This is a genomic window from uncultured Corynebacterium sp., from assembly GCF_947253065.1.
In the GTDB taxonomy this organism is placed as follows: Bacteria; Actinomycetota; Actinomycetes; order Mycobacteriales; family Mycobacteriaceae; genus Corynebacterium.
Map to the genome: position 1 here is coordinate 57,546 of NZ_CAMXWS010000001.1, position 57,671 is coordinate 115,216.

Consider the following 57,671-nt stretch of genomic DNA (forward strand, 5'->3'; position numbering starts at 1 on the left):
TAGTGCTCTCCCGCTCTCCTGGCGCCGAACAGCTCAGCCACTCCCTATTCACGCTCAAGGAACTGCTTCTCGTTGGATTCTTCGTGAATATCGGATTCATGGGCCTGCCCAATTGGGAGAATCTGCTTGACGCTGGTCTTCTTCTCCTGCTTCTTCCAATCCAAGCCATGGCGTATTGGGCGATTCTTTGGCTCCTTGGGCTGCGTAACCGTACGTCCGTGCTCGCCGCCTTATTGCTGTCGAATTACTCCGAATTCGCGCTCATCATTGCCGCATTGGGTGTTGCAGACGGTTGGCTCAACCAGCGTTGGCTGCTGTCACTGGTTCTTGCGGTGTCCATCAGCTTCGTCGTCTCCGCGATCGTCAACCCGCAGTCTGTTTCACGCGCTACTCACCTTGCCAAGCGCCTGCCCACTCGTCCGCCGCACAAGACTCATCCGGAGGACCGTCCCATCGAATTGGGCGACGCACATGCACTTGTTCTCGGTGTTGGACGTTTGGGGCTCGCAGCCTACATCGAGCTCAGCGAGGTCTATGGTGCAAAAGTCCTTGGTGTGGAGCACGACCCAGCTCGAGTCCGCCACTTGCAGGAGCGTGGCTATAACGTCGTTGAGGGCGATGCCACAGACGTTGATTTCTGGGAGCGCGTTAAAGATAGCCACCAGATCAACATGATCATGCTCGCCATGCCTTCCCAGCACGCCAACGTGGATACCGTCAAGGAAATCCACGCTTCCAAGATCAACACCGATGAGTGCACCATCAGCTCCGTGGCCATGTACCGCGAAGACGTCGAAGACCTTGAAGCACTCGGCCTCAACGTAGTTGTCCACCTTCAGGATGGTGCTGGTGAGTCTTTGGCAGAACGCACGTTCATTGAGAATCAGAAGAGGGTCAATGGTGTCGAACCTGTAAATCCCGCAGATCAGGCCTAAACCGACTCACCGATTTTTTAGACCTTTCGCCACTCACACACTTTCTCGGGTAAGTGTTCAACACCTCTGCTAGATTCATGCGCGAGAACCTTAGAAGCAGCTGCAGCCGAGCTGGAAGCGCCATGAATACTTGAGCGGACCGCGGGCAACACCACCGGTGAGCAGCTGGATCTCCCCAGAACGTTCACTTGTTCGGTCCGCTATCAGGAGTTAAACATGGGCATTTCTGCTCGGCGCCGTGCGCTTCGCTTTAACCGAGTTATGGCCATTGCTCTGGCTTCAGGTCTTGCCGTTTCCGGTGTCCAGGTGGTCAACACTACCTCTCCGTTCGGCGCACCTGTTGCTATCGCACAGGACAACACTGCAATTCCAGCTAAGGCTGTGACGGTTGAAGGCCTGTTCGATGGAGAAGGCAATAAGGTCACCACCGACTACGATGCTCTGGCCAAAGGCAATATTGATAACTCCGCGGGCTACCAGCTCCGCCTGAACGTTGATATGTCGAAGGTGTCCAAGGACGGCAAGATCGACGTTTTCTTCGGCGCAGCCGAGCAGCCACACTCTGGCGGCGGCATCGCCATTGGCGAAGCTGACGCGAACTTCGGCATCGAAGGTGGCCTGTCCGACGTTCTGAACATCAAGAAGACTTCGGCTTCCTTTGGAGGAGGCAAGGTTGCTAGTGGTATCACCATCACCGGTCTTGATAACGCAGACAACATCACTTCCGGCACCGTCCCGATCACTGTGCCAGTGCGTATTGTGGCGAACTTCTACGGCGCTGGCGATGGCGTGACCCAGGGTGCTGAGGGCCAGAGTCCTGAGTGGAAAGATCAGCCGGTCAAGTACTGGACTCGCACGGCTGACGGCAATCTTAGTGCACCGGATGCCACCCCATTCGGCTTCAATATTTCCTACCGCCAGATCGTCAGCGGCGTCAATGACAACGACAGCAAGTATCAGTCGTGGACAATGCCGGTGTACAACAAGGACGCTGACCCGGACAATGTTCACCTTATGCTGCGCGGCATCACTCCGGTGAACACTCCGAACGGTACTGCTGCTGTCACTTACCACCCGAAAAACGATGGCCTGAATGATGATGATCCGTGGGAGTTCACTGACCCTTCTAAGTGGGAAGCAACGATCACCAAGGTTTCGCTCATCAGCGGCTCCCAGCAGTCGCCGCTGACTGAGGAGCAGAAGAACGCAGTCAAGCTCGAGGTCGTTGAGGACGATGGGGGCTTCCGCGTCATCGTCTCCAATATCCCGAAGGATGCACGTGTCACGTACGAGGTTCGTGAGATCGGCCTGGTTCCTGCAAACAAGACTGCCCAGTACCGTCTCGCGCCTTCGAAGCACGATCCTGCAGTTGGTGGTGTTTTCGGGCGCGCTAATTCCGCTGCGAATGTCGTTGATCCGAATGCTTCGGTCGATGCTGAGAGCAAGCCCGCTGCAAAGGTCCTAATCAACGGCAAGGAATGGACTGAAGAGGAGCCATTCAAGTTCAAGCCGGGTGAAGAGATCGAGCTCGAAATGGAGCTGTCTCAGGAGGGCAATACTCGCCTTTCGCACCCGACGATCACCAATGAAGCCGGTGAGGTTGTCGCTGAAGACGCGAAGGTCACCGTCGAGGCGGGTAAGCCGCAGACGCTCAAGTTCAAGTACACGCCTACTAAGGACGACAGCGAGCTGAAGTTCAAGGTCACGTACGCAAACGACAAGAACGTGGAAGCATCGACCTGGGTGGCTACTTCTGGCTGCGACTGCACCGTCGACTACCAGGGTGAAGAGAAGCCGATCCAGGAAGTCATCGATGACCTGAATAAGCGCCTTGAGAATGTTGAGAAGGAAAACGGCCAGCTCAAGGACCAGCTCGGCGAGGCTGAGCAGGCAATCAAGGACCTTGAGCAGGCTGACAAGGACCAGCAGGCCAAGCTTGAGGACGCTGATAAGCGCATCACGGCTCTCGAGGGCCGCCTGAACACCGGCTTGGGCCGCTGCGTTGGCGCGATCGGCGGTTCCCTGCTGTTCATCCTTCCGGCTATTGCGATTGCCTCCCAGCTTCTTGGCGGGATGCGTATTGCTGCGATTGATGAGTTCGTTGCGCAGTCGCAGAAGCAGCTGGGCATCTGGGATCCGCGTCTTGCGAAGATCGTCAACGACAACCGTGGCGCGATCGCTGCAGGTGTCGGCGGGCTGAGCCTGCTTACGCTCGCGCTGATTCCAGGTCTTTGCGGTGAGGCCTCCCTGGGTAAGGCTGCAACGGAGCAGCTCTCCTCCAAGAAAGACGCATAAACATTGCATAGTTTTGAGCGCCAAAAGCTAGTCGCTTCATTAACGCGCTAGCACCACAAAAGGGACGTATGATCAGTGGTGAAACACCACGTCATCGTCCCTTTTGCTGTTGGAAGAGAGGACCTTTCGCCCATGGCTAGTCATATCCAGCAAACTGCGGGTCTGAGAAAGATCCGGTATATCGCTCCCGATGTTGCACGAGGGATGGCGCTGCTGGGGATTGCGCTGGCGAATGTACCCACGGGCTGGCTGGCTGATCCTGAAGCAGTGCGATCGGGTTATTTCGGTGGGACGGGTGAGCATGCAAGTGCTCTGGACATTGTTCTGATCGTGTTGCAGGCGATGTTTGTCCACGTGCGGGGGCTCTCGATGTTCTCTGTTCTCTTAGGCATGGGCATCGGCATGATCCTGTGTAGCCTGTGGCGGCGTGGGTATACCAATGCGGCAGCGAAGAAAGTGTTGGCCAAACGTTATTTCTTCCTGCTGTGCTTCGGCGTGGTTCATCTCCTGTTCTTCTTCCCCGGTGACATCCTCACCGCCTACGGCATCTGTGGAATGGTCGTGGCGTTGCTGATCGGTTGTTCTGATCGAATACTGCGCATCATCGCTGGGGTAATGCTGGGGTTATGGTGCCTGTGGTGCACGCTTGGTGCGCTGATGATCTTCATCGAAGGGCCCGGTGCACCGACATTCGATATGAGCATGTTCTATTTCGACACTGCTGCAACGTACCCAGAGCAACTGCAGATGGCAGTGGGCATACTGGCGGAGCAAGCCTTCCCGGTCATCTCGATCCTTCCGATGATTCTGTTGGGTTTCGTGTGGGGCCGGGAACGGGTGATGGAGGACGTCGATAAGCATGCGCGTCGGCTCTGGGCCTGGGTGATTGTGACGCTGCTGGTTGTCGTGTTCGTGGGTATTCCGTTCGGTCTGTCGTCTGTGGGGATTCTTCCCTACGCATGGGAGCCTGGTTTCGCGATTCTGAATCAAGCTTTCGGGCGGCTGACCGGCCCAGGAATCCTCGCCGCGGTGATGCTGGCGATGCGGCCAATCCAACGCCGGATCAATGCGGGTGGCGCGATTCCAGTCTGGTTGAGTGCGTTCAATGCGTTGGGGAAGCGTTCGATGACCGGGTACCTCGGGCAGACAATTATTCTGTTGCCACTGACGGCGCCGTTCTTGCTCAATTTCGGGCATGACTTGAATATTGCTGGCCAGGCGGTCCTCGCTTTCCTCGTGTGGATGGTGACACTTTTGGTCGCGTGGTGGATGGAACAACGGCGTATCCCTGGACCGTTTGAGAAACTTCACCGCACTATGTCTTACGGGCGGAATGGTCTGCCCGAACACTATGAGCTCACGGCGAGAGAACGTGAACGCGGCCTGGGGCGAACCAAGATCGGTTACAAGCAGAGAATTGCTGGCAACTGGGAACTGGCTATGCCACACAATAGTTGCTAAGGACCTCTGCCCTATTTCAAATCATCGCGTCCGCTGATGCCGAAGAACTCGAGGATTTCTTTCGACGCGAAATTATCGGTGGTGTTCTCCCCAGGACCATTATCGCTATCGTTGCCGGGCCAAATGTGACCGCTGCCGTCGAGGCGGTAGTGACGCAGCTCCGCATCGCAGTGGCGCCAAATGAATTCCTCACCGGGTCGACTGATCGGTTCAACTTCCGGATCGGGGGCGCAATAATTGCGCTTCGCTGCCTCAGCCATCACTTGTTCATTGGGCATATAGTGAGCGCCGTGGCGTGTCCCACCGTCGTAGTTGATCACTTTGTCGTTGGTGCCATGGAAATCGATTTGTTTAGTGGGAATCGGTGCGCAACCTTCATAGACCTTGTCGTAGAACGCTGCAGAAACAGTGGCGATCCCAGTGAGCTGGTGGGCTCGTTTGCATGCAGTAAATGCTGCGAAGCCGCCGCCGTTTGAATGGCCTGCAGCGAAAACGCGGGCGTGGCTCACCGGATAGGTATCGAGCATTTCCTGACGGACCGAGTCGAAGAATTCAAGGTCCTCCTCCCCCGTCGTCTTCGCATATGGCGCGGGCGCCCAGGCAGTGTCAACGCCTTTCATGTACACCACGACGGCATTGGCATCATCGAAATCAGTGAGCTTACGAATCGTTTGTGGGCTCATCTTGTAGCCGTGGAACACGAAGAGCAATGGAAGGTTGTACCGGTCGTCCACATCAGGTGGCGTAGTCACCAGATATTCACGCTCACGCCCGGCCACCGTGATGGTTCGCTCATGCGTGGTGGGTTCGCCAGTGAATTCAGCTTCGGCCTCTGCAAGCTCCTCACGGACTTCATTCGCCGCATCGGTGACTTGGAGGTCCTCTTCATTCTCCCCACATGCACCAAGACCAGCGATGGTGACAAGCAGTACCGCACTAGTGGCGGCGATGCGTGCGTGTTTCTTCACTGGTGTTCGTGTCTTCCTTGCAGTCAACGTGGGAGCTTTTCGGGTCATTCTCAGGGCGGAAAATTTGACGCCCAGCACGACAACCTACGCCATCGTAACGTTGATATCTAAAACCCGCGTGGCGCGTCAGCACCGTTCACAGCAAATTCGACGGTGCTGCCAAAGCAGGTAGATTTCATCGCATGGACTCACACCCGGACCCCAGGTTCTTCAAGCCGAGCGGCAAGCAAGCTCCGGGCTTTGCCACTGCTTCCGCGCGGGTGTTCACTGCTGGTGCCTTCGCCACGGGCGCAGACGATTATGAGGACGTGCGCCCAAGCTACCCGCCTCAAGTCGCGGCACTCGTGAATAAAGCACAGACGCTTATCGACGTCGGCGCCGGCACCGGCAAACTCACCTCCACGTTGCTCGCGCCGGGTAGATCAGTGTGGGCGGTGGATCCGTCGGCAAGCATGCTCGAGATGCTTCGTACGCATCTGCCCAATGTTCCTGTGTGGCGGGCGACGGCGGAAGCGACTGGTCTTCGGGACCGGAGTGTTGATGCGTATGTCAGTGCGCAAACGTGGCACTGGGTCGACGCGGCCGCCGCGAGTGCGGAGGCTGACAGGGTCGTGAAACCTGGTGGTGCGCTCATGCTGTGTTGGAACACCCTCGATGTTTCACACCCGTGGGTGTTGCGTCTTTCCCGGATCAGCCACTCTGGCGATGTGCACCGTGAGGGTTTCTACCCAGAGGTGAAACAGCCGTGGGTACTAGAAGAAGAAGCGCGTACCCGATGGTTCCAGGCAATCACCCCAGAGCAGCTTTTTGCGCTTGCGCGCACGCGTTCATACTGGTTGCGGGCCAACGAGAAAACCCGGCAGAAAGTGACAGACAATCTGTGTTGGTATCTCTACGAACGTCTCGGCTTCGATCCCGGGCAACCGATACCACTGCCCTACCGCACCGACGCGTTCTTGTACCGCAGGGCAGCCACTACCTAGCTTCCACCGACGGTCACGGTGCGGGTGACACGTCGAGTAGACGTCACTTGCGTCTCCGCGGGTTGCGTTCACGCACGCGCACGGCGAAACGAATTGGAGTGCCGTGGTAGCCGAACTGTTCACGGAATTTCCGCTCCAGGTAGCGGCGGTAGCCACCATCGAGGAAGCCGGTTGTGAACAGGACGATTGTCGGCGGACGGGTGTTCACCATGGTGGCAAAGAGCACCTTCGGCAAACGGTTATTCTTCATCGGCGGCGGATTCTCCGCGATCGCTTCACGGACCCAATTATTCAGCTGGCCGGTGGAAATACGACGATCCCAGTTCTCCAGCGCCGTGATCATTTCCTTCTCCAGACGGTGCAGGCCACGACCTGTCTCCGCAGAGATGTTGATCTTGGACACCCACGGCAGTTGGTTGAGCTGCATGTCGAATTCCCGGTCGAAGTAGTAACGCCGGTCCTCGTCCATCAAGTCCCATTTGTTGAAGGCGATGACCATTGCCTTGCCGGCCTCCAACACCATGGAAATCACGCGTTGATCTTGCTCGGTGATTTCCTCTGCGGCGTCGATAAGCACAACGCACACTTCGGCCGCGTCGATCGTGCCGCGGGTACGCAACGAGGCGTAATACTCGTGTCCGGTCGCGTTCTTGACCTTCTTGCGCAGACCAGCGGTATCAATGAAGCGCCAAAGGCGCTGATCAAGCTGAATCAGCTCATCGACCGGGTCGACAGTGGTACCCGCGACATTGTCCACGACAGCACGCTTCGACTTCGACAGCTTGTTCAGCAGGCTCGACTTACCCACATTCGGCTTGCCGACGAGTGCAACACGACGCGGTCCCTCCGTGATCGAGCTTGCTGCCTTCGGCTCCTTCGGGAAAGCTTTGACGATCTCGTCCAAGACATCTGCACCACCACGACCGTGCAGTGCGGAGACCGGCCATGGGTCGCCCAGTCCGAGCGAGTAGAACTCGGCGACATCACCCCACTGGGACTCGGATTCAAATTTGTTGGCAACGAGCAGGATAGGAACGTCCGAACGCTGCAGGTTACGTGCCATGAAGGCATCAGAATCGGTGACGCCCACATGAGCATCAACGACCATGACGATGACATCAGCATCATCCATGGCGGCCTCAGACTGGTGCGCGATGGAAGCGTGGATGCCCTTCGCATCCGGGTCCCAGCCACCGGTATCCTGCACCCAAAAGCGCTTGCCGGCCCAGTCGGCGAGGTAGCTGACCCTATCGCGGGTCACACCGGGGTGGTCCTCCACCACTGCTTCACGGCGGCCGAGAAAGCGGTTGACCAGGGTGGATTTACCCACGTTCGGGCGACCAACGATCGCGACAGTGGGCAAAGCCTCTTCGATGTGACCGTCCGGCGTGATGCCGTATTCCGCACCGATTTCTTCCCACTCTTCGTCGGTATATTCGTAGTCTTCGATCTCATCGCCGTTATCGCTGGCAGCATCGTCGCTACCGTAACTGTCGCCGAAATCAGCGGGACCGAATTCCGATTCGTCAAAGTCTTCGTAGGCCTCAGCCTCGGAAATCACTTCACCGTCATAATCGGCTGGGTTGAATTCGGTGTACTCGAATTGGGTGTCTTCGAGCGATTCGTTGTCCTTGCGGTCAGTCATCGCGCGCTCCTTTCAATGAGCGTGATCAATGCTCCCAAGACCTCTTCTTTAGTCATCTCAGAAGTGTCGATGATCTCGGCGTCATCTGCCGGGCGGAGCGGACTGGTTGCGCGGGAAGAATCCAGCTCATCGCGGCGAATCACATCAGCCAAAACAGTGTCATAGTCCGCCTCACGACCAGCTGCGATGTCCTGGTCATAACGGCGGGTGGCGCGCACCTCCGGGGAGGCGGTGAGGAAAGCCTTGGCAGGAGCGTCGATAAGCACGACCGTGCCAATGTCCCTGCCTTCGACGATCGCGCGGTGCGCTTCGTGGGCGAGCTTGCGCTGCAGCTCCACGAGGTTCGTGCGCACCTCCGGAATGGCAGATACCGCAGAGACATTCTGCGTGACCTCGCGCCCGCGGATTTCCGTGGCCACGTTCTCACCGTTGAGGATCACTTCGGTGGAATCAGGATCATCCGAGATCTCCAGCGGCAGGTCACGTGTTGCTTCAATCACGGCCTCAGTATTCTCCGGATCCACCCCGGCACGAAGCACAGCGAGCGTAGCCACGCGGTACATGGCACCGGTATCCACATACTTAGCGTTCAGGCGCTTGGCCAAGGCGCGACAGGTCGTGGACTTACCAGTGCCGGAAGGCCCATCGACGGCAAGAATCAGACCGCCATCAGGCATATTCGACAACGTAGCGAGAGAATCATTCGTCGTACTCATTACATTTCCACCGCCTTGTACAGTGCTGTCAACTCGGAGTCATTCAAAGCACGCATAGTGCCCGGCTTGAGCTCGCCAAGCTGAACCGTATGGATCTTCGTGCGCACGAGACGCTGAACTGGGAAACCGGCTGCCTTGAGCATGCGACGGACAATGTGCTTGCGGCCCTCGTGGATCTCCAATCGGACCAGTGACTGCCCCTGATAGGTATCCACGATTTGGGCGTAATCTGCCTTCGCGATTCCGTCGTCGAGCTCAATGCCCTTCTTCAGTTCACGCACCAAAGCGGGCTTAGCTTCGCCCAGTACCGTCGCCAGATATGTCTTAGACACCTGGTAGCGCGGGTGCATGAGACGGTTCGCCAACTCGCCATCATTAGTGAGCAGCAACAGACCTTCAGTGTCGGCGTCCAAACGACCAACGTGGAAGAGACGCTGGCCGGACACAATGCGGTCAGCAACCAGGTCGCCAACGCACGGGCGCCCAAGGTCATCTTCCATCGTGGTGTGCATGCCACGGGGTTTATTCAGCGCGAAGTACTGGTGTTCCTCGTTGACATTGATGCGCACACCATCGACGCGGATGATGTCCACATTCGGATCAAGGCGCACGCCTTGTTTCCGAATGATCTTGCCGTTGACCTCAACGCGACCCTCGTCGATCATCACCTCAGAGTGACGGCGTGACGCCACACCCGCCTGGGCGAGAACCTTCTGCAGACGAATGCCCTCATTCGGCTTCCTGCGCGGTGTACGTTTCTGTTCCTCGTGCTCAACGGCTTTTCCAAGCGGAGCAACGGGGTCTTCGCGTTCATCCCACCAATTATCTTCCAGTGGGTGAGCTTCAGCGTTTTTCGCCGCATTCTCACGCCGCTCATTCAAGCTGACGTTCTGGTGCTTTGCGGGTTTAGCGTTGGAGAGGAAGAACTTCTCGTCCTTCCCCCTGTCCGGTGTGCCTTCTCGGCGAGCGGTAGGAGTCATGGTTCCCCAAACTACCAGGCATCTTCGATCGAATCGACTTCCGGAAGCAGTGGCGCCAAGTCCGGCAGTCGATCAAGTGAATCAATACCGAGCTGCTCTAAGAACAATTCCGTTGTCACATACCGGTGAGCGCCCGTCGCGGCGTCCGGATCGACCTCCGCAATGAGTCCGCGCAACGTCAGCGTGCGCATCACACCATCGACATTCACACCTCGTACCGCTGCGACTTGAGCACGCGTTACTGGCTGGCGGTATGCCACCACCGCGAGGGTCTCCATCGCAGCACGACTGAGCTTTGTGTGCGCGCCATCGACCAGGAATGCTTCAACTGCATCAGCATTATCTGGCCGTGTGTATAGGCGCCAGCCTTCCGCGGTTTTACGCAGATCCATACCTGATCCCCGCTCATCGAGCTCAGCTGACCACTGATTCAAACACTCAGTGACCGCAGACTCTTCGACATTGAGCGCACCGGCTAGATCAGCCGCCAAGGCGGGCGTATCAATCACCAGCAGAATCGACTCGAGATGCGAGCGCAATTGGCTCACCATGGGCAAAGATGCTTCGGCTTCCACGTGCTTCTATTTCCCCTCACTATTCCCAGTTCGATGCAGCCACTACTGCTGGATCGACGTCTTTGCCAGTCCACGCGATATTAAGCTGGCCCAATGCTTCTTCCTGTTGGGCATCAATCGCATGAGCCTTATACAGCTCAAGTACTGCTAGGAACCTGCCGACGACTTCCATCGACCGGGTGCAATCCCGAGTCAGAGCCGTGAACGTCAACCAGTGCTCCGGACCCGCAAGCTTTAGCGTTTCCAGCAATCGTCCGGCCTGCTCTGGGACGGAGACCTGCTGAATGTGCAGGTGGTCCACTCGGACCTCCTCCGGCGGCTTCGGCCTGAACACTGACGCAGCGAGTTCCGCGAATGATCCCGGCGTATGCCCCAAATCCACTGGCGGAAGAATCTCAGCGAAGGCGTCCTCCATGCCGACTGCGCGCGGATACCTGCGCCGGGCATTGGCCTGCCACCGTTCGAATTGGTCTGCGACCTGTTGGTATGCCTTGTACTGCAAGAGGCGTGCGAAGAGGAGATCTCGCGAGGACAACAATTCAAGATCATCTTCATCGTCATCACCGTTGCGTGGCAGCAAGCGTTGGGCTTTGAGGTTCAACAGCGTGGCAGCGGTGACCAAGAACTCAGTGATCTCATCTAATTCCGCGGTCTCACCAAGCTGTTTCACGTATGCAATGAACTCGTCAGTGACCTCCGCCAAAGCTACTTCAGTCACGTCGAGCTTGTGGGAGCTGATCAGATTCAGCAGCAGATCATACGGGCCTTCAAAATTATTCAGGACCAGGGTGAAACCAGTGATCTCCGGCTGGTAGCCCTGACCGGAATATGAGGCATCGCGTGGATCAACCGGTTTTGCTGTGGTCATTGAGTCTGGCTCCCCTCACCTGGACCGAGGCGGGGTCCTAAGAGGTGCGCTCGATGACTTCGAGGGCCAAGTTGCGGTACTGCTCGGCGCCGGGGGAATTCGGCGCCCATGTGATGATCGGTTCGCCTGCCACAGATGTCTCCGGGAAACGAACGGTACGTGTGATCACGGTGTCAAAGACACGGTCACCGAAGACTTCCACGACGCGGTCCATGACCTCACGAGCATGCGTGGTCCGTCGGTCGAACATGGTGACCAGGATTCCCACGATGTCCAGGTCGAAGTTAATGCGGTCCCGGACCTTTTCCACCGTGTCGGTGAGCAGGGCCAAGCCACGCAGGGAGAAGTACTCGCATTCCATGGGAATGATCACGCCCTGCGAGCACGCAAGAGCATTCACCGTGAGCAAACCGAGCGACGGCTGGCAGTCGATGATGATGAAGTCATACTCCCCGCGCACTGGACGCAGCGCACGGCCAAGAGTTTGCTCACGACCGACCTCGTTGACGAGCTGGATCTCCGCAGCTGAGAGGTCAATATTCGCCGGCACCAAATCTAGTCCGGAGACATTCGTGTGCTTGATCGCTGCATGAATTGACGAAGTGTTATCCAACATCAGGTCATAGACCGTCACCTGGTCCTCATCATGCGAGACATTCAGGCCAGCAGAGAGCGCACCCTGGGGATCAAGGTCGACGAGAAGGACTTTGCGTCCCTGCTCCGCCAAACATGCGCCCAGGTTGATCGACGACGTGGTCTTACCCACGCCACCTTTTTGGTTGACCATCGAAATGATCGTGGCGGGACCATGCTTTTCCAACGGTTCTGGTTGGGGAAGCTCACGCAAAGGCCGACCAGTCAGGCCGACTTCCGCCTCGGAAGCGCTAAAAAGTCCGTCCTCCGTCACCGCCACTCCTTTTAGTGTTCCCGTGAACGCTCTGCCATTACGGCGCCGCTGCCAATCAAAGATCAACTGAAACGACGCGGTTGATGGTCATCTTACACGGGTGTCATTTGCCCGCACTTACGAACGGGGATGCGCAGTGGCCCACACTTCACGCAAGTTTTCTGGTGTGACGTGGGTATATATTTGAGTCGTTGTTACGGAAGCATGGCCGAGCAATTCCTGGACCGTTCGCACATCTGCTCCCCCCTCAAGCAGGTGGGTGGCAAATGAGTGCCTCATGGTGTGTGGAGAGATTTCCTTTTCAATCCCAGCACGCGATGCCGCATCTTTAATGATCGCCCAGGAGCTCTGACGCGACAGCGCGCTGCCGCGCTTATTCAAGAAAACAGCATGCGATTTCCCCTTCGACAGCGCGGGCCGGCCACGCACCAAATAGGCCTCGAGTGCTCGTTGCGCGGCCCCACCAACAGGCACAATGCGCTGCTTATCACCCTTGCCTGTCACTTTGATGAAGTCACGGGTCTCCGCAATATCGTCGACCACAAGGGCCAATACTTCTGAGATGCGTGCCCCGGTGGCATAAAGCACCTCGAGCAGCGCCTTATCACGCAGCTGGGTCGGGGTCTCGGTCGGGCAGGCGTCGAGAAGCATGCCGACCTCGTCGATCGTGAGCGTATCCGGAAGCTTCTCCCCTAGCTTCGGTGGCGAGACACCGGCGGCGACATCGGCTGCGACAACACCTTCAGAGACCGCGAATTTGTGCAGGCCGCGCGCAACGACGAGGGCACGGCTTGCCGACGCCGCCGCGAGCCCCTTCCTTCCCTCGCTCCCTCGCCGGAGGTCCGCCACATAGTCTTCAAGATCCGTGGATACGACCTCGCCCAAGTCAGTTTTGCCTGCATCTTCAAGCCAATTGAGGTAGCGCTCAACATCACGCCGGTAATTGCTCAGCGTATTGGCGGAGACTCCCCGCTCCACTGCGAGATGGTCAAGCCAGAGTTGGCCGACCGTACGTGCGTCCACTGCGAGCCTTCTACTTCTTGATCCGCTTCATATCCGGTTCAATCCCCTGGCTCCGGCGACGTTTCGCCATATGTGTTGGGCGGAGCTTAAAAGGGATGTCCGTGCTGCGCGCCTCGGCACGCCCGGCAAGGACTTCAGATGCACTGAGAATGCCAGCGATGGCAATCGAATTAGCTATCTCACCAGTCATGACGCTCGTCCGCGCCTGTTCCAGCGGCACCCAATCGAAAGCCATATCGGCTTCCTCTTCTTCGGCTTCGGGACGCTTGGTTTCGTTGAGACCTGTGGCCAGAAAGACGCGAACTGCTTCCTCAGCGAATCCCGGTGAGGTAACAAGATCCACCAATACCGACCAGGAATCCGCAACAAGCCCTGCTTCCTCAACCAATTCGCGCTTGGCTGTTTCAAGCGCATCTTCGCCAGCGAAATCCAGCAGCCCTGCGGGCAGTTCCCACAGTCGACGGCCGACGGTGTGCCGGTATTGCTCCACCATGGCGATTCGGCCGTTGTCATCGACAGCGACAACAGCTACCGCACCGAAGTGTTCGACTACTTCACGGTGTGCTGTCGACCCACCCGGCATGGTGACGGTATCGCGGCGGAGGGCGAGAATCGGAGCGTCGATAAGCAGCTCCGATTCCGTGACCTCAAAGACATGACGCTCTTGCTGCGATGAGGAATCATTCATGGAGCTCACCATAGCGCTGAGAAATTACTCAGCTGGGCGTGCTGCTGGCTTCGGTGCGGGCATTTCGGCATTCGCATTGGATGCCGAACCGTATGCGCCGGAACCACCATTGATCTGCTCAGCAAGCGCGAGAACAGTGGAAATTCGTCCAGTCTCAGAATCAAGCGAGTCGACCGTGGAAACCTTCGCCTTCTCATCCGCGCGGAGCTGATCCAAGGAACCATTCTCCGCGGCTGCACCACGGCGTCCAGCGAGCACTACCGCATCACCCTTGGAATCAAGACCACGTGCGAAATCAGCAAGCACTGTCGAAGCAAAAGAGGCAGCTTCGTCGCGAGTCTCAGCCCCATCCTCATCATCCTGACCACCAGTGATCACGATGATGCCTTGAGCCGGAGTGATCGTGCCGTCCTCATACTCGATGAAGCCAGCATCACGCAATGCTTGCAGGACCACAGCGCGGTCCTCCACAGTGGCCAGTGGCTGGTCACCCTTCGGGTCGTACATCAATGCCGCGCCAAGCGACTCACCGGCATGAATACCGGGTGCCTGGTTGTCCACGGAGAGCTGTGCGCCTGCCGGAAGCGTATTAGCGATGATCGAACGCAGCTCATCCGCGCCCTCAGCGGAGAGGAATTTATCAGTCAGTGTGATCTGACCAGATGCCGTACCACCTGCCTGCTTTGCCAACCAGCTGGTCACATCCACATCGTCCTGCTGTGCATCCGGAGTACGGATGACGAGGAATGGGCGCTGATCGAGAGCCCCTTCGACGATCTTGGTCGAAGTGTTGGCCAGCAAGGCATTGGCGGAATCAGCCTGACGCTGCGTAGCCTCATCGGCCTCGCCGCCGCGCTTACCGCCCTCAGATGATCCGTCGAGGTAATTGAATCCGTTATCAGCAATCGGGGCCATGGACGGCGCAACGACCAGGGCACCAAGGGCAAGCCCGCCGGCGAGGCCCCAAGCGAGGCCGCTGAACACCCAACCCGGCGCACCGGAATTCTTCTTCTTAGGCATGGTGACGCGATCCTCCTTTTAGCGGTTGAAGAGATTCTGGACGGCCAGAGCAAAGTTATTCCAGGTGTCCACGAGGTTGTCTACGAAATTTCCGTTGCCCGTCAGGCCCACAATCAGGATCACGGTCGCGGCAGCAACGAGCAGGCCAAGGATTGCCCATGCCCATGCGATTCCTCCACCGCCAGAGCCCTTCTCATAAAGGCTCTCGATCACGCTGGAATCAATGATGCGGTTGCCCGCCTTCAGGCGAGTCAACATCGCAGCCGGGGTCGCTTCCTGGCTACCAGCAAAGATCCGGTCCAAGTCCACGGGGTCACCAACGGTCACGATGGTCTGCGCATCATGGAAGACCGCCAGCAAAATAGCCAAGTCTGTTGCAGAGTCAGTTGCCGCCGGGAACGTCACGGCGCCGACTCCGAGATCCTGAATGCGCTCGAGCCCTGCCGCGTGCCCATCCGGGTCTGCAGGAAGGATCACACGAGCATCGCCGCGCAGAGTGTCAGAAGAGATATCCGCTGGATCACCAACAATGAAATCGCACGAGTAACCAAGGTCCAGCAGAGTATCCGCCGCCGCACCGACGCCGATGATCACCGGCTGGAATTCACGAATGAAGTGACGCAGGTTTCCCACACGCTCACGAGTATCCACAGTCGGGCTGACAATCAGGACCTTGCGGTTATCCATGGCGTCGCCGAGTTCGGGGACACCGACGCCGTCGACAAGCAATGGCGATTCGGTGTGAATGAACTCGATCGTATTGCCGAAATAAGCCTCCATGTGGTCGACGAGGTGCTGCTGCGAGGCGTCGAATGCCGCATCAGCCGCCGCACGGTCCACAAGATCAGTCTGAGCAATCGCCTTACGACCAGCGATGACTTCACCTTCTGGTGTAACCGCGCCTTTCTTGCCGTCACGGAAGGCACCACGTGTCGCTGCCCCAGCATTCTCCAGCAACGGAATGCCAGCATCGAGCAGAAGCTGTGGGCCATAGTTCGGGATATTGCCCGAAGAAAACTGCGCGATATTCACAACAGCACCCGGACGCTTTTCGACGAGCGCCTGCGCCTCACGCCGACTCATATCCGGCGCATCAACAACAGCGATATCGCCTTCACTCAGCTTGCGCAGGCCCTTGCCCTGTGGAGTGCAATCACGCAATGCACCTTCGATGGAAGACTTCAGCTTCGCCTTCTCAGCCTTTGCCGTAGCAGGCGTAGTCTTCTCCGACGTTGTGGCCTTGCTGGTCGCAGCTGCAGGCTTTTTCGTGCTGTTCTTTCCGACGCTTGCGGCACTCGTCGTGCCGGTCTTGGCGCTGGTGCCGTTCTTTTCGGCAGGGGTACGGGAAGTTGAGCTCATGGCAACAGATCTTGCCCGTTCGCGCTGTATATTCGGTGAAGGCGCGCGGGAAATGCATCAATTCAATCAGCCAAGTGTGGGCGGGAGAAGCCCTGTACGACTATGCGCCGGCGCGGTAGCTCTCAACGTCCTGCCGCGCTTTGTCCAATAGCTCAGCTGCGTGAGCACGTCCGGAAGCTGAATCATCCATACCTGCCATCATGCGGGCTAGTTCATCGACCCGGTCTTCGCCGGCAAGCTCCCGTACACCGGAGGCAACTGTCTCATCGCCCACGTTCTTGGACACGTGAAGGTGATTGTCGGCATAAGCCGCCACCTGGGGCAAGTGAGTGACCACGATGACCTGGTTATTCAATGCCAGCTTGGCGAGTCGACGCCCGATCTCGACAGCCGCTCGGCCACCCACTCCTGCGTCCACCTCATCAAAGACCAATGTGGCGCCACTGCGCTGAGCCGACAAGATCACTTCGAGGGCCAGCATCACGCGGGAGAGCTCACCGCCAGAAGCGTTCGATGCCAAGGGCTGTGGTTCAAGCGCATCATTCGGGGCCAGGCGAAGTTCCACTTCATCGGCGCCGTCCCGATCAAAATCGCCGTCTTCCACACTGACCGTAAGCCGAGCCTTCGGCATTGCTAAACCGCGAAGCTCCTCAGTGGCTTGTGTACTCAATTTCTCCGCGGCAGCACGACGTGCCTTGGACAGCTTCTTCGCTCGAGTAACCATCGCCTTGTGGCGCTCGGCCACCTGTTTCTTCAGTGCATCCAGTGCTTCAGCCGAGGTGTCGATCGATTCCAGCCGCGCCTGCGCTTTCTCCCGCCACGCGAGAACACCAGCGAGGTCTGGTGCGTATTTCCTCGTCAGGCCTTTCAGCTCCTGCTGGCGCTGAAGCATCCGCTCAAGCTCTTCTGGGTCGCTTGGCAATTCAGAGAGATAAGCCCCGAGTTCGCCGGAGACATCAGCAAGCACCGATGCGACTTCATTAAGCTGCTCCCCCAGCGCTCGAAGTTGCTCATCACTTGAACCACTCAGCGCACCGGAAGCACGCCCGACCAGGTCGGAGGCTGCTTCTTCCTCGGCACCAAAACCACCCACGGCTTCTGCACCATCGATAGCAACGATCGCCTCTTGGGCTGCCTCACGCAAAGCGTCGACATCCTGCAAGCGATTGACTGCAGCAACAAGATCGGTATCCTCGCCAACTTCTGGGGCGACTTCATCGATCTCCCCGATGGCATAAGTCAGACGGTCCACTTCTTGCGCGAGCTCGCGACGCTTATTGACGCGCTCCTCATAGTCCTTGGAGGCTTTCCGCCACGCAGTGAATGCCTCGCGGTAGGTCTCCTTCAAAGGCCCGATCTTCGGGTCGTAGGAGTCGAGCGCGCTCAGCTGTTCTGCCGGTGAAAGCAAACGCAACTGATCATTCTGACCATGAATAGTGAGTAACTCACCCGTAAAACGGCTCAATGTCGCCGCAGGAACGGTCCGTCCGCCCAGGTGAGCCCGGGACCGCCCAGTCGATTTCACCGTGCGGGCAGCAAGGTATTCGCCGTTCTCATCGGCAGTGGCACCGGCTTCGTCGAGAAGCTCATCCAGCGCTGCTTTGGATGAATCATCCAGCTCATCCGCGTTGAAAGCCCCCTCAACACCTGCTTGCTCGGCCCCTGTGCGCACCTTTGACGCATCTGCGCGACCACCCGTGAGCAGCCGGAGGCCCGTAAGCACCATCGTCTTACCCGCGCCTGTCTCGCCCGTGAGCACGTTAAGCCCAGGGGCGAATTCCACGTGCGAATGAGGAATGACGCCGAGGTTATCGATGGAGATTTCTACGAGCATGCAGGCCTTTTGAAAACTAGGAGTCAGTGCGAAACGTGAGCAGTGAGCTTAGTGTGCTTTGCGGCGAGTCACGGAATCCGAATACGAATAGTCATCTTTTACCACCGGTCCGCGCCAGCCGTTGACCGGCAGATGAAGCTTACGTACAAGACGGTCAGTGAACGGACTGTCATCCAAGCGCACAAGCCGCACCGGACGGTGCCCACGCACGACTTCCAAGCGTGAACCGGGAGGCATATCCACCTGACGCAGACCATCCAAGACGACCTTGGCGTACGTCGTAGTGATCAAAGATTCCACCGCCACCGTTGATTTAGGAGCGACGACCAGTGGAGTGGTGAACAGCGCGTGCGCATTATTTGGCACCACGAGAATCGCGTCGAGCGACGGCCACAGAATCGGACCGCCCGCTGAGAAGGCATATGCCGTCGACCCGGTCGGAGTGGCGATGAGTACACCGTCGCAACCGAAAGAGCTCACCGGGCGGAAGTCCACCTCGAGGATCGCATCGAGCACACCACTACGGTCGATATTTTCCAAGCTCGCCTCATTGAGTGCCCAGCTCTCCCCCACGAGGTCATTATTTGAATCGTGCACGGAGATATCGATAGTCATGCGATTGACCACACGATAGTTCCGGTCGATCACCCGACGAATCGCCGTTTCCAGGCTGTCTTCTTCCCACTCGGCCAAAAAGCCAATGTGACCAAGGTTGATGCCCAGTACCGGAACGTCCTGCTCACGCGCCATTCCCGCCGCACCGAGGAACGTGCCGTCGCCACCGAGGACGAGCACGAGCTCACAGTCTTTCGCTGCGTCTGGTCCAGGATCAACGGTGTCCAAGCCCGCGAGCGAAGGATAGTTATCGGTGAATGGAACATCCCGGTCACCGAGCAAGCGCACAGTAATGCCCGCTTCAAGCAACAGTTCAGTCGCACGAGCAGCTGAAGCGATATTTCCCTCGCGGCGAGTGTGCGGAACGAGGAGAACAATGCGTTCGCTGTTATCTCCCGCAGGTTGAGTGCCTGCAGCTACGTCAGCGCCACCTTCCTCAAAGGCAACATCAGCAGCCATTAATTCTCCGGTCCTTCCTCTACAGCCCGATGAATCATCTGGGCCAGTTCAGCGTCGCTCGGTGCGCTCACGCCACCGTCGCGGACAAGCCATAGGAAGTATTCTACGTTGCCACTCGGCCCAGGAAGGGGCGATGCAGTGGCGGCACGACAACTCAATCCCAGATCGAGCGCTTTTCGTGCGACATCAAGGGTGACTTCCTCACGCAATTCTGCCGAGCGGACAACGCCACCACTGCCAAGGCGATCCTTGCCCACCTCAAATTGCGGCTTCACCATCGGAAGAAGATCAGCTCCTTCCGACATGCACGCTGCAATTGCGGGAAGAACGAGCTCCAGCGAGATAAACGAGAGGTCACCGACCATGAGGTCAGCCGGTCCATTCATCGCTTCTGGTGTGAGGTGACGGATATTCGTGCGGTCGAGCACCGTCACGCGATCGTCGTTTTGCAAACGCCAAATTAACTGGCCATAGCCAACATCCACGGCAACTACTTCGCTGGCACCGCGCCGCAATAGAACATCAGTGAAACCGCCTGTCGACGCCCCCGCGTCCAGCGCACGCTTCCCTTCGACGGTCAAGCCCAGTGGTTCGAAAGCTTCGAGAGCACCGAGCAATTTGTGGGCGCCACGGGAAGCCCAATCATCACCGTCAACATGGGCGACCTTGATGGAAGCATCCGGCTCGACGATGGTGGCTGGCTTCTTTGCCACAAACCCGCCGACTTCTACCCGGCCGGCCTTAATCCACTCCACCGCCTGCTCGCGTGAGCGTGCGATCTTACGGCGGACAAGCTCAGCATCGAGCCTTCTTTTTGCTGGTGGCATGAGTCCTATTCCCCGTCCTGTAGTGCATTCGCGAGAACCCCGTACGCAGCTTCAAACCGAGCTAGCTCGGCAGAAAGTTCATCGGTGTCGTCGATGACATCGGTGTCTTCAACAAGCGCATGCTCATACTGATCACGCAGTTCATCAACGCTGATCTGCGGTGTGCGCCGGTCATGGGGTTTCGGACTGGGCTTCATCAGATGCGTCACCACCACGCCTGGATCGCAGCTTGGGCTGCATCGGAGCTCGCTGTGATGACCGGTGCGGAATCGCTATCGCCTTCCCACGCGACGGCAAGGACCGTACGCAGTGCCTCTAGCGGAGAACCACCTTCTTCGCCGCCGCCAAGCACGATCTTTTCACCGTCTCGCTCAGCGGTGAAACCGCCCTGTGGCCCCGGACGAAGGGTCTCCGGATCGACATCGTCGATAAGCACGGACAAATCCTCGGCGATGAACGTCGAGCGCTGCTCAACAGGTGCAGCGAGCAACGCATGCGGGCCAGACACACCAGTCAGGACATGAAGCGTGTCCATCTTGGCGGCGACACCACCAGCGATGTCGGTATCCAGACGATCACCCACGACGAGGGGACGACTCACCCCGAGATCTGCCTTGGCCAATTCGAACATCGCTGGACCAGGCTTGCCAGCAGCTTCAGGTACGACACCAGTCGCATTGGTCACGGCTGCGACCAGGGAACCATTGCCGATCATGAAGCCACGGTCCATCGGCAGTGTCGAGTCAAGATTGCTGGCGATGTACTTCGCGCCACGCTGAATCGCCAGAGCAGCTTCGGAAAGCTGTGGCCAACCATTCTCCGGTGAATGACCGTGCAGCACCGCAACGGGGTACTCATCAGCTGACGTGACCGGGACGAAACCTGCCTCACGGGCGAGTTCCGCGAAAGAATCCGCACCGACGACCAGAACCTTGTCGCCCGGGCTCGCGTAAGTAGTTGCCAATTGCACTGCGGCCTGCGCAGACGTCAGTACATCTTCTGGCTTCGTATCAAGACCAATACCGCAGAGCTTTTCCGCTACTTCACCAGGGGCTTTCGAGGCATTATTCGTCGTGTACGCCGCAGCAAGCCCGGCCTTCTTCGCTGCAGTAATCGCCTCCACCGCATTCGGAATGGCGACAGAACCTGCCCAAACTGTGCCGTCAAGGTCAAGCAACAGGGCGTCGAAAAGCGTGGTCATGCGCACGGCGAAACTCTCCGGAATCTAATTGAGTTCTTTCAGACGCTGTGCCGCGTCCGTCATTTTCTCTGCATCAATCTTGACTACGTGCTCAAACCACTTCCGCGCTTCTTCATTGCGACCGACCTGAGCAAAAGCATCGGCATACGCATAAGAAAGACGGATGTCCTCGAAGTCCTTGCCCTTCATGGACGGATTGAGCTGCTGCAGCGTCGCCAGAGCGGATTCATGCTGCCCCATGTCATGGCGTGCACCCGCCATCACGATGGCGAGCTCGATCTTCGAAGCATCATCGAGATCCTTTGCCTCCGGCCCACGACCGATTTCGAGAGCCTTCTCCGGGCGGCCAAGGCCACGCTCCGCATCAGCCATAACAGCAAGCAGCCCAGGGCCGCCACTCATGCGGCGAGCCGCGCGCAACTCAGAAAGCGCTTCCTTCCACTCGCCCGCGTGGTACGCAGCGATACCGGCTGCCTCACGGACAACGCCGACACGACCAGCACGGTTCTTCGCCGCACGCGCGTGCGTGAGCGCCAGCTTCGGGTCATCAGCCATCCAAGTCGCAGCCATAATCATGTGCTTGGCCACACGGTCAGCATTGTCCTTAGACAGAACGCGCAGATCCTGCAGGACCGACGGATCCAGATCAGTCACGTCGATATCATCCGGCAGCGCTGGCTCATTTTCCTTCTGTGCCATGCGGTCTTCGCGGTAGCCCTGACGGTATGGATTCGACCGGTCATGACGAACCTTGCCACCACCGCGGCGATCGCCTCCACCGCGACGGTCATTGCCACGGCGCTGATCACGGTTGCCACCACGGCGTCCACCGTCACGACGGTCATACCCGCCGCGACGTTCATTGCTGCGGTTGTCGTAGCTCATCTGTTTCACATCCTCTCTTCTGCCGACAGAAGTTTAGTTTTCAAACTTCACGCCAGCGAAGTTCTTCTTGCCGCGGCGCAGAACAACCCACTTGCCGTGCAGGAGATCATCCGCACCCGGCTCCCAGTCCTCTGCCTCGATGCGAACGTTGTTGGCGTACGCGCCACCTTCCTTAATAGCGCGACGGGCAGCACCCTTCGAGTCAACAAGACCGGTACCAACGAGCAGGTCCACAATCGTGCGCGGTGCGCCTGGCTCGACCGTGAACACATCGGTCTCAGACACAGCACCCTCAAGCGTCTGCTCATCCAATTCGGTGAGCTCTGCGCGACCGAACAGTGCCTGCGAAGCAAGTTCCACAGCCTTCGTTGCCTCAGGGCCATGGACAAGATCAGTCATCTCTTGTGCCAGACGCTTCTGAGCCTCACGCTTGAACGGACGCTCCTCGACTTCAACCGCGAGCGCGTCAAGCTCTTCCTGGTTGAGGAACGTGAACCAACGCAGGTAGCGGATGACATCCGCGTCCGCGGTGTTCACGAAGTACTGGTACCAGCGGTACGGGCTGGTCATCTCCGGGTCGAGCCACAGGGAGCCACCGCCGGTGGACTTGCCGAACTTCTTGCCTTCGGAGTCAGTCACCAGAGGAACAGTCAGTGCGTGGACGGTCTCACCGTCCATACGACGGTTCAGATCCACACCAGCAACCAGGTTGCCCCACTGATCAGAGCCACCCACCTGCAGCGTGCAGTCCAAACGACGACGCAGCTGCACGTAGTCGTTTGCCTGAAGCAGCATGTAGGAGAACTCGGTGTAAGAAATGCCGTCATTTTCCAGACGACGCTTCACCGTGTCACGCGACAGCATGGTGGACAGCGAGAAGTGCTTGCCCACGTCACGTAGAAAGTCAATGACCGACATTTCATTGATCCAGTCCGCGTTATTGACCAGGATCGCAGCGTTATCGCCCTCGAAGTTGACGAAGCGCTTCAGCTGACCGGAAATACGCGAAGCCCAGTCGCCGACGGTGTCGGCAGAGTTCATCGTGCGTTCTCCCACATCACGCGGGTCACCGATCATGCCGGTGGCGCCACCAGCGAGAACGATTGGGCGGTGACCAGCCTCCTGGAAGCGTCGCAGCATCAACAACGGAACAAGGTGGCCGGCGTGGAGTGATGGACCGGTCGGATCGAAGCCCGCATACAGCGTGATCGGAGACGCAGTCGCTTCCTTGAGCGCCTCCAGGTCGGTGGACTGGTTGATCAGTCCGCGCCACTGCAGTTCGTCGATAATCGTTGCGCTGTCAGACATAGAACAGTTCTTTCAAGCCTCGTTGAGTTGTAGATGGTTCATCGCAAAAAGGAAAGAGCCCGCCGAGCGGGTTCTAGGCGGCGGGGTACGGCTCTGCTTCGTCGATAAGCAAGACCGGTATGCCGTCATCAATGCGATACGCGACGCCGAGCCGACGATTGACCAGCAATTGCTCATCATGAAGGTACTCAAGCGGCCCTTTGTCCTGCGGGCACGCAAGGATATCGAGGAGCTGCGGGTCAAGCGTCGAGTTTTTCGCCGTCATGGTGCTTCATCGTACCTTGTTCAGGTGTGGTCCAAGCCCGGTAGGTCGCCAAAGGCTTCACGCAGCGTACGCGCCTGAGAATCCAAAGCGCGCAAGTTCTTGTCCAGGATTCCCTTCTTCACGCGATTGGCAGCTGTTGTCAACGTGCTCAAGGAGCCTGTGACCACCTCTGCAGCCTCAGGGCTGCGGAACTGTGGCGCACCCAGGTATGTCGTGACTACCTCCGGAAGGTAGATATTCACGATATTCCAGATAGTCACCTGGTGTTCTGGGACGCTTTCCAGGTCATGCCATTCCTTGAACACGAAGCGAAGTGCCTCTTCTAGTTCCATTGCCTGGACGGTGACGGAAGCCGGAGGTTCTGCTTTATACAGCGGATTGAGAGCCTTCGTCAGATCCTGATCCATCTGCCTGTCCGGCGGCAATGCTGGCTGACTAGGTCGCGGCAGTGCCTTTTGCCCAGGTGCTGGTGTCAGAACAATGCCTGCGCCCCATGCCGCAACTGCGACCACGGGCCAGAGGAATCCGAGGCCGACCACAATGTGCAGCAGGATTGCCAATGTGGCCAGCACCATGCCCACGAGGTTCTTACGCGAGGTGAAGAAACTTCCGGAATTCTCGATGCCGTCCCGATTGAACTTCGATTTCGTACCATCATGCGATTGTCTATTGGTAGCCACGGATCTCCTTGAAAGCGCCGGCAAGATCACCGTTTTTGGCATCGAAGACTGCCCCACCGGTCATGTCTGCCAGTTCATTCATCTCTTTCACATTGGCCTCACCGTACAAGATGACAAAGACCGGAATCTTGCCTCTCTTCATGGTGATTCGGTCGTATTCGCTTTTGAAGGTAGCGAAGTCACGTCCGGCGGTCACTTCCCCATCTGTGAGCAAGACGATCGAAGTGATGCCATCACTTGGATTGGTTTTTGCCGTGACATCGATGAGCGTGTCATAAATATTCGTTTCCCCGTTTGCAGCCAGCGCGTCAATGTAGTCCTGGAACTGCTTCTTCACGCCAGTGTCCGTTGAGCTGTACTCGCCGGTGAAAGGCTCGAACGGAACGCTAGAGAATTCTTGCAGGGTGACTGTCTCCCCATCACGCAGAGACACATTGCCGGTGTCGGTCGCGGCAGAGCCATCAATCAACGCTGTCATGATCTGCTTTAGTGAATCGAGACGCTCGCCTTCCATCGAACCGGAGGTATCCAGCACGAAGGTCGTGTTGCCGCGTGTGCGGAACTCGTTGTTATAACGATCAACGAGGCGTTGCACGGTGTCATAATTCCCCGGGAATGGCAGCTCGATGACTGTCTGGTCGTGGAGGTCAGCAGGCACATTCGAAACAGTGCTGACCGGGCGACGGAATGTTTGCGCGACATTTTGCTGATGTTCTAACAGCCAGTCCGAAAGTGCTTTCACTCTCTCCGCAGCATCATCACGTGCCGGATTAGCCAAGGTGGACAAGGGATAGTCCGCAGAGATCACGCCATCTGCTGGCACGATCACATCGATCTCTGCACCCTCCGCTCGCAGCTGATGCAGTGTGGATTCGTAGTTGATGATCGCATCGGCCTTGTCCGGATCTTCCTTGAAAACTTCAGCGAGCCAACCTGAAGATCCTGAAACCAGCGACAGTGCCTGGAAGAGTTCTTCAAGCCGTGGGCTGACTTTCTCAACATCATGATCAGTAAGAGCGGAACCAGTATCCGCCATCGCGGTAGCAACAGATACCAAGGCGGAGAAGCCAGAATTCGATGAGGACGGATCCGTCATACCGAATGTGAATTTCCCTTCGCGTGCAGCATCAGCGAAGTCATTCCAGGTGGGCTGCTTGGTATCCCACCCCAGTTCCTGGGCCTTGGACTTCTTCACACCAAAAGCGACCGGGCTCGTGGCGATCTTTGTTTCATCCGCAAGTGCACCGCGTGCCCCGATCAAGTCGACATAACGGTTGGTGGCCATCCACGTCGCATCGACCTCACCATCGAATTTCCCGTTTTTCAGGTCCTGGGAGTTCTGCAATGTTCCACCGCGAAATTCCATGGTGATAGGAAACCCAAGTTCGCGCGATGCTTGATAGACCAACCCCTCAAGGTCTTTCAGCTCGGTGGCAGCGACGATGGTCAGTGCATCCTTTGGTCGGAACGGATCATTGTCTGAATTCTTTCCCTGGAGCCCGCACGCGACGAGCGAACTTCCGGTGAGCAGTGTGACAAGAAGCGCTACCAGCTTTTTCATTTCTCCTGCTCCTCCTGGTTACGTGGTGGAACGGTGCCATAACGAGTACCAATGCCCTCAATGAGAGCTTCCAACCTGTCGTAATTGGGTGGGTCCACCGATGAAATATAATCCGTTGGCGCCGCGAGTCCCTTTTCTTCGAGGGTCTCGGTCAAGTAGTCATTGCTCACTGGGCGGAAGCCGTGCGCTGCGGCGAGACGTTGCAATTGCTCGTCCGTGGAAAGCAGACGGCCAAGCTCTTTGCCTTCAGGACTGATCCCGACGATGCCGTGGTTAGCCAGCACGGTCGGTTCGAGCTGAACGAGCACCATGTCATCTTTGATCCGGGAGTTCGGCTTCATTTTTTCGCCGAGGAACTGGGCTTCGTAGACCAGAACCATGGGGGCGGACCCCATACCTTGGCTGAGATAATCATTGAACGGACCAGCAGAAGATGACTGGGTGTAACCCTGGCCAGTGAAATATGGCGTGACTTGTTGGGTCAGCCAACCGACATCATTTGCCTTATCTGGTTCGCGCTCTCCGAATTGCCAGGCCAAGATAGACATGAACATCGCGGCGGAGTTGGAAGTTCGGATATCCGTCGTGGAAATCTGGACATTGCGTGGCGAAGGGAAGGTATCACCGAGATCACGCCAACGCTTCCCTTCTTGCGTGATATCGATGTAATTGTTCATGTCCAGGACGTAGCCCTCCCCCTCCTTGCGCACGACGTTTGCATCGACTAACAAATCCACGATCGGCTGGAATGTCGCCACCGCCATCGGAGAGAAAAACGGGTATTCGGCGGAGTAGTCCGCGTTCTGGTCGGTGACTTTCTGCGTTGCTGGACTTGAGGAGGGCGAGACGAAATCTTCGTTTTCCAGATCAATATCGGTAGCAATCCGGCGCGAACCAGCCGTGTTTACCTTCACCGTGAAACCAAGCTCAGCCAACCGCTCGACGACAGCTGGGTCCTCAAAATACTCACGCTTCTCGGAGCCGACGACACCATGAAGCTCCTTGGTGCCTTTCGCGACGCCCCCGCCGTCTCCCCTGCTACCACCGCCGGAACGATCGGATATCCCCGGTAGTCCTGGGATCATCCCTCGTCCCATCAAAACAGCGATCACCGCGACGATGATCAGCAGAATGCCGATGCCGACGGAAAATCCCCGTCTGCTCTTCCCAGACGAATTTGAACTGGGCGTATCGCCAATCCCCGGCGGAGTGTAAGGCTCATGCGTGGACATGCGCACAGTTTATTGTGCGCATGTCCTTTCTGCAGGCTAAGTGAATAGAGTTACTTAGCCCGCACAGGCGTCTGGGCCCACGCACGTGCCTCAGCATTCGCTTCGTCGACGCGTGCACGCTGCTCAGCAACACGAACTGCCGCAGTGCCGCCACGCGTCGCGCGAGAAGCAACTGCACCATCAATCGTTAGTACTTCGCGTACTGCAGGCGTCAGGCGCTTGTCCACACCCGCGAGCTCCTCATCGGTCAGATCCACCAGATCCACACCGCGAGACTCCGCGATACGGACGCATGCGCCGGAAGCCTCATGGGCTTCGCGGAACGGAACCCCCTGGCGGACCATCCACTCAGCCAGATCCGTAGCAAGGGTAAAGCCAGCAGGCGCCAGCTCACGCATGCGATCTTCGTGGAAGGTCAGCGTGGAGACCAGACCGGTCATTGCCGGAAGCAGGATGCGGAGCTGGTTGACCGAGTCAACGATCGGTTCCTTGTCCTCCTGCAGGTCGCGGTTGTACGCGAGTGGCAATGCCTTGAAGGTGGCGAGAAGGCCGGTCAGGTTGCCAATGAGGCGACCGGTCTTACCTCGGGCGAGCTCCGGCACATCCGGGTTCTTCTTCTGCGGCATGATCGAAGAACCGGTGGACCAGGCATCGTCGAGCGTGACGTAGCCGAATTCCGGAGTGGACCACGCGATGATCTCCTCCGACAGTCGGGAGATGTCTACCGCGATCTGCGCGAGCACGTATGCACCCTCAGAAACGAAATCGCGTGACGACGTTCCGTCCAGCGAGTTATCCGTAGCGGAATCGAAACCGAGCTCCTCAGCAATCGCCTCCGGATCCAGCTGCAGGGACGAACCTGCCAATGCACCGGAACCATACGGCGAAACAGCCACGCGCTTATCCAGGTCGCGGATACGCTCCAGGTCACGCAGCAACGGCTGAGCATGCGCCAGCAGAGAGTGCGCGAGCAGGATCGGCTGTGCTGCCTGGAAGTGGGTCTTGCCCGGCATGATCGCTTCCGGGTGTGCTGCGGCTTGCTTGCTCAGTGCTTCCACCAGATCGCACACGTCCTGGGCGACATCGCGGAATGCATCGCGGACCCACATGCGGAACATCGCTGCAACCTGGTCATTACGCGAGCGACCAGCGCGCAGACGCCCACCTAGCTCGGGGCCCACGCGGTCAATAAGACCGCGCTCCATCGCGCCGTGAACATCCTCATCAGTCGGCAATGGCCCAAACGAACCGTCAGCGACGTCACGTCCAAGCTGATCCAGGCCCGCGAGCATTGCCTCAAGATCCGCATCGGTCAACAAACCGGCACGGTTGAGCACCTTCGCGTGCGCCTTGGAAGCCAGCACGTCATACGGGGCGAGGATCCAGTCGAAGTGCGTGGACACACTCAGCGCGAACATTGCCTCCGACGGGCCGCCGGAGAACCGGCCACCCCAGAGAGCGCCTTCGTTAGTGCCGTGCTTTTCCATTACTTGCCGGCCTCACGGTCACGCTTGTTAGCGATCTCGGAAGACAGGCCATGAAGCTTGACAAAGCCCTTGGCGTGAGTCTGGTCGAAGGAATCGCCAGTGTCGTAGGTAGCCAGGTTGAAGTCGTACAGCGAGTGATTGGAACGACGACCATTGACAGTGATGGAACCAGCGTGCATGACCATGCGGATATCGCCGGTGACGTGCTCCTGGGTGGACTCGATGAAAGCATCCAGGGAACGCTTCAGCGGGCCGAACCAGAGGCCGTCGTAGACCTCTTCGGACCAGCGGGCGTCGATAAGCCGCTTGTAGCGAGCCAGCTCACGCTCAACAGTGACGTCCTCGAGTGCCTCGTGCGCGGTAATGAGTGCAACTGCACCCGGTGCCTCGTAGACCTCGCGGGACTTGATGCCCACCAGTCGGTCTTCAACCATGTCCAGACGACCAATGCCCTGGGCACCAGCGCGGCGGTTCATCTCCTCGATGGCTTCGAGCATGGTCACCTTGCGGCCATCAATAGCCACCGGCTTGCCACCCTCGAAGGAGATGATGACCTCATCCGGAGCATTACCCAGAGCCGGGTCCTCGGTGTAGGCGTACAGGTCCTTTGTCGGCGGGTTCCACAGATCCTCGAGGAAGCCCGTCTCAACAGCGCGGCCCCACACGTTCTGGTCAATGGAGAACGGCGATGCAGCGGACTGCTCAATCGGCAGATCTTTGCCCTCTGCGTACTCGATCGCCTTGTCGCGGGTCCATGCGTAATCACGCGCCGGAGCGATGATCTCCAGATCCGGATCCATGTTGACAAAGCCGACCTCGAAACGGACCTGGTCGTTGCCCTTGCCGGTGCAGCCGTGTGCGACGTGGGTACCGCCATGCTCCTTAGCGGCCTCGACAAGGTGCTTGACAATCAACGGACGGGAAATAGCAGACACCAGCGGGTACTGCTTCATGTACATGCCGTTCGCCTTGATGGTGGGCAGGCAGTACTCCTCAGCGAACTCATCGCGGGCATCGACAACGATGGACTCGACAGCACCACAGTCCAGTGCACGCTGGCGCACAGACTCCAGGTCCTCGCCGCCCTGGCCGAGGTCGAGGGAGACAGCGACAACTTCGCCGTCCGTCATCTCAGCCAGGTACGGAATAGCGACAGAAGTGTCCAGGCCGCCGGAGTATGCAAGAACAACGCGGTTAGTCATGAGTGATCAGTGCTCCTTATTCAGCAGATCGTGTGTTGGTGGATTTTTCAGTTCTATTGTCGAGCTAGTCGTCGGCAGGTTCTTTTTGAACCTCGCCCATGAATTCAGCTGCGAGTTCAGCGCCCGTGAGCGGTTCACGTGCAAGAACGAAGACTGTGTCATCGCCTGCGATTGTGCCCACGACCTTATCGAGTGCCACTCGGTCAATGTAGCTTGCCAAGTACTGTGCCGCGCCCGCAGGGGTCCGCAGTACCGCGATATTGCCGGTGTGGTCGACGGACACGACGAGTTCCGCGAGCATTCGCCGCAGTTTGTCGCGAGGGCCCTTGGGCGAGGCTTGAAAAGACTGTGCTTCCTCCCCCACCGCATAATACGATCGCCCCCCACCAGAGGGACGTACCTTGCGCGCCCCGAGTTCGTCGAGATCGCGCGACAGAGTTGCTTGGGTGATGTCGATGCCTTCATCCAGCAACAATTCCGACAACTGCACTTGGGAGGACACACGCGTGTGATCGAGAATGGCCAGAATCTTTGCCTGTCGCACATTGCGCGAATTCGGTGTTGTCATCGCGTCGCCTCCAAACATTCGGACAGCGTTGCCTCCAATGCGACTACCGCGCGGTCAATCTCCTCATCACTGATGACCAGCGGCGGAGTGAGACGAATGATCTTCTCAGTCGGCGCGTTCAAAATCACGCCATGTTTAAGACCAATACGCACCGCTTCCTTAGCCACCGGCTCAGTGAGAACCACACCGAGCATGAGGCCGCGGCCACGCACATAATCGACGCCAGCAAGCTTTTCGACGGCTGCCTTCACCGTCTCCCCCTTGGTCTTCACCTCAGCGCAGAAGGCGTCATCCACGATCTCAAGCACTGCATTCGCTGCAGCACACGCGATCGGGTTGCCACCAAAAGTCGTGCCGTGTGCACCTGGGGTGAACAGCGCAGCTGTCTTCTCATTGGCAATCACAGCACCGATCGGCATGCCGCCAGCAAGGCCCTTAGCCATGGTGACAATGTCAGGTGTGATGCCTGCTGCTTCGTGCGCAAAGAACGTGCCGGTACGGCCAACCCCCGTCTGCACTTCATCGACGACCATGAGGATGCCGTGCTCGTCGCAGAGCTCACGGATCGCCTGCAAGAAACCTTCGGGGGCCGGAACCACACCGGTTTCGCCTTGGATTGGCTCGAGGAAGATCGCGGCGATACCATCCGGGTCCTGCCCGACAAGCTCGCGGACATGATCAATATCGCCATAGCGGTAGTACTCAACCCTAGGCACAAGTGGCGCGAAAGGCTCACGCTTGCTCGGCTGTCCAGTCAGCGACAGTGCACCCATGGTGCGACCGTGGAAACCATTGACCGCAGCCAGAACCTTCTTCCGGCCAGTTAAACGGGACAGCTTGAAAGCAGCCTCATTTGCTTCGCCACCCGAATTGCAGAAGAAGACCTTGGCGTTGTCATCACCGAAACGCTTCCTCAGCTCAGTAGCTACATTCAACGCGGCGTCCGACCCGAAGAAATTCGAAATATGACCAAGGGTTGCGGTCTGCTTAGACACTGCGTCGACAAGCGCTGGGTGCCCGTGTCCGAGTGCGTTGACTGCGATACCGGCGAGCAAGTCCACATACTCTTTGCCATCTGCGTCGGTGACAATCGAGCCTTCGCCCTTGACCAACTGCAACTGCGGCGTGCCGTAGGTATTCATGAATACCTCTGACCACTGGTTCAAAGCATCCTCATTGCTTGCGGAATGGAACTGCTCAGTCACTGCGGATCATCCTTCCTGAACACGGTGCCCTCTGGATAATTCTCTTTTTCATAATCGTCCGGCAGAACCATCGTGCCAATACCGCCCATGGTGAGCAGTTCCAGCAAGACCGAGTGCGGGATACGGCCGTCGATGACATGAGCAGCATTCGCACCGCCCTTAACGGCTGTCATGCAGGCTTCCATCTTCGGGATCATTCCTGAGTCCAAGCCCGGCATCATGCTCTCAAGCTGGCTCAAAGTGATCTTGGACAACAAAGAATCCTTATTCGGCCAATCCGTGTACAGACCTTCCACGTTGGTGAGCACGACGAGGCGTTCAGCACCCAGTGCCGCAGCGAGTGCGCCTGCAGCGGAATCAGCATTGACGTTGTATACATCGCCATCGGTGCCTGGAGCGATACTCGAGACCACCGGGATGCGTCCTGCCTCGATAATGTCCATCACAGCGGACGGATTGACATCAACGATCTTGCCGACGAGCCCGATGTCCTTCGTCTCGCCATCAACTTCGACATAGCGCTTCTGCGCGGTGAACAGGCCAGCATCCTCGCCAGACGTGCCCACTGCGTATGCACCGTGCGAGTTGATCCGTCCCAGCAAATCTCGACCGACTTGGCCGAAGAGAACCATGCGGACGACTTCGAGGATCTCCGAGGTGGTCACACGGAAACCACCGATGAATTCGCCCCCATCGAGCCCCAGCTTGCCCAACATCGCGGTGATCTGTGGACCACCACCGTGAACAACCACGGGCTTTGCACCGACTGTGCGCAGGAAAACCATGTCAGCTGCGAAAGCCGACTTCAGATCATCGTCGATCATGGCATTGCCGCCGTATTTCACCACGACGATTTTGTCACGGTAATGCTGCAGCCATGGCAACGCTTCCGCGAGAACATTCGCGCGGTCCTGATTACTCAGATTCATGAGAATGCTTCTTTCTACGTCGAGTACTCAGAATTAATTTCGACGTACTTGTACGACAGATCCGTCGTTCGCACGCTGGCACGGCCCGGTCCGTCAGTACCAAGATTAACCAGTACCTCCACATCGGCCCCGGTCAAGTCCACGTCACGCGCGCCGGGTGCACCAGTGCTATCGACGCATACCGGGGTGCCGTTGAAGGACACCGTGATCTTCTCCGGGTCCATCTCCGCATCCGCCATACCGACGGCAGCCAGGACACGACCCCAGTTCGGATCAGAACCAAACATGGCGCACTTGACCAGGTTGTCCCGGCCGATCGCGCGTGCAGCGTTGAGTGCCTGTGCATCATCTGCGGTGCCTTCGACAGTGATGACCACGCGCTTGGTCACACCTTCGGCATCAGCCTGCAGTTGACGCGACAGCTCTTCGCTGAGCTCAGTCAGGGCGTCTGCGAAATCCTCGGCGCTCGGCTGGACGCCAGATGCGCCAGAAGCCATTGCGATGACGGTGTCATTCGTCGAGGTAGCCCCATCAACATCGAGGGTGTTGAAGGTCACGCCCGACGCACCGTGCAACGCAGCATCCAGATCGTTGGATTCCACCACCGCATCAGTGGTGATGCACACCAGCATCGTTGCTAGCGAGGGCGCCATCATGCCGACGCCCTTTGCCATGCCAGCTATCGACCAGCCATCACGCTTCACAATGGCCTCTTTAGCAACCAGATCAGTCGTTAGAATCGCTTCTGCCGCGGCACTGCCGTTGTCACCCAACTCTGTGCTCAGCTTGCTGATGCCTTCGCGGATCACATCCATAGGCAGCAGATCACCGATCAAACCTGTTGAACAGACAGCGACTTCCTGCTGCTCCACACCGAGTTGCTGTGCGGTCAGCGCCTGCATCTCTGCTGCATCTGTATCGCCCTGGCGACCATTGCACGCATTCGCGTTACCGGAGTTGTACACCACTGCAGAAAGCGTGCCCGTAGCCAACGCCTGTCGAGTCACCTTCACCGGTGCTGCAACAACCTTGTTACGGGTGGTCACCGCAGCCGCGTCGAAACGCGGACCGTTATTGACCACGAGCGCCATATCCGGCTTGCCGGACTTCTTGATTCCTGCCGTGACACCAGCCGCAGAAAAACCTGCGGGTGCTGTCACACCTGTCGTAGACATTGCTTGATTCCTTAGTTTGTTTGAATACACCGATAACTAATGCCGCTTAAGGGGCAACTGCCGCCTGGGGCAATCCATCTGTTTCTTGGAACCCGAGAGCCAAGTTCATGCACTGCACTGCAGCCCCACCAGTGCCTTTAGTCAGATTGTCGATCACGGACGTGACCAGCAAAACACCAGCCCCCTCATCGACTTCCACTTGGAGCAGACACATATTCGTACCAACTACATGCTGAGTCTGCGGTTGACGGCCTTCTGGCAAGAGTCGGATGAATGGCTCGCCCGCATAAAACTCTTCAAATGCTGCGCGTGCCGACGCCTCTGTCACGCCATCCTTCAACGGCGCAGTAACGGTCGAGAGAATTCCGCGCGGTAACGGTGCAAGCACCGGGGTGAAACTCACCGTGACATCTTCATCCGTCACCTCAGCGATATTCTGCACCATCTCCGGGGTGTGACGGTGCTTACCAGCAGTGTTATATGCCTTGACAGATCCCATGGTCTCCGCGCCAAGAAGATCCACGTTTGCCTTTTTGCCTGCACCGGAAACACCGGTCACGGACACGATATTGAAGGAAGGCTCAACAAGTCCTTGCGCCGCGGCGGGCAAGGCAGCAAGAGTTGCGCCAGTTGGGAAACAGCCAGGCACGGCTATTCGACGAGCCGTGGTGATCTGCTCCCTATGACCGGGCATCTCCGGGATTCCGTACGGCCACGAGCCAGCGTGCTTGGATCCGTAATATGCAGTCCAATCATCCGCATTTCGGAGCCGAAAATCAGCTGCGCAATCCAGCACCAACGTACTGTCAGGCAGTGCTGCTCCGATCTCCGCAGAGAAACCGTGCGGCAGCCCCAAGAAAACCACATCGTGCCTGGACAGCACCTCGACGGTGGTTTCTTCGATCACGCGATCCGCCAGTTGAGAAATATGCGGCAACACATCGGCACCCAACTGGCCAGCATTTGAGTTGCCGGTCAGCGCGCCAATCGTCAGCGTCCCATCAAGGTAGCGAGGGTGATTGACCAGCAGACGGAGGATCTCTCCGCCCGCGTAGCCAGTGGCACCTGCGACTGCAACTGAGTAGCTCATAGCGTTAGGCTACACAGCCGACCATTGCTTTGCAATTTATTACACGCTTAACATTTTATGCGGAGTTGATTCGGGGAAGTTACGCACGCATCTGTGCGCCGAATTTCTCCTTCACAGCCTCTGCCGCCGCCAAGCGGCCTTCGGACGCTTCGTCTTCCGTAAGGGTACGATCCGGCGCGCGGAAGATCAGACCGAATGCCAGAGACTTCTTGTTCTCGCCAAGAGACTCCGAGCGGTAAACATCGAAGAGGGCGACCTCTTCGATCAACTCGCCTGCGGACTCCTCGAGGGTACGACGTACCGCCTCAGCCGGAACCTCTTCCTCCACGACGAGTGCTACATCCTGGTGCACAGCTGGGAATGAGGACAGTACCGGCGCGGGAAGCTTTTCCCCCAGCGGCAATGCCGTGAGATCAATCTCCATTGCACAAGTACGTGCGGGCAGACCAAGAGCCTCAAGCACCTGTGGGTGAAGCTCACCTGCGTGACCGACCACATGCGTTTCGCCGTCAATATTTACCGACAGCTCAGCACAACGGCCCGGGTGCCACGGCAGCTGCTCCGCAGAAGCAATGTCCAGGTCAACGCCAGCTGCACGCGCTACGACCTGAGCAGCCTCAACCGCGTCAGACCAGGTGTAAGCGCGTCCATCGCCCCACGGACCTTCAAGCTCGAGATTGCCCGTGGCCACAGTCGCAGCATGCAAAGGCTGCTGCGGAAGAGATTCGATCAGTTCTTCAACCACGGATTCCTCTGGACGTGCAGCGACGCCGGGCATCGGCGAAGAATCAGCCGTCTTGAACGCCACTTGCGCGACGGAGAACAGCGAAAGATCATGACGACCACGCGCGACATTGCGACCAACTGCTTCCAGCATCGCCGGGAGCAGCGTCGTGGCGAGCACGCCGTAATCAGCATCGAGTGGATTTTGCACCTTCACCACGCGGCGGCGCTCATCGTCGGCATCCAGACCCCAGGTGTCCAGAACCGTGTTGGACATGAACGGGGACGGAATGACCTCTGCATAACCGGAGTATGCAAGAGCGTGCGTGACAGCACGACGGCGACGCTGTACCGGGGACAGCCCACGGCCACCCCGAGGTGTCGGCAGGACGAGAGGAATATCGTCAAGACCCTCGAGGCGAACGATCTCTTCGATCAGCTCAACCGGCTCATTCAGGTCCGTACGCCATGCCGGCGGAGTGACCACCAGATCGTCGCCATTGTCGACAATCTCGCAGCCAACCTCCTGTAGACGCTTGACCACGGTCTCCTTGGAGTACTCCACACCGATCAGTTCAGACGGGTGTGCAACTCGCAGGTTGATCGGCTGGCGGTCTTGCACAGCACCCTCAACAAGTGTGCGCTTGTCAGAAATAGTGCCGCCAGCGATCTGCACGAGCAGTGCGCACGCCATGTCCAGTGCCACCTCAATGATGGTGGGATCAACGCCGCGCTCGAAACGTCGAGAAGCTTCAGAGCTCAGCTTGTGGTGGCGTGCGGAACGCGCAACGGTGAGTGCATCCCACGCAGCGGCCTCGAAGTACACGTTCGTGGTGTTTTCGCTGATCTCAGATGTCGTACCGCCCATGATCGCTGCCAAAGACTGGATGCCGTTGTCATCGGAGATGACCACATCGCCCGGGGTGAGCGTGCGCTTAGCGTGGTCGAGAGTCTCGAACTCTTCCCCACCCTGCGCATTGTGAACGCGCAGTCCACCAGCGACCTGATCCGCGTCGAAAGCATGCATTGGCTGGCCGAGCAGCAGCATGACGAAGTTAGTCACGTCGGTAGCTGCATTGACGGAACGCACACCGGACAGCATAAGGACGCGCTTCATCCAGAACGGTGCCTGAGCAGCCGGATCGATGCCTTCAACCTTGCGCAGACCGAAGCGCTGAACCTTCGCAGATTCTTCGAGCGTGATCGGGATGAGATCGCCCGTCGGCGCCGGAACGGCGGAGACATCAATCTCCGCGACGGACGGGTCCCTTGCCACATCCTTGTACTCAAGATCGAAAGCAGACGCGATCTCGCGGCCAAGACCGCGTGCGGAAAGCGCGTACCCGCGGTCCGGCGTGATGTTCACTTCGAAGATCGTGTCGTCGAAGCCGCCAAGCACCTCACGTGCGTCCTGGCCTGGCTCGCCAGCCCCCTCCGGCAAGACGATGATGCCATCGCTCTTGGAGGTGAAGCCAAGCTCAGCCTCGGAAGCCATCATGCCGTTGGAAATGTGGTCGTAAGTCTTACGCGCGGAGATCTCGAAACCGCCCGGGAGCACAGCGCCCGGCAGCGAGACCACGACGAGATCATTGAGCTTGAAATTGCGCGCACCGCAGATAATGCCCTGCAATTCGCCCGTGCCATTGGCATCACCAACATTGACCTGGCAGTAACGGATCGGCTTCTTGAAGTCAGTGAGCTCTTCGATCTCCTCGACGCGGCCGATAACGAGCGGGCCTGTCGTTTCAGGCAGCGGCTCGTAGCCTTCGGTTTCGAAGCCGACGCGGACGAAACCTGCGTCGAGCTCCTCTGGGCTCACGGACCAGCCGGGGTTGCCGGCATTGTTCAGCAGGGACGTCAACCATTTCTGAGAAATCAGCATTTTCTACTCTCCTAAGACCTTTCCCTGTTTATGCCTGAACACCGAACGGCAACGTGAAGCGCACGTCGCCTTCCACCATGTCGCGCATGTCCGTCAGACCATTGCGGAACTGCAGCGTGCGCTCAATACCCATGCCGAATGCGAAGCCGGAGTATTCTTCCGGGTCCACGCCGACCGCGCGGAGAACATTCGGGTTGACCATGCCGCAGCCACCCCACTCGATCCAGCCGGCTCCACCCTTCTTATTTGGGAACCACACATCCACCTCGGCGGACGGCTCGGTGAACGGGAAGTAGTTGGTGCGGATGCGCGTCTTCGTCTCCGGGCCGAAGAGCACCTTGGCCAGATGGTCGAGCGTGCCGCGCAGGTGTGCCATGGTCAAGCCCTTGTCCACTGCGAGCCCTTCCACCTGGTGGAAGACCGGGGTGTGCGTGGCGTCGAGCTCATCGGTGCGGAACACTCGTCCCGGGCAGGCGATGTAGATCGGCAGGTCGCGCTCAAGCATCGTGCGCACCTGCACCGGCGAGGTGTGTGTACGCATTACCTGACGGGAGCCTTCCTCACCGATGTAGAAGGTGTCCTGCAACGTGCGTGCCGGGTGATCCGGGATGAAGTTCAGCGCGTCGAAGTTGAAGTATTCCGCCTCGACCTCCGGGCCTTCGGCGATCTCCCAGCCCATGCCGATGAAGATGTCTGCGATCTGCTCGCTCAGCGTCGTGATCGGGTGCATCGCGCCCGTCTGCGTGCGGGTGGACGGCAGGGTGACATCGACCTTCTCTTCACGCAGCTGCTGCTCACGATGCTCAGCTTCACGCTCTGCGTGCAACTGGCCGTAGCGCTTCTCGGCGCGGCCACGCGCCATATTCACAAAGCGCCCAGCATCCTTGCGCTGGTCCTTCGGGATCGAGCCGAGCGACTTGCGCGCCTGCATGATCGTCGACTGTTCGCCGAGGTGATCGCGCTTCGCTTCCTCCAACGACGCCAGATCCGGCGCCGCCTCAAAGGCTGCGATCGCCGCTTCAGCTGCAGCGTTCAGGTTCTCTTCGGTCAGTTCGATTGCCGGAGCTGGAGTGGTCCCGCCGTTATCTGCCACGTGTGGTCACCCTGTGCCTTTCCACCGCCTACAACACGCGCGGTGCGTCTGCTTCAAAAACGCTCACAAGCATACCCGTGAGCCTGTGGCCTACATGACAAAGGTCACTTAGTATTCAGCGCTTTAATGCTTCTCCACGCTCAACGTCTTCGCCGACTCCCACAAACAGATCGACGCGGCGGTGGACAGGTTTAAAGACTCGGCGGAGCCTTGGATCGGGATGGAGACGGTGTAGTCGGCGGACTCGAGGACGTCATCTGACAGGCCATGTGCTTCGTTGCCGAACAGCCACGCGGTTGGCTGATCAAGCACGCCGTCTGAATCGGCGAGGTTGACGTCGCCGTGCATGGTGGTGGCAAACGTCGATAAGCCAGCTGCTCGCAGTTGGCCAAGCACTCCCTTGATGTCGCGCTCGCGGGCGACGGGAACGTGGAAGAGTGAGCCGGCGGAGGAGCGAACGACCTTCGGCGATTCCGGGTCGACCGTGTCGCCGGCGAAGACCACGGCGTCGGCGCCAAGTGCGTCGACAAGCCGGATGATCGTGCCGGCATTGCCCGGGTCGTTCGTCTCCACACACACCGCGACCAGCTTCGGTCGCCCCTTCAGGATCGAACCGAGCGTCCACGTCACTGGCTTGCACACGGCAAAAATACCGGTGGATTGAACCGTATCCGAAAGTGCGTGTGCAGCTTTGTCCGTGATCGCATGGGTGAACACGTCCATGTAACCGGCGGCCGTCACGATATCGGCGAAGCGGTCCGCAGCTGCTTCCGTGACAAAGAGATCCGTTGCCGAGCCAGTGGCAACCGCAGCTTCAACGGAGTTCTCCCCCTCCGCCAGAAATACCTTCGCCTTCTTGCGCCCCGCCGCGCGCTTGAGCTTTGCGGCGTTGACCACGCGCGGAGTGCGTTCAGTGAAAGGCTGCGAGAAATCCAAACTCATGATGAACCAGCGTATAAGCACCATCACGCAAGCGCTATTACGCTATCCGTGTGACTTCGATGCGGCACTGGCTAGAGGCGTTCCCCGAGGCACCGGTCCCGCGCCGGTGGTTCGTTGCGGGGAGCGCCCTTGTGGCATGCGTCGTTTTAGGCGCCAGCGGTTTGCTGTTTTCCTCAGCCACTGATGATGTGACAGCCGTTGTGCTGCGAGTCGGCGTGCTGATCACCGCAGCGTGCACACTGATCAGTCCGCTTCCATCAGCTGTTGCCTTTGCTGTACTGCTGCAGATTGCCGCTACGCATCCAGAGCTGCAAAGCCCCGTCGTTTTCTTCGGCACATTAGGCGTCGTTGGCGCCTTAGCATTGTGCCTGCGTCCCTCAATCAGCGCGCTGAATGCTCTCCTCCTCTGGTACTTCGCACTATCCAGGGTGATTAGTGGCGAATTCATTCCAGATGACCTTGAGGCCAGCGCTGTGCTTGGCGCATTCATCGTGATCGTCTGGGCCGGAGGCTTGGTGATCCGCGAAACCTTGATCACCCGACAGCGAGAATCCGCGCAGTTCCAGCAACAGATCGAAGACGAGCGCGACCGCGCGGTTAAAGCCCTCCATGGGTCCGTTGCAGCGTCCTTGACCTCCGTGGTGCTGCGCAGTGAGTCAATGGCAATGAATGCCACCGACAAAACCCGCGATGAATCGCTCCTGATAGCTGAAGACGCCCGCCGTGCGATGCGTGAGGTACGTGAACTCATCCGCTTTATGCGAACCGACGACGCCAGCGAATTCGATGTGCACGAACACCAGGGCCCGCCCGAAGTACTGAATCATGTGGTGACCATCATCGGCAAGATACGCAGCCACGGATTCACAGTCATTGATTCGGGCATCAATGAGACCGTCCTATCCGATGTTCGTATGCAGAATGCTTACACCGTGTTCCGTGAGCTGAAGACGAATATCTTGAAATACGCCGACCCGAACAAGCCCGTCATTATTGCAGCCGTGCGTGAGGAGGAAACTCTTACTCTGGCCCTGCAAAACTCAATTGCCGAGGGCACACGAGATGTCAGTATGACAACTGAGATCGGGCTCGAAGAAGCAATCAAACTAGTCAAACGCGATGGTGGCTCGCTCACATTCACCCAGTCAGATTCCACCTGGCGCAGTGAACTCACCTTCCCACTGCCAAGTCTGAGCAAAGAGAAGGAACGAAAGTAGATATCCCCAGTTCACGGGCGGTCACTTTCGTACCGACTTTACAAAACAACGCTAAAGAGGTTGTTCGCCACAGTTCAGCGACACATAATCAGTGCAGCACTATTCGAAAAATAAATCTCGCCGTCATTGTCCCGAAAGGAAACCCATGAAGAAGGCCGCAGGCACAACCGCTGCTCTCTTGGCCACCGCAGGCCTCATTCTTGCTCCGAGCGCAGAAGCAGCTGACGCTTCTACCCCGTCGCCTGTGCTCACCGATACAAATGCCACTAGCCCGATCCAGGACGAGACCGCGCCGGGCCTCACCTTCTACACCGGCGCTATGGGCGACATGCTCAACTGCGGCGGCTTCATCGGCCGCCTGTGGTGCAAGAAATAATCACTGGTACTGAGGATTTTTCTAGATTTACATGGGTAGCAGCGACAACCAGCACATCAGCGTCTTTCTTGTCGACGATGACCCGCTCGTCCGCGATGTACTAAACCGCTACCTCACTTCCGCTGACGGCATCGAAGTCGTCGGCACTGCATCGAGCGGCCCCGAGGCGCTCGAGCTCATTGATCCTGCAGAAGTCGACCTTGTGCTCTCCGACGTGTACATGCCGGAGATGGACGCTCCGACTCTCCTGAAACACCTCAACGAACTCCCCCACACGCCGGCGTTCTTGGCCATCACCTCCCTTGAGAACGACCGCAAAATGCTTGACGTTCTCGCCCAAGGCGGGCGCGGCTACATTCTCAAGAGCCAACCTCCTGAAGAAATCATCTTGTCTGTCCGCCAGGCAATCACCGGAGGAACGGTCGTCTCCCCCGCCGCGATGACGAACCTCGTGCGTTATCTCGACGCCGAAGACAAACCAGCCGAACCCACAACGCCACAGCGCACCTACCCTGACGGCATCAGCCAAGGCGAAATCAATGTCCTGGAACTCCTCTGCGAGGGGTTGAGCAATTCCGATATCGCTCGCCGTTTGAGTTACTCCGAGTCGACCGTGAAGAAGCAGGTTTCACATCTGCTCAAGCTCTACGGTGTCTCCTCCCGGCTGGACCTCGTCGTCCATGTCCTCGGCGGCAAATAGCCCTTAGACACTGCTGCTTTTCATCGGCTCATCTGTTTTCTACTTTCGTTCCTTCGCGCAGGTGAGGCCCCACCCCTGCGGAACGAAAGTCTCTGACCTGCAAACTTTGGTGCCAAGAGTCCTCTTTTTCCTTGTTTGTGCCCTGTGCGGGTCTTAGTTTGAAGCACGTCAGCGTCCACATCGAAGTCCGCAGAGGTAAACACCCGCGGCAGAACACGCTGGAAAGCCTCAAACCAAGGAGAAAGGAAACACGTCATGTCCCGCCTCAACCGCCGTGCAGCCGCTGCCGCTCTCGCAGCAGTGCTCACCGCAACCGCCGCAGCAAACCCGGCGACCGCAGCTACCCTCGAAGAATCCGCACCGGAGACCCCGGCAACCAATGCGAAGCTGCCGATCATTCACACCTACCGCGGCAGCGATCACCTCAAGGCGAACGTGCTCAACCCGCGTCCGGTGTGCAATTCCACGGAGGATTACCGCACCGTTGTCTACAAGGTGACCGATAACTTCCTGCCGGTGGGCACGATCTCCACCACCAACCAGTCCAAGTCCACGATTCCGCTGGAGCAGGATCTGTCCCGCACCCAGTCCATCGAGGCATCCATCAACGGTTCCAAGACAGAGACGCTGGAGCTCGGTGGTTCCGGTTCCAAGGACGGCATCCAGGGCAATATCGGTTACTCGCTGGCTAAGACGCTCGGCTGGGATGTTTCCGGTTCCCTGAGCTGGACTGTCGGCCAGAAGATTGGCCCGTACGACGTTCCTGCGGGCAACACCGGCGAAGCTTCCTACGGTTTCCGCACCGTCACCATGACCGGCACCCAGCAGCGTTGCAAGCCGAACGGCACCTGGGCGACCCCGACCGCATGGGTGGCGAACATGCCAGTCAAGAACGAAGTTCGCGTCAAGAACTACTCCACCCCGGCTGATTCCTGGGCACCGAACAAGGACGCGCAGACCACCAAGCCCGTCGAGAACCCGAACCCGGCTTACCACTCCGACGTGGAAAAGATGAACAAGGGCGAGACGCTTGACGACGTCACCAAGGTCGCAGACACCGACGAATCCAACGTGACCAACAAGGAAATCGACTTGAACGCTCCGAAGCCGGAGGGTGACAAGGACAAGGTCGACGCTGTCGCACAGCCGGAAACAAAGAAGCTTGACGACGCGGAACAGCCCAAGGTTGAGGCAGAGACTGCTACCGGTGAAAAGCTCGATCTGGAGCCCTACTTCACCACTTCCAGCGCTAAGGCAAAGGGCTACGCCGGTTCCGTAGCACTCCGCGTGAAGAACGTGGGCACGGACCGCTACTGGGGCGAGTTCCCTGCTGTGACCTTCCGCGTTCAGATTCACACCGAGGACGGCCCGGAAGGCGTCGACCGTCTGATCACCCGCACCAAGAGCAATGGCGCACACATCCGCGATCTCGGCTTCAGCGCTGACAAGGGCGTGCGTACCTTCGAGGTCACCCTGTCCAACCCGGTCAACGCCGGTGACGACGTCCTGCTCGGTGCGTTCTCCTTCGGCGACGGAAAGAGCAAGGAAGGTCGCCTGACCAACTACATGACCGTCACTCAGACCGGTCGCCTCGACGGTGACACCTCCAAGGGCAACGACCAGAACGTCGACTCCCGCAAGGCCACCCTCAACGACTTCGGCAAGCCGCACAACGGCCTGTTCTAAGCCTCAGCCCTTAACGGGCTCTCTTCCACCTGTCCGCGCGAAATGCGTGGGCAGGTTTTTATATAGCTCCCCCAACAACGCAAAACGCCCCGTGCGTCCCGGGATGAAACCGGGAGCAACGGGGCGTCGATAAGCGAAAAGCTAATGCTCTTAAGCAGCCTTCGGAGCGTTGACGTCCTCCGGCAGAGCGTCCTTAGCAACCTCGCAGATAGCGGAGAACGCAGCGAAGTCGTTCACAGCCAGGTCAGCCAGGATCTTACGGTCAACCTCAACCTCAGCCAGCTTCAGGCCATGGATAAGACGGTTGTACGTGATGTCGTTCATGCGGGCAGCAGCGTTGATGCGCTGGATCCACAGCTTGCGGAACTCAGACTTACGGGCGCGACGGTCGCGGTATGCGTAGGTCTGAGAGTGCAGCCACTGCTCCTTAGCCTTGCGGTACAGGCGGGAACGCTGACCACGGTAGCCCTTAGCAGACTTGAGGATGGCGCGACGCTTCTTCTTAGCGTTAACTGAGCGCTTGACACGTGCCACAGTGATACTTCCTTACTTATGAGAGTTTGAGGTGTTTATTTCTGAAGGCAGGCGCTCTATTAAGCCATGCCAAGGAGACGCTTGGTGCGCTTGACGTCGCCCTTAGCAACGTCAGTGGTGCCGGAGAGCTTACGACGACGCTTCGCCGACAGCTTCTCGTTCAGGTGGCGCTTACCAGCCTGCTCGCGACGCAGCTTGCCGGAGCCGGTGACCTTGATGCGCTTTGCGGTGCCCTTGTGGGTCTTCTGCTTCATAGTGGTAATTCCTTTAGCGTTTATTCGTTTCGCGGGCGGTGGCCTGCGGAACTCTACTTCTTACCCTTGCGAACGGGCCCAAGGACCATGGTCATGTTGCGGCCGTCCTGCTTCGGACGAGACTCGACCTGGCCGACCTCCTGGATATCCTCGGCGAGACGCTCCAGCAGGCGGTAACCCAGCTCCGGACGCGACTGCTCGCGGCCACGGAACATGATGGTCACCTTGACCTTGTTGCCCTTCTCCAAGAAGCGTTCAACGTTGTTCTTCTTGGTCTGGTAGTCGTGCTCATCGATCTTGGGGCGGAACTTCTGTTCCTTGACCACAGTCTGCTGCTGATTCTTGCGGGATTCGCGAGCCTTCTGGGCCTGTTCGTACTTGAACTTGCCGTAGTCCATGATCTTGCACACTGGCGGCTTCGCGTTCGGGGCTACCTCGACGAGGTCAAGGTCAGCTTCGTATGCGAGCTTGCGTGCATCATCGGTACGGACAATTCCAACCTGCTCGCCGGATGGGCCGACGAGACGAACTTCGGGAACGCGGATGCGTTCGTTGATCCGAGCTTCAGCGCTGATGAGAACTCCTAGTGGTGAGAAGGGCTTGTGTTGTTCGCTACCGAATCGCTCATAGCGCTTCCCCACAACAAAAACCCACGCTGTCACTGCCGATTAATGGCCGTGATGCGTGGGAGTTCATCCTCAACACAGCAAGATGCGCACATCAGTGCGCGATACTTACCGTTGTTTTTGACCTTTAGCCTTCCGGTCATCCCGGCGGCATCAGGTGGGAGAAACTCCACTTGCGACCCGGCACGCTTTGGGCGCGCCAGGCGGTAGTGGGTTAAACTATAACACCCAGCTACTACTGCACCAAATCTCAACACGCCGTGCCACGCATGGCGGGAAGCTACTTCCCTTGCAGAACGTCAGTCAAGAACTGTCCGGTATAAGAGCCGTCAACCTTGGCCACGTCCTCCGGGGTGCCTTGCGCGACGACCGTGCCGCCACCCGAGCCACCTTCGGGGCCCATATCAACGATCCAGTCGGCGCACTTAATCACATCCAGGTTGTGCTCAATCACCAGGACTGAGTTGCCCTTATCCACCAGGCCATTGAGGACCAGCATCAGCTTTCGAATGTCCTCAAAGTGCAGGCCGGTGGTCGGCTCGTCGAGGATGTAGATGGTGCGGCCATTGGAGCGCTTTTGCAGCTCAGCAGCCAACTTCACACGCTGCGCCTCACCGCCAGACAGCGTCGTCGCGGCTTGGCCGAGACGGACATAACCGAGGCCGACATCGCAGAGCGTCTGAAGGTAGCGGTGGATCGACGTGATCGGTTCGAAGAACTCGGTCGCTTCGCTGATCGGCATGTCCAGGACTTCAGCGATGTTCTTGCCCTTGTAGCGCACCTCGAGGGTCTCGCGGTTGTAGCGGGCACCGCCACAAACCTCGCACGGGACGTAGACATCCGGCAGGAAGTTCATCTCGATCTTGATGGTTCCGTCGCCACGACACGCCTCACAGCGTCCGCCCTTGACGTTGAAGGAGAAACGCCCGGCCTTGTAGCCACGCACCTTAGCTTCCTGGGTTTCAGCGAAAAGAGTACGGATCTTGTCAAAGACACCGGTGTATGTCGCCGGATTCGAACGCGGTGTGCGTCCGATCGGTGACTGGTCAACCTGGACGAGCTTGTCCAGATGCTCCAGCCCCTCGACCTTCTTCACACGGCCCGGCACCTGGCGGGCGCCGTTGAGGCGGTTCTGCAAGGTCTTGGCCAAGATCTGGTTGACCAGAGTCGACTTACCGGAACCGGACACACCCGTCACGGCCGTGAGCACGCCCAGCGGCACGTTCACGGAGACATTGTCGAGGTTATTCTCACGCGCGCCGACGATCTTCAGCATGCGTTGCTTATCCACGGCACGTCGCTGCTCCGGCACCTCAATCACCTTGCGACCGGAGAGGTAATCACCGGTCAGCGAGTTCTTCGCCTTCAAAATGCCCTTCGGCTCGCCCTGGTAGACGATCTCGCCGCCGTATTCACCAGCGAGCGGGCCGACATCGACGAGCCAGTCGGAGGCACGAATTGTGTCCTCATCGTGCTCAACCACGACGAGCGTGTTGCCGATATCGCGGAGCTTTTGCAACGTGGCAATCAGGCGCTGGTTATCACGCTGGTGCAAGCCGATTGATGGCTCGTCTAGCACGTACAGCACGCCCGCGAGACCGGAACCGATCTGGGTGGCCAGACGAATGCGTTGCGCCTCACCACCCGAAAGCGTTCCGGCGGAGCGAGCCAACGTCAGGTAGTTCAAGCCGACATCCAACAGGAAGTGCAATCGTGCCTGAATCTCACGCAGGACCGCACCGGCAATGAGTTCCTCGCGGTAGCCCAGAACCAGGTTGTCCAAGTACTCAGAAGCATCCTCGATGGACAGCTCCGTCAGCCCCGCGATCGACTTTTCACCGTGCGTTGTCGAATCCAAACGCACCGCGAGGATCTCCGGCTTCAGGCGTGAGCCCTTACACGTCGGACAGGCGACCTCACGGGTGTACGCCAGGTAGCGCTCCTTCGCGTGGTCAGATTCGGACTGCTCGATTTTGCGCTGCAAGTACCCTTTCACGCCTTCAAAGGCGGCGGTGAAAGAGCGCTGCCGGCCATAGCGGTTTTTGTAGCGGACGGAGACTTTGGTGGACGTGCCGTCGATAAGCGCCTTGCGGTGCTTCGCGGGCAGCGAGGACAACGGCGCGTGCGGGTCAAAGCCTTCTGCCTTGGCGAGCGCAACGACGAGCTTTTCAAAATAACCCTTATTCGGCGAGGAATTCCACGGCTGGAACGCGTCGACAGCGGGCGCATCTGGATCTGGAATGACGAGGTCCTCGTCGATCTCCGAACGAGTGCCCAGGCCATCACATGCAGGGCACGCACCGAACGGCGAGTTGAAGGAAAAAGCACGCGGCTCATACTCCTCGACCGACAGCTTGTGACCATTCGGGCACGCGGTCTTCTCCGAAAAGATTTCAACGCGCGCCGGATCATCTTGTTCACGCTCAACCCAATCGAAAGCAACCAGCCCGTCAGCCAGCTTCAGCGCGGTCTCCACTGAATCAGTAAGGCGCTGCTTCTGGCTTTCCTTGACCGTCAAGCGGTCGACCACAACGTCGATATTGTGCTTGACCTGCTTTTCCAGCTTCGGCGGGTCAGACAGCTGGTAGGTCTCTCCATCCACCGTCACGCGCGCATAGCCCTGCGCAGACAGATCCGCGAAAAGGTCAACGAACTCGCCTTTACGCTTGCGCACAATCGGGGCGAGCACCTGAAACTTAGTTCGCTCCGGCTGCTCCATCACTCGGTCCACGATTTGCTGCGGCGTTTGGCGTTCAATCACCGCATCGCACACCGGACAGTGAGGCGTACCGGCACGCGAGTACAGCAGACGCAAGTAGTCATAGATCTCCGTGATCGTGCCCACCGTCGAACGCGGGTTACGGTTCGTTGACTTCTGGTCAATGGACACGGCTGGACTAAGACCGTCGATGTATTCCACATCCGGCTTATCCATCTGCCCCAAGAACATGCGGGCATACGAGCTCAGCGACTCTACATAACGCCGCTGCCCCTCCGCGAAGATGGTGTCGAACGCAAGAGACGACTTGCCGGAACCCGACAGCCCCGTGAACACCACCATCTTGTCGCGTGGCAACTCCACGTCCACGCCTTTGAGGTTGTGCTCGCGCGCCCCGCGCACCGTCAATTTCTCAGCCACGTACTTCCCTTCCCACGGCATTCACTTCGAACAAACATACCAACTACTTCCCAACTACTGTTGGGCGCTATGAATTCCTTCAAGCTCAAACACGTCTCCGTCTCCGAGATGGACAACAACTGCTACCTGATCAGCTCCGGCGACCAGGGCCTGCTTATCGACGCCGCCGCCGAGGCCGACACCCTCCTTTCCATGGCCGAATCCGCTGGGGTGCGCATTACGGACGTGTTGACCACTCACCGCCACTGGGATCATGTCCGGGCGCTTGAGGAGGTACTGGCCGCGACTGGCGCAACCCACTGGGCGTCACACCTTGATGCGCCTGCCCTGCCGGTTGCTCCCGAACATGAGCTCAACGAGGGCGATTTCCTGCCGTTCGCTAACCGCGAACTGCCTGTCCACATCCTGCGTGGACACACCCCGGGCGGCGCCGCCATCGCCGCGGAGATCGACGGCCAGATCAACCTGTTCGTTGGCGATTCCCTCTTCCCCGGCGGTGTGGGCAAAACCCACAGTGAGGGCGATTTCCTGCGTCTATTCAATGACGTCAAGGAACGACTCTTTGATAACTATCCCGATACCTCGATCGTCCGCCCGGGCCACGGCGCCTCGACCACGTTGGGCGATGAGCGACCGCATCTCGACGAGTGGTGGCAGCGTCGCTGGTAAAAATTCTGGCGTAGCCCACACGCCGGAATGCCACACATGTCTACAGTGGGAAGAGAACATCCGCTAAATGAAGTAAGGAAAAGTGAGTATGATCCGCAAACTTGCTCGTCCGATGCTCGCCTCTGTGTACATCGCAGACGGCGTGAACACGGTCAAGAACGCGTCCGCCCACGCAAACGATGCTGAGCGCGTCGTGAACACCATTAAGTCCGTGCTGCCGAGCCAGTACGCCCAGTACATTCCGTCTGATCCGGAGACTGTGGCAAAGATCAACGGTGGCTTGAAGATCGGCGCAGGCAGCACCTTCGCACTGGGCAAGGCTCCGCGCCTGTCCGCTGGCCTGCTCGCTGTGTCCACCGTGGGTTCCCTGCTGGGCCGCAATGCCTTCTGGGAGGCTAAGAACGCTGATGAAAAGACTCGTCGTCGCAACGGCGCGATGACCAATGTCGCACTGCTCGGCGGTGTTCTGATCGCTAGCGCAGACACCGAGGGCAAGCCGGGTCTTGCATGGCGTGCGCAGGATGCTGCAAAGCGTGGCAAGAAGAATATCCAGCAGGCCCTGCCGACCCAGTCCGAGACTGAGAAGGCCACCAAGAAGGCCTCCGAGTGGCTGCAGGACACCGCCGAGACGGTTTCCTCCCGCGCCCAGGAAGTCGCCGAGCAGGTCACCGATTACGTCGACGACAACAAGGATGACTGGAAGAAGACCGCATCCCAGTTCGCCGACAAGGCAGCTGACCGTGCTTCCTCCTTCGCTGATGATGCAACCGAGTGGGCTGAGGACACCTACAAGGACTTCAAGCCGTCCAAGCTCGACCAGGCCAAGGCAAAGCACAAAGTCAAGGGTCTCGTTGGCGACCTGCAGGACACCGTCCAGGGTCGCGTCGACGACCTGACTCCTTCCGAGTGGGAGAAATTCAAGGCAAAGCGCAAGGTCAACAGCGTTGTCCGCGACCTGCAGTCCAACCTGGACGACCTGCGTCCGTCTGAGTGGGAGAAATTCAAGGCAAAGCGCAAGGTGAACAAGGCTTCCTCCAAGGCCCAGAACAAGGCACAGGATGCGATTGACGCTCTGCAGGATGCTTTTGAGAACCTCGACGCCTCACCGTCCTGGCGCCAGAAGCGCAAGTGGAAGAAGAAGGCTAAGAAGGCTGAAAAGCAGGCTCAGAAGCTTGTGAAGAAGGCAGAGAAGAAGCTGAAATAAGCTTCATCCGTCACCGTAGCGGCCCCGCGGCAGGGAATACTCCCTGCCCCGGGGTCGTTCGTTTGTGTGGTGGCACGGTGAGAGGGTGTTACCGGGTAGCGTCGATAAGCCGACGTGCGTTCGTGAGGAAGGAGACCGCTTCGTGGCAGACATGCTTGATGCCCGCGCCGAAGAGCAACAACACGTGGATACGTTGTTCGCGCACCTGGACAAAGAGGTCGAAGCCGCCAGCAAACGCCTCGAGGAAGTCCAACGCGCTGTGGACCCTGACAACCCGGATGCAGATGCACTTGTTCGTCGTGAGACCGAGTACCACGGCCTCAACGCGAAGCTCGATGCTTTGAATATCGCAGAAACGGGTCTTGTCTTCGGTCGCATCGATATTGCCGACAGTGAGGCGGAAAACCCCGTTCCCGGCCGTGCTGATCTGGATCGCCGCTACATCGGACGCATGGGCATCGACGACCGTGCAGATAATTACCGCACTCTCCTCCTCGACTGGCGTGCGCCCATGGCGCGGCCCTACTACCTGGCCACAACCGCGCATCCGGAGGGCGTGGAAACCCGCCGCAATATTCGAATGAAAGGCCGCACCGTAGCAGCTGTCGACGATGAAATCCTTTCCGGCACCCACGTCGATGAGTCCGCACAGACTACTGATGTCGGTAGCGAGGCTGCTCTCCTGCGCGCGATGAACTCCCCGCGTACGGGACACATGCAGTCCATTGTGGAAACAATCCAGCGCGAGCAGGACGAGATCATCCGAGACTCGACGCGCGGTGTGCTCGTCGTTGGTGGTGGCCCAGGCACCGGAAAAACGGCAGTTGCCCTGCACCGCGTCGCGTATCTGCTGTACACGTGGCGTGATCAACTCGCGCGCACAGGCGTGCTCGTCATTGGCCCGAACCGGACCTTCCTGGACTACATCTCCCGCGTCCTGCCTGAACTGGGTGAAACTGGCGTGGTGCTCAGCACCGTTGGTGAACTCGTCCCGGGAATTACCCCACACGGCGCTGATTCGCTGCTCACCCGCGAGGTCAAGGGCTCCGCGGAGATGGTGCTGATCCTCAAACGTGCGGTGCAGAATCTGCAAACGATCCCTGAAGAGGACATCATGCTGCGCATCGATGGCATTGACCTCGCCGTCACCCCCGCGATGATCAAAGCGTCGCGCACTCGCGCCCGTCGCTCACGCAAGCCGCACAACGAGGCCCGTGAATTCTTTGCAGATCACCTGACGCAACTCATCGCTGAAGCACTCGCCGAGAGGATCGGTGCTGATCCGCTGGGCGGAAAGAATCTGCTCTCCGAAGCCGATGTGGATCAGCTCCACGATGATCTGGCGGAGGAAGGGCAGGTTGAAGGGATCGTGGATACGTACTTCCCTGAGCTCGACGCTCCTGAAGTGCTCGCTGAGTTCTTGAGCGACCGTAAGGCCATCGCTGCTGCCACACACGATTACGACGATGTCACGCGCGACGCTTTGTACCGCGCTGACGGTTGGGCATTCACAGCCGCAGACACAGCGCTTATCGACGAGCTCTACACCCTCACCGGCATCCCCACCCCCACCGACGAAGCTGAGAAAGCCGACCGCCAATGGCGTGAACTCGTCGCAGATGCCGAGGATGCCCTGGACATTCTCGCGTCATCGGCCAATACCGACACCGACGATGATGAATTCGAAGCCGAAGTGTTGTCTGCCCACGACATCATCGACGCAGAAACACTCGCCAGCCGCCAGCGCGAGACCGATATCCGCTCTACCGCGGAGCGCGCTCGAGCTGATATGAGCTGGGCGTACGGCCACGTCATCGTCGATGAGGCACAGGAGCTCACCCCGATGGAATGGCGCATGGTTTTCCGCCGCTGCCCGTCGAGATGGATGACCCTCGTGGGTGATCCCGCTCAAACCTCGTCGCCAGCCGGAGTCGAGTCGTGGACCGAAACCCTCGGGCCATTTATCGGGGAGCGCTTCCGGTTCCACGAGTTGAGCGTGAACTACCGCACGCCAGAAGAAATCATGGATTTCGCTGACGGGATTCTCGCCGAGATCGACCCAGAGGCATCGCCATCTGTCAGCGTGCGCTCAACAGGTGAGCCTGTCCGGCATCTCCCGGAAGGAACGGCCCCGGAGGGCGTCGTTGCGGAACTAAAAGAACGTGGTGGTCTCACCGCTGTCGTTACCGTGGACAATGTCGGTGACGTCAAAGGTCTTGAATTCGACCACGTCATCGTGGTGGACCCCGACGCGATCGTCAATGCTTCACCACAGGGGTGGCAAGACCTCTACGTCGCAGTCACGCGTGCGACGCAGACGCTGACTCTGATCGGGTGATGCAAGAAAGCTAAGCGACGGTGTGAACAATCATCACGTCACAATCCGACTGACGAGCCACATCAGCCGGGACCGATCCGAGCAAACGACCGGTCAGGGAGTTGATCCCCCGGTTGCCCACGACGAGCAGGTCAGCGTTGAAATCAGTGACAATGCTCATCAGCGCCTCGACCGGGGTGCCGGGCCGCACAGCGGTCTCAACATTTTCCACGCCGACTTCCTTCGCACGGGCTGAAGCAGCCTCAAGGTTCTTCCGCGCAGTGTCGTCGCCGAGAATCGTGTTGGAATCCTGGCGCAGGGTCGAGGAAGCATCTTCCTCAGACTCGTAATAGGCGCAACCCACCACGAGCTTGGCATCAAATGCACGTGCCAACTCAGCCGCACGCTCGACGGCCAGCAAGGAAGATGTGGATCCGTCCGTGCCGACAACGATGGTGTTGTAGTTCTTGCTCATTGTGCACCTTCCGTTCGAACTGGCTTCGTTGGCCTAGCGACCTTAAACAAGATCAGCGCGACTGCCAACCTCATTGCCAAAGGCCATACTTCTGGCCACTATATACCGGCTTCTTTCACACCGCGGAGCTCCTTGCGCAAGTCCGCGATCTCATCCCTGAGGCGACCAGCCAATTCGAATTTCAGCTCGCGGGCAGCGCTGGTCATTTGGGTGGTCAGGTCGTCGATAAGTTTCTGAATCTCGTCTTGCGCCATCGTCGACGTGTCTCGCCCCTCGAGCATCGACGTCTCGCTGGTTGTTGAGCTCGAGGCGTCCTCATCGGTGCGCTCATAAACTTCGTCGAGAATGTCTGCGATCTTCTTGCGCAGTGGCTGCGGGTCGATGCCGTGTTCTTCGTTATAGGCGATCTGCTTGGCTCGGCGACGCTCCGTTTCGTCGATGGCTTCCTGCATGGATTCGGTGATGTTGTCGCCATACATGATGACCTCGCCGGAGACATTGCGAGCCGCACGACCGATCGTCTGAATGAGCGACTTCGTCGAGCGCAGGAAGCCTTCTTTGTCTGCGTCGAGAATGGCCACGAGCGAAACCTCAGGCAAATCGAGGCCCTCGCGGAGCAGGTTGATGCCCACGAGCACGTCGAATTCGCCGAGGCGCAACTGGCGCAAAAGCTCAACACGCTGCAAAGTGTCGATATCCGAGTGCAGATACCGCACCTTGATCCCGTTATCGAGGAAGTAGTCGGTGAGGTCTTCGGCCATGCGCTTCGTCAACGTCGTGACTAGGACGCGCTCGTCCTTCTCCGTGCGCTGGCGGATCTCGTGAATCAGGTCATCGATCTGGCCCTTCGTCGGTCGGACAGACACCTTCGGATCAACAAGGCCCGTCGGGCGAATCACCTGTTCGACGAATTCGCCGCCGGCGGCCTGGAGCTCATAGTCACCCGGTGTCGCCGACATGTAGACAGTCTGGCCGACGCGGTCCTCAAACTCGTCGAAGGTCAGCGGGCGGTTATCCACCGCAGACGGCAGTCGGAAGCCGAATTCAACCAGATTGCGCTTGCGCGACATGTCGCCCTCGTACATACCACCGATCTGCGGGACGGTCACGTGGGACTCATCGATAATGGTCAGGAAGTCCTCTGGGAAATAGTCGATCAAAGTCGCTGGTGCCGATCCTGCCTCGCGCCCGTCGATGTGCCGCGAATAGTTCTCAATGCCAGAGCAGAAACCGACCTGCTGGATCATCTCCAAGTCGTATTCCGTGCGCATCCGCAGACGCTGCGCTTCGAGGAGCTTGCCGCGGTTCTCCAGGTCCTCAAGGCGGTCCGCTAGCTCTTCTTTGATCGCCTCAATCGCCTTTTCCATACGCTCTTCGGTGGCCACATAGTGCGTCGCCGGGAAGATCCGCAGTTCATCGCGCTGCTGCAGCACGTCGCCGGTCAGCGGGTGAATGTAGTAGAGCGAATCAACCTCGTCGCCGAAGAATTCCACGCGCACAGCAACTTCCTCGTACGCCGGAATGATGTCAACGGTGTCGCCTTTCACACGGAAGGTGCCACGTTGGAAGTCGATGTCGTTGCGCTCGTATTGGACGTCGACAAGCAGGCGCAAAAAGCGGTCGCGCTCGATCTCTTCGCCCACGCGCAACAGCAGCGAACGGTCGAGGTACGACTGCGGCGTGCCCAAGCCATAAATGCACGAGACCGAAGAGACAACGACCACGTCACGTCGACTGAGCAGCGCAGATGTCGCGGAGTGGCGGAGACGCTCGACGTCGTCATTGATCGACGAATCCTTCTCAATATAGGTATCCGTCTGCGCGATATACGCCTCCGGTTGGTAATAGTCGTAGTACGAAACGAAGTACTCAACCGCGTTATTCGGCAGAAGCTCACGCAGCTCCGTCGCCAGCTGCGCGGCGAGCGTTTTATTCGGCGCCATCACGAGCGTCGGACGCTGCTGCTGCTCAATCAGCCACGCCGCGGTCGCGGACTTACCCGTACCGGTCGCACCCATGAGCACCACGTCCGGCTCCCCTGCACGCAGCCTGCGGTCCAGCTCGGCGATCGCTTTCGGCTGGTCGCCCGATGGCTCGAACTCGGACTCGACCTTGAAAAGTTTCTCCGAGCGTTCCACTTCTCCGACGGGACGGAACTCAGAGTGCGACAAAACGGGATGTTCAGCAGCAAAAGCCATGCCCGCCAGTCTAGGTCAGTTCAGCGCAACGCTTATCGACGCACCAAAGTTGCGACACACCTTCGTTTTCGAGTCAAAGTGTTGCGATGAGCTCTCAGCTGCGCTTAAGGTCTTCCTATGGCCCAGGCACATTCCAACACTGCAGCTCGCGCCGCCATCAAGGCGGCCGGGCTCCGTCACGCGGATGTAGCCGCCCAATTAGGGATTGATGCCAGCAAGCTCTCCAAGTCACTTTCGGGCGTACGGCAATTCACCGCTGTTGAGCTTGAAAAGCTAGCGGAGGTCACTGGTGTCACCGTAGACAGTTTGAGGCCGCTGTCCACGGAAAACTCAGCCCCCTTGGCGCATCCACGGCAAGCAGAATGGGCCGAACGTCGACGAGCAATCGCCGCTGTGGCCTGGCCGCTGTTCACAACGAACGGTTACCAGGCGGTGAAGATCGCCGACATCGCACGGGAAGCTGGCATCTCCAGTTCGGCGGTGCACTACTACTTCCACTCCAAGAACGACATCTTCCTGGCCACGCTTGATCTCTGCTCAGAACAAGCTGCGGGCCGCCGCGATCAGGTGACACAAATCAGTGACCCTGCACTACGGCTCCTGCGCTTTGCTGAGATTCAGCTCGACGGATCCACGGAAGCTACTCGGGAGTGGACAACCTGGGCTCAATTCTGGGCGTCGGCCCCGACATTCCCAGATGCGAGGCGAGCAACTGCCGTGGCGTACAGCCGTTGGCAGGAACAGCTTCGTGCGATCGTGCTGGAAGGCATGGCATCAGGTCAGTTCTGCACCGCGGACCCAGACGAAATGATCAACGCTGTCACGGCAATGATCGACGGACTTGGAGTGCGCATGCTCGCTGGCACGTTATCCCCCGTCGATGCGGCACACGCAGCGACGGCTTATTTGAAAACCTGGTTCACAACAGCCCCTGCTTCGGGGAGCGCTGTGACCGTGAAGGAGAACGCATAAACATGGTTGAACTTTCACGTCGGCAGCTGTTGGGCGCCGCTGCAGCCGCAGGATCTGCTTCTGCGCTCGCGGCTTGCTCATCGACGCTGCCGGCAGAAAACATCGATACCTCAGGTCCCCCGCAGAAGGGCGGAACGCTGCGTGTTGGACTCGTCGGCGGCTCGATCAAGGACACGATCGACGCACACAAGCCCGCTAGTGCTAGTGATGCTGCTCGCGTGATCAACCTTTACGAGCCCCTGGTTCGTCGTGGCTATAACTATGAGCTTGAGAATCGTCTCGCAGAAAGCCTCGAACCGAACGAAGACGCTACGCAGTGGACGATTCATTTGCGCGAGGGCTTGAAATTCTCCGACGGTCGCCCCCTGCGTCCCGAAGACGTCATTGCTACCTACGAGCGTATCGCTGATCCGGACAATCCGAAGAACGGAGCGGGCTCCATTGCTCACATCGAGGCAATGAATGTCGTCGATGACCGGACACTGACCATTTCACTGTCCCGCCCGGACGCAACCCTCACCGATGCGCTCGCCGAGTACCAAATGGGCATCGTCCCCGAGGACTACGACCCAAAGAATCCCGTTGGCGCCGGCCCGTTCAAGTTGGTCAGCTTCTCCCCCGGCCGCGAAACGGTCATGGAGCGCAACGAACACTTCTACTTGGGCCCCGCCAACCTGGACCGCGTCGAAGTTGTGGATTTCTACCAGGAAGACGCAATGCTCAACGCGTTGCTTTCCTCCCAGGTCGACGGCATCGGCGCACTCAACCACGCCCTTGTCCGCGTCATTGAAGCCGACCCACGCCTCCAAGTGGTCAGCTCCGAGACCGGCATGTGGCTCCCCTTCACCATGCGCGTCGACCACGAACCATTCGACGACGTCCGCGTGCGCCAAGCGATGCGCCTCGCTGTCGAGCGTCCCGGCATGGTCGACCAAGTCTTCTCCGGAGAAGGCCAGGTGGGTAACGACATGTTCGCCCTCTACGACCCCGCCTACCCGCACGACTTCCCCCAGCGCGAGCAGAACATCGCCGAAGCTAAAAAGCTGCTTGCCGACGCCGGCTACCCCGACGGCATCGACGTCACCCTCAACACCTCCGAAATCGCCTCCGGTGCCGTCCGCGCTGCACAGGTCTTCACGGAGCAAGTACGCGAGGCCGGCATTCGGGTGAAGATCAACCAGGTGGATTCCACAACCTTCTGGGCAGAAGGCAACTACTTGTCCTACCCGTTCTCCCAAACCTTCTACTACACCCGAAACTTCCTTGAACAGGTAAATCGCTGCGCTACAGCTGACGCACCGTTCAACGAGACGCACTGGGTCGATGATGAATTCACCGCACGCGTTGAAGCTGCCCGCGGCATTGTCGACGACCGGGAGCGCGGCGAAAAGGTCAAGGAGCTCCAGCGCGAGTTCTACGACCGCGGCGGCTACATCATTTGGGGCTTCCCTAATCAGGTGGACGCGTATCACAACTACGTCCGGGGAGCTAAGCCTCACCCGAGTGGTGTGGCTCTGTCCCAGACGTTGTTCTACGACATGTGGATTGCGGAGGCATAGACAATGGGCAAACTCATCGCTCGCCGACTCGGCTTGAGCATTTTCATTCTTCTGGCGGTATCCGTCATCATCTTCTGTGCCACGCTGCTCCTGCCCGGCGACCCTGCACGGGCCATTCTGGGCCAGCAGGCAACCCCGGAGCGCATCGCTGCTTTGCAA

General features: G+C 58.6%; 52 protein-coding genes (2 of these 52 cut by a window edge). 14 read left to right on the forward strand and 38 right to left on the reverse strand.

Going from position 1 to position 57,671, the window contains the following annotated elements; translation table 11 throughout:
• From Q0X21_RS00280 to Q0X21_RS00290, 3 genes are all read left to right on the forward strand, one after another.
• Nucleotides 1-935, forward strand: the 3' portion of a protein-coding gene (locus Q0X21_RS00280; protein WP_297849693.1) for a cation:proton antiporter family protein. It extends 688 nt beyond the left edge of the window; only the last 935 of its 1,623 coding nucleotides appear in the window; the start codon falls outside the window, past its left edge; it ends in the stop codon at nucleotides 933-935.
• Between the two features lie 216 nt (nucleotides 936-1,151).
• Complete coding sequence (locus tag Q0X21_RS00285) at nucleotides 1,152-3,230, forward strand: hypothetical protein (protein ID WP_297849694.1); 2,079 nt, start codon at nucleotides 1,152-1,154, stop codon at nucleotides 3,228-3,230.
• A gap of 132 nt (nucleotides 3,231-3,362) precedes the next feature.
• Nucleotides 3,363-4,691 carry a DUF418 domain-containing protein gene (locus tag Q0X21_RS00290; RefSeq protein WP_297849695.1) on the forward strand — a complete coding sequence of 443 codons (1,329 nt, stop codon included), beginning with the start codon at nucleotides 3,363-3,365 and terminating at the stop codon, nucleotides 4,689-4,691.
• An 11-nt stretch (nucleotides 4,692-4,702) separates the two neighbouring features.
• Here the strand turns inward: Q0X21_RS00290 and Q0X21_RS00295 are convergent, their stop codons facing one another.
• On the reverse strand, nucleotides 4,703-5,659 hold the full coding sequence (locus Q0X21_RS00295; protein WP_297849696.1) for a PHB depolymerase family esterase: 957 nt from the start codon (nucleotides 5,657-5,659) through the stop codon (nucleotides 4,703-4,705).
• 182 nt (nucleotides 5,660-5,841) lie between these two features.
• Here Q0X21_RS00295 and Q0X21_RS00300 point away from each other — a divergent pair, with 182 nt between their 5' ends.
• On the forward strand, nucleotides 5,842-6,642 hold the full coding sequence (locus tag Q0X21_RS00300; protein WP_297849697.1) for a class I SAM-dependent methyltransferase: 801 nt from the start codon (nucleotides 5,842-5,844) through the stop codon (nucleotides 6,640-6,642).
• Nucleotides 6,643-6,685: 43 nt separating this feature from the next.
• Here the strand turns inward: Q0X21_RS00300 and der are convergent, their stop codons facing one another.
• The 31 genes from der to Q0X21_RS00455 all read right to left on the reverse strand — a co-directional run bounded on the left by der (nucleotide 6,686) and on the right by Q0X21_RS00455 (nucleotide 39,586).
• Nucleotides 6,686-8,287 (reverse strand): ribosome biogenesis GTPase Der, encoded by a 1,602-nt coding sequence (gene der / locus Q0X21_RS00305; RefSeq protein ID WP_297849698.1) that lies wholly within the window; start codon nucleotides 8,285-8,287, stop codon nucleotides 6,686-6,688.
• A complete protein-coding gene (gene cmk / locus Q0X21_RS00310) occupies nucleotides 8,284-9,003 on the reverse strand; it encodes a (d)CMP kinase (RefSeq protein WP_297849699.1) in 720 nt (239 codons plus the stop codon). The genes der and cmk overlap by 4 nt, the downstream gene beginning before the upstream one ends.
• Nucleotides 9,003-9,983, reverse strand: coding sequence for a pseudouridine synthase (locus Q0X21_RS00315; RefSeq protein ID WP_297849700.1), 981 nt, complete (start codon nucleotides 9,981-9,983; stop codon nucleotides 9,003-9,005). Before Q0X21_RS00315 ends, cmk begins: the two co-directional genes overlap by 1 nt.
• An 11-nt stretch (nucleotides 9,984-9,994) precedes the next feature.
• Nucleotides 9,995-10,534, reverse strand: coding sequence for an SMC-Scp complex subunit ScpB (scpB, locus tag Q0X21_RS00320; RefSeq protein WP_297849793.1), 540 nt, complete (start codon nucleotides 10,532-10,534; stop codon nucleotides 9,995-9,997).
• Nucleotides 10,535-10,577: 43 nt separating this feature from the next.
• Nucleotides 10,578-11,426, reverse strand: coding sequence for a ScpA family protein (locus Q0X21_RS00325; protein WP_297849701.1), 849 nt, complete (start codon nucleotides 11,424-11,426; stop codon nucleotides 10,578-10,580).
• A 37-nt stretch (nucleotides 11,427-11,463) separates the two neighbouring features.
• Entirely contained in the window at nucleotides 11,464-12,333 is an 870-nt protein-coding gene (locus Q0X21_RS00330) for a ParA family protein (protein ID WP_297849702.1), read from the reverse strand.
• A 117-nt stretch (nucleotides 12,334-12,450) separates the two neighbouring features.
• Nucleotides 12,451-13,356: a site-specific tyrosine recombinase XerD gene (gene xerD, locus Q0X21_RS00335; RefSeq protein WP_297849703.1), complete on the reverse strand. Its 906-nt coding sequence runs from the start codon at nucleotides 13,354-13,356 to the stop codon at nucleotides 12,451-12,453.
• Between the two features lie 10 nt (nucleotides 13,357-13,366).
• Nucleotides 13,367-14,056 carry an NUDIX hydrolase gene (locus Q0X21_RS00340; protein WP_297849704.1) on the reverse strand — a complete coding sequence of 230 codons (690 nt, stop codon included), beginning with the start codon at nucleotides 14,054-14,056 and terminating at the stop codon, nucleotides 13,367-13,369.
• 12 nt (nucleotides 14,057-14,068) lie between these two features.
• On the reverse strand, nucleotides 14,069-15,064 hold the full coding sequence (locus Q0X21_RS00345) for a copper transporter (protein WP_297849705.1): 996 nt from the start codon (nucleotides 15,062-15,064) through the stop codon (nucleotides 14,069-14,071).
• An 18-nt stretch (nucleotides 15,065-15,082) separates the two neighbouring features.
• Entirely contained in the window at nucleotides 15,083-16,423 is a 1,341-nt protein-coding gene (gene steA, locus Q0X21_RS00350; protein WP_297849706.1) for a putative cytokinetic ring protein SteA, read from the reverse strand.
• A gap of 100 nt (nucleotides 16,424-16,523) precedes the next feature.
• The gene (recN, locus tag Q0X21_RS00355; protein ID WP_297849707.1) at nucleotides 16,524-18,257 is read right to left on the reverse strand and encodes a DNA repair protein RecN; all 1,734 of its coding nucleotides are present in this window, start codon (nucleotides 18,255-18,257) and stop codon (nucleotides 16,524-16,526) included.
• Nucleotides 18,258-18,305: 48 nt separating this feature from the next.
• Nucleotides 18,306-19,331 carry an NAD kinase gene (locus Q0X21_RS00360; protein WP_297849708.1) on the reverse strand — a complete coding sequence of 342 codons (1,026 nt, stop codon included), beginning with the start codon at nucleotides 19,329-19,331 and terminating at the stop codon, nucleotides 18,306-18,308.
• Nucleotides 19,331-20,158, reverse strand: a complete 828-nt coding sequence (locus tag Q0X21_RS00365) for a TlyA family RNA methyltransferase (protein WP_297849709.1) — start codon at nucleotides 20,156-20,158, stop codon at nucleotides 19,331-19,333. Before Q0X21_RS00365 ends, Q0X21_RS00360 begins: the two co-directional genes overlap by 1 nt.
• A gap of 5 nt (nucleotides 20,159-20,163) precedes the next feature.
• Nucleotides 20,164-20,355 (reverse strand): hypothetical protein, encoded by a 192-nt coding sequence (locus tag Q0X21_RS00370; RefSeq protein ID WP_297849710.1) that lies wholly within the window; start codon nucleotides 20,353-20,355, stop codon nucleotides 20,164-20,166.
• Nucleotides 20,356-20,363: 8 nt separating this feature from the next.
• The gene (locus Q0X21_RS00375) at nucleotides 20,364-21,359 is read right to left on the reverse strand and encodes an HAD-IIA family hydrolase (protein ID WP_297849711.1); all 996 of its coding nucleotides are present in this window, start codon (nucleotides 21,357-21,359) and stop codon (nucleotides 20,364-20,366) included.
• Nucleotides 21,360-21,383: 24 nt separating this feature from the next.
• Entirely contained in the window at nucleotides 21,384-22,244 is an 861-nt protein-coding gene (locus Q0X21_RS00380) for a hypothetical protein (protein WP_367172599.1), read from the reverse strand.
• A gap of 33 nt (nucleotides 22,245-22,277) precedes the next feature.
• The gene (tyrS, locus tag Q0X21_RS00385; protein ID WP_297849712.1) at nucleotides 22,278-23,552 is read right to left on the reverse strand and encodes a tyrosine--tRNA ligase; all 1,275 of its coding nucleotides are present in this window, start codon (nucleotides 23,550-23,552) and stop codon (nucleotides 22,278-22,280) included.
• 73 nt (nucleotides 23,553-23,625) lie between these two features.
• The gene (locus tag Q0X21_RS00390; protein ID WP_297849713.1) at nucleotides 23,626-23,817 is read right to left on the reverse strand and encodes a Trm112 family protein; all 192 of its coding nucleotides are present in this window, start codon (nucleotides 23,815-23,817) and stop codon (nucleotides 23,626-23,628) included.
• A gap of 20 nt (nucleotides 23,818-23,837) precedes the next feature.
• Entirely contained in the window at nucleotides 23,838-24,497 is a 660-nt protein-coding gene (locus Q0X21_RS00395) for a hypothetical protein (protein ID WP_297849714.1), read from the reverse strand.
• Complete coding sequence (locus Q0X21_RS00400; RefSeq protein ID WP_297849715.1) at nucleotides 24,484-26,058, reverse strand: VWA domain-containing protein; 1,575 nt, start codon at nucleotides 26,056-26,058, stop codon at nucleotides 24,484-24,486. The genes Q0X21_RS00395 and Q0X21_RS00400 overlap by 14 nt, the downstream gene beginning before the upstream one ends.
• A complete protein-coding gene (locus Q0X21_RS00405) occupies nucleotides 26,055-27,290 on the reverse strand; it encodes a hypothetical protein (protein WP_297849716.1) in 1,236 nt (411 codons plus the stop codon). Before Q0X21_RS00405 ends, Q0X21_RS00400 begins: the two co-directional genes overlap by 4 nt.
• A 50-nt stretch (nucleotides 27,291-27,340) precedes the next feature.
• Nucleotides 27,341-28,777 carry an argininosuccinate lyase gene (argH, locus tag Q0X21_RS00410; RefSeq protein WP_297849717.1) on the reverse strand — a complete coding sequence of 479 codons (1,437 nt, stop codon included), beginning with the start codon at nucleotides 28,775-28,777 and terminating at the stop codon, nucleotides 27,341-27,343.
• Complete coding sequence (locus Q0X21_RS00415) at nucleotides 28,777-29,979, reverse strand: argininosuccinate synthase (RefSeq protein WP_297849718.1); 1,203 nt, start codon at nucleotides 29,977-29,979, stop codon at nucleotides 28,777-28,779. Before Q0X21_RS00415 ends, argH begins: the two co-directional genes overlap by 1 nt.
• 64 nt (nucleotides 29,980-30,043) lie before the next feature.
• Nucleotides 30,044-30,547, reverse strand: a complete 504-nt coding sequence (locus tag Q0X21_RS00420) for an arginine repressor (RefSeq protein WP_297849719.1) — start codon at nucleotides 30,545-30,547, stop codon at nucleotides 30,044-30,046.
• On the reverse strand, nucleotides 30,544-31,689 hold the full coding sequence (locus Q0X21_RS00425) for an acetylornithine transaminase (protein WP_297849794.1): 1,146 nt from the start codon (nucleotides 31,687-31,689) through the stop codon (nucleotides 30,544-30,546). The genes Q0X21_RS00420 and Q0X21_RS00425 overlap by 4 nt, the downstream gene beginning before the upstream one ends.
• A 59-nt stretch (nucleotides 31,690-31,748) precedes the next feature.
• Entirely contained in the window at nucleotides 31,749-32,681 is a 933-nt protein-coding gene (gene argB / locus Q0X21_RS00430; protein WP_297849720.1) for an acetylglutamate kinase, read from the reverse strand.
• A gap of 14 nt (nucleotides 32,682-32,695) precedes the next feature.
• Nucleotides 32,696-33,856 (reverse strand): bifunctional glutamate N-acetyltransferase/amino-acid acetyltransferase ArgJ, encoded by a 1,161-nt coding sequence (gene argJ / locus Q0X21_RS00435; RefSeq protein WP_297849721.1) that lies wholly within the window; start codon nucleotides 33,854-33,856, stop codon nucleotides 32,696-32,698.
• Nucleotides 33,857-33,902: 46 nt separating this feature from the next.
• Nucleotides 33,903-34,946 carry an N-acetyl-gamma-glutamyl-phosphate reductase gene (gene argC, locus Q0X21_RS00440; protein WP_297849722.1) on the reverse strand — a complete coding sequence of 348 codons (1,044 nt, stop codon included), beginning with the start codon at nucleotides 34,944-34,946 and terminating at the stop codon, nucleotides 33,903-33,905.
• Nucleotides 34,947-35,025: 79 nt separating this feature from the next.
• Nucleotides 35,026-37,551 (reverse strand): phenylalanine--tRNA ligase subunit beta, encoded by a 2,526-nt coding sequence (pheT, locus tag Q0X21_RS00445; protein WP_297849723.1) that lies wholly within the window; start codon nucleotides 37,549-37,551, stop codon nucleotides 35,026-35,028.
• Nucleotides 37,552-37,579: 28 nt separating this feature from the next.
• Nucleotides 37,580-38,644: a phenylalanine--tRNA ligase subunit alpha gene (gene pheS / locus Q0X21_RS00450; RefSeq protein ID WP_297849724.1), complete on the reverse strand. Its 1,065-nt coding sequence runs from the start codon at nucleotides 38,642-38,644 to the stop codon at nucleotides 37,580-37,582.
• Nucleotides 38,645-38,767: 123 nt separating this feature from the next.
• Nucleotides 38,768-39,586 carry an RNA methyltransferase gene (locus tag Q0X21_RS00455; RefSeq protein WP_297849725.1) on the reverse strand — a complete coding sequence of 273 codons (819 nt, stop codon included), beginning with the start codon at nucleotides 39,584-39,586 and terminating at the stop codon, nucleotides 38,768-38,770.
• A 161-nt stretch (nucleotides 39,587-39,747) separates the two neighbouring features.
• Here Q0X21_RS00455 and Q0X21_RS00460 point away from each other — a divergent pair, with 161 nt between their 5' ends.
• The 4 genes from Q0X21_RS00460 to Q0X21_RS00475 all read left to right on the forward strand — a co-directional run bounded on the left by Q0X21_RS00460 (nucleotide 39,748) and on the right by Q0X21_RS00475 (nucleotide 43,565).
• The gene (locus tag Q0X21_RS00460; RefSeq protein ID WP_297849726.1) at nucleotides 39,748-40,803 is read left to right on the forward strand and encodes a sensor histidine kinase; all 1,056 of its coding nucleotides are present in this window, start codon (nucleotides 39,748-39,750) and stop codon (nucleotides 40,801-40,803) included.
• 145 nt (nucleotides 40,804-40,948) lie between these two features.
• The gene (locus Q0X21_RS00465; RefSeq protein WP_297849727.1) at nucleotides 40,949-41,179 is read left to right on the forward strand and encodes a hypothetical protein; all 231 of its coding nucleotides are present in this window, start codon (nucleotides 40,949-40,951) and stop codon (nucleotides 41,177-41,179) included.
• Between the two features lie 31 nt (nucleotides 41,180-41,210).
• A complete protein-coding gene (locus Q0X21_RS00470; RefSeq protein ID WP_297849728.1) occupies nucleotides 41,211-41,879 on the forward strand; it encodes a response regulator transcription factor in 669 nt (222 codons plus the stop codon).
• 255 nt (nucleotides 41,880-42,134) lie between these two features.
• Nucleotides 42,135-43,565 (forward strand): hypothetical protein, encoded by a 1,431-nt coding sequence (locus tag Q0X21_RS00475; RefSeq protein ID WP_297849729.1) that lies wholly within the window; start codon nucleotides 42,135-42,137, stop codon nucleotides 43,563-43,565.
• A gap of 150 nt (nucleotides 43,566-43,715) precedes the next feature.
• On the opposite strand, the gene rplT is transcribed toward Q0X21_RS00475, so the two are convergent.
• From rplT to uvrA, 4 genes are all read right to left on the reverse strand, one after another.
• On the reverse strand, nucleotides 43,716-44,099 hold the full coding sequence (gene rplT / locus Q0X21_RS00480; protein ID WP_297849730.1) for a 50S ribosomal protein L20: 384 nt from the start codon (nucleotides 44,097-44,099) through the stop codon (nucleotides 43,716-43,718).
• A 59-nt stretch (nucleotides 44,100-44,158) separates the two neighbouring features.
• On the reverse strand, nucleotides 44,159-44,353 hold the full coding sequence (rpmI, locus tag Q0X21_RS00485; RefSeq protein ID WP_297849731.1) for a 50S ribosomal protein L35: 195 nt from the start codon (nucleotides 44,351-44,353) through the stop codon (nucleotides 44,159-44,161).
• A 53-nt stretch (nucleotides 44,354-44,406) separates the two neighbouring features.
• The gene (gene infC, locus Q0X21_RS00490; RefSeq protein ID WP_297849795.1) at nucleotides 44,407-44,928 is read right to left on the reverse strand and encodes a translation initiation factor IF-3; all 522 of its coding nucleotides are present in this window, start codon (nucleotides 44,926-44,928) and stop codon (nucleotides 44,407-44,409) included.
• Nucleotides 44,929-45,259: 331 nt separating this feature from the next.
• On the reverse strand, nucleotides 45,260-48,118 hold the full coding sequence (gene uvrA / locus Q0X21_RS00495) for an excinuclease ABC subunit UvrA (protein ID WP_297849732.1): 2,859 nt from the start codon (nucleotides 48,116-48,118) through the stop codon (nucleotides 45,260-45,262).
• A gap of 69 nt (nucleotides 48,119-48,187) precedes the next feature.
• Between uvrA and Q0X21_RS00500 the strand changes: the two genes are divergently transcribed.
• The 3 genes from Q0X21_RS00500 to Q0X21_RS00510 all read left to right on the forward strand — a co-directional run bounded on the left by Q0X21_RS00500 (nucleotide 48,188) and on the right by Q0X21_RS00510 (nucleotide 52,329).
• On the forward strand, nucleotides 48,188-48,787 hold the full coding sequence (locus Q0X21_RS00500; protein ID WP_297849733.1) for an MBL fold metallo-hydrolase: 600 nt from the start codon (nucleotides 48,188-48,190) through the stop codon (nucleotides 48,785-48,787).
• Between the two features lie 88 nt (nucleotides 48,788-48,875).
• Nucleotides 48,876-49,991 carry a DoxX family protein gene (locus tag Q0X21_RS00505; RefSeq protein ID WP_297849734.1) on the forward strand — a complete coding sequence of 372 codons (1,116 nt, stop codon included), beginning with the start codon at nucleotides 48,876-48,878 and terminating at the stop codon, nucleotides 49,989-49,991.
• Between the two features lie 151 nt (nucleotides 49,992-50,142).
• On the forward strand, nucleotides 50,143-52,329 hold the full coding sequence (locus Q0X21_RS00510; RefSeq protein ID WP_297849796.1) for an ATP-binding domain-containing protein: 2,187 nt from the start codon (nucleotides 50,143-50,145) through the stop codon (nucleotides 52,327-52,329).
• Nucleotides 52,330-52,339: 10 nt separating this feature from the next.
• On the opposite strand, the gene Q0X21_RS00515 is transcribed toward Q0X21_RS00510, so the two are convergent.
• Both Q0X21_RS00515 and uvrB read right to left on the reverse strand, forming a co-directional pair.
• Nucleotides 52,340-52,783: a universal stress protein gene (locus Q0X21_RS00515; RefSeq protein ID WP_297849735.1), complete on the reverse strand. Its 444-nt coding sequence runs from the start codon at nucleotides 52,781-52,783 to the stop codon at nucleotides 52,340-52,342.
• Nucleotides 52,784-52,881: 98 nt separating this feature from the next.
• Complete coding sequence (uvrB, locus tag Q0X21_RS00520; protein WP_297849736.1) at nucleotides 52,882-54,981, reverse strand: excinuclease ABC subunit UvrB; 2,100 nt, start codon at nucleotides 54,979-54,981, stop codon at nucleotides 52,882-52,884.
• Nucleotides 54,982-55,098: 117 nt separating this feature from the next.
• On the opposite strand from uvrB, the gene Q0X21_RS00525 reads away from it, so the two are divergent.
• The 3 genes in view from Q0X21_RS00525 to Q0X21_RS00535 are tightly spaced (at most 3 nt apart) and all read left to right on the forward strand, a layout consistent with a single transcriptional unit that may run on beyond the window.
• Complete coding sequence (locus tag Q0X21_RS00525) at nucleotides 55,099-55,953, forward strand: TetR family transcriptional regulator C-terminal domain-containing protein (RefSeq protein WP_297849737.1); 855 nt, start codon at nucleotides 55,099-55,101, stop codon at nucleotides 55,951-55,953.
• 2 nt (nucleotides 55,954-55,955) lie between these two features.
• Complete coding sequence (locus Q0X21_RS00530) at nucleotides 55,956-57,512, forward strand: ABC transporter substrate-binding protein (RefSeq protein WP_297849738.1); 1,557 nt, start codon at nucleotides 55,956-55,958, stop codon at nucleotides 57,510-57,512.
• A gap of 3 nt (nucleotides 57,513-57,515) precedes the next feature.
• On the forward strand, nucleotides 57,516-57,671 hold the start of the coding sequence (locus Q0X21_RS00535) for an ABC transporter permease (RefSeq protein ID WP_297849739.1). Its footprint extends 792 nt past the window's final position; only the first 156 of its 948 coding nucleotides appear in the window; it begins with the start codon at nucleotides 57,516-57,518; its stop codon lies off the right edge, out of view.

Coding starts and splice junctions, on each gene's coding strand:
- Q0X21_RS00285 (WP_297849694.1), top strand. CDS start 1,152: ATGGGCATTTCTGCTCGGCGCCGTGCGCTTCGCTTTAACCGAGTTATG.
- Q0X21_RS00290 (WP_297849695.1), top strand. CDS start 3,363: ATGGCTAGTCATATCCAGCAAACTGCGGGTCTGAGAAAGATCCGGTAT.
- Q0X21_RS00300 (WP_297849697.1), top strand. CDS start 5,842: ATGGACTCACACCCGGACCCCAGGTTCTTCAAGCCGAGCGGCAAGCAA.
- der (WP_297849698.1), bottom strand. CDS start 8,287: ATGACTGACCGCAAGGACAACGAATCGCTCGAAGACACCCAATTCGAG.
- cmk (WP_297849699.1), bottom strand. CDS start 9,003: ATGAGTACGACGAATGATTCTCTCGCTACGTTGTCGAATATGCCTGAT.
- Q0X21_RS00315 (WP_297849700.1), bottom strand. CDS start 9,983: ATGACTCCTACCGCTCGCCGAGAAGGCACACCGGACAGGGGGAAGGAC.
- scpB (WP_297849793.1), bottom strand. CDS start 10,534: ATGGTGAGCCAATTGCGCTCGCATCTCGAGTCGATTCTGCTGGTGATT.
- Q0X21_RS00325 (WP_297849701.1), bottom strand. CDS start 11,426: ATGACCACAGCAAAACCGGTTGATCCACGCGATGCCTCATATTCCGGT.
- Q0X21_RS00340 (WP_297849704.1), bottom strand. CDS start 14,056: ATGGTGAGCTCCATGAATGATTCCTCATCGCAGCAAGAGCGTCATGTC.
- Q0X21_RS00345 (WP_297849705.1), bottom strand. CDS start 15,064: ATGCCTAAGAAGAAGAATTCCGGTGCGCCGGGTTGGGTGTTCAGCGGC.
- steA (WP_297849706.1), bottom strand. CDS start 16,423: ATGAGCTCAACTTCCCGTACCCCTGCCGAAAAGAACGGCACCAGCGCC.
- recN (WP_297849707.1), bottom strand. CDS start 18,257: ATGCTCGTAGAAATCTCCATCGATAACCTCGGCGTCATTCCTCATTCG.
- Q0X21_RS00360 (WP_297849708.1), bottom strand. CDS start 19,331: ATGGCTGCTGATGTTGCCTTTGAGGAAGGTGGCGCTGACGTAGCTGCA.
- Q0X21_RS00365 (WP_297849709.1), bottom strand. CDS start 20,158: ATGCCACCAGCAAAAAGAAGGCTCGATGCTGAGCTTGTCCGCCGTAAG.
- Q0X21_RS00370 (WP_297849710.1), bottom strand. CDS start 20,355: ATGAAGCCCAGTCCGAAACCCCATGACCGGCGCACACCGCAGATCAGC.
- Q0X21_RS00375 (WP_297849711.1), bottom strand. CDS start 21,359: ATGACCACGCTTTTCGACGCCCTGTTGCTTGACCTTGACGGCACAGTT.
- Q0X21_RS00380 (WP_367172599.1), bottom strand. CDS start 22,244: ATGAGCTACGACAACCGCAGCAATGAACGTCGCGGCGGGTATGACCGT.
- tyrS (WP_297849712.1), bottom strand. CDS start 23,552: ATGTCTGACAGCGCAACGATTATCGACGAACTGCAGTGGCGCGGACTG.
- Q0X21_RS00390 (WP_297849713.1), bottom strand. CDS start 23,817: ATGACGGCGAAAAACTCGACGCTTGACCCGCAGCTCCTCGATATCCTT.
- Q0X21_RS00400 (WP_297849715.1), bottom strand. CDS start 26,058: ATGAAAAAGCTGGTAGCGCTTCTTGTCACACTGCTCACCGGAAGTTCG.
- Q0X21_RS00405 (WP_297849716.1), bottom strand. CDS start 27,290: ATGTCCACGCATGAGCCTTACACTCCGCCGGGGATTGGCGATACGCCC.
- argH (WP_297849717.1), bottom strand. CDS start 28,777: ATGGAAAAGCACGGCACTAACGAAGGCGCTCTCTGGGGTGGCCGGTTC.
- Q0X21_RS00415 (WP_297849718.1), bottom strand. CDS start 29,979: ATGACTAACCGCGTTGTTCTTGCATACTCCGGCGGCCTGGACACTTCT.
- Q0X21_RS00420 (WP_297849719.1), bottom strand. CDS start 30,547: ATGACAACACCGAATTCGCGCAATGTGCGACAGGCAAAGATTCTGGCC.
- Q0X21_RS00425 (WP_297849794.1), bottom strand. CDS start 31,689: ATGAATACCTACGGCACGCCGCAGTTGCAGTTGGTCAAGGGCGAAGGC.
- argB (WP_297849720.1), bottom strand. CDS start 32,681: ATGAATCTGAGTAATCAGGACCGCGCGAATGTTCTCGCGGAAGCGTTG.
- argJ (WP_297849721.1), bottom strand. CDS start 33,856: ATGTCTACGACAGGTGTGACAGCACCCGCAGGTTTTTCTGCGGCTGGT.
- argC (WP_297849722.1), bottom strand. CDS start 34,946: ATGAGCTACTCAGTTGCAGTCGCAGGTGCCACTGGCTACGCGGGCGGA.
- pheT (WP_297849723.1), bottom strand. CDS start 37,551: ATGCTGATTTCTCAGAAATGGTTGACGTCCCTGCTGAACAATGCCGGC.
- Q0X21_RS00455 (WP_297849725.1), bottom strand. CDS start 39,586: ATGAGTTTGGATTTCTCGCAGCCTTTCACTGAACGCACTCCGCGCGTG.
- Q0X21_RS00465 (WP_297849727.1), top strand. CDS start 40,949: ATGAAGAAGGCCGCAGGCACAACCGCTGCTCTCTTGGCCACCGCAGGC.
- Q0X21_RS00470 (WP_297849728.1), top strand. CDS start 41,211: ATGGGTAGCAGCGACAACCAGCACATCAGCGTCTTTCTTGTCGACGAT.
- Q0X21_RS00475 (WP_297849729.1), top strand. CDS start 42,135: ATGTCCCGCCTCAACCGCCGTGCAGCCGCTGCCGCTCTCGCAGCAGTG.
- rpmI (WP_297849731.1), bottom strand. CDS start 44,353: ATGAAGCAGAAGACCCACAAGGGCACCGCAAAGCGCATCAAGGTCACC.
- Q0X21_RS00500 (WP_297849733.1), top strand. CDS start 48,188: ATGAATTCCTTCAAGCTCAAACACGTCTCCGTCTCCGAGATGGACAAC.
- Q0X21_RS00505 (WP_297849734.1), top strand. CDS start 48,876: ATGATCCGCAAACTTGCTCGTCCGATGCTCGCCTCTGTGTACATCGCA.
- Q0X21_RS00510 (WP_297849796.1), top strand. CDS start 50,143: ATGCTTGATGCCCGCGCCGAAGAGCAACAACACGTGGATACGTTGTTC.
- Q0X21_RS00515 (WP_297849735.1), bottom strand. CDS start 52,783: ATGAGCAAGAACTACAACACCATCGTTGTCGGCACGGACGGATCCACA.
- uvrB (WP_297849736.1), bottom strand. CDS start 54,981: ATGGCTTTTGCTGCTGAACATCCCGTTTTGTCGCACTCTGAGTTCCGT.
- Q0X21_RS00525 (WP_297849737.1), top strand. CDS start 55,099: ATGGCCCAGGCACATTCCAACACTGCAGCTCGCGCCGCCATCAAGGCG.
- Q0X21_RS00530 (WP_297849738.1), top strand. CDS start 55,956: ATGGTTGAACTTTCACGTCGGCAGCTGTTGGGCGCCGCTGCAGCCGCA.